This window comes from Wolbachia endosymbiont (group B) of Ischnura elegans (genome assembly GCF_947251585.1).
Lineage (GTDB): Bacteria > Pseudomonadota > Alphaproteobacteria > Rickettsiales > Anaplasmataceae > Wolbachia.
This window is the reverse complement of sequence record NZ_OX366371.1, coordinates 2,015,547-2,073,217: the sequence shown is the minus strand read 5'-3', so window position 1 is coordinate 2,073,217 and position 57,671 is coordinate 2,015,547. Positions and strand designations below refer to the sequence as shown.

The 57,671-nt window shown below is 33.6% G+C and carries 46 protein-coding genes, 2 tRNA genes and 8 pseudogenes (1 of these 56 only partly in view); 21 read left to right on the top strand and 35 right to left on the bottom strand.

Annotated elements, in window-relative coordinates; translation table 11 throughout:
• From OPR58_RS10640 to OPR58_RS10615, 5 genes and pseudogenes are all read right to left on the bottom strand, one after another.
• Positions 1-2,780, bottom strand: the 5' end (the start) of a protein-coding gene (locus tag OPR58_RS10640; RefSeq protein WP_265022660.1) for a DEAD/DEAH box helicase. Its footprint begins 8,875 nt before the window's first position; 2,780 of the gene's 11,655 nt are visible here — the first part of the coding sequence; it begins with the start codon at positions 2,778-2,780; the stop codon falls past the left edge of the window.
• Positions 2,781-2,789: 9 nt separating this feature from the next.
• Positions 2,790-7,298, bottom strand: a complete 4,509-nt coding sequence (locus tag OPR58_RS10635; RefSeq protein WP_265022659.1) for a hypothetical protein — start codon at positions 7,296-7,298, stop codon at positions 2,790-2,792.
• Between the two features lie 842 nt (positions 7,299-8,140).
• Positions 8,141-8,930: pseudogene (locus OPR58_RS11455) on the bottom strand (IS5 family transposase); the annotation flags it as partial.
• A gap of 44 nt (positions 8,931-8,974) precedes the next feature.
• Positions 8,975-9,934, bottom strand: coding sequence for an IS5 family transposase (locus OPR58_RS10620; RefSeq protein WP_265022212.1), 960 nt, complete (start codon positions 9,932-9,934; stop codon positions 8,975-8,977).
• Positions 9,935-10,044: 110 nt separating this feature from the next.
• Positions 10,045-10,197, bottom strand: a pseudogene (locus OPR58_RS10615) (IS5 family transposase); the annotation flags it as partial.
• Positions 10,198-10,397: 200 nt separating this feature from the next.
• Here OPR58_RS10615 and OPR58_RS10610 point away from each other — a divergent pair.
• Positions 10,398-10,544, top strand: coding sequence for a hypothetical protein (locus OPR58_RS10610; protein ID WP_265022657.1), 147 nt, complete (start codon positions 10,398-10,400; stop codon positions 10,542-10,544).
• A 6-nt stretch (positions 10,545-10,550) separates the two neighbouring features.
• On the opposite strand, the gene OPR58_RS10605 is transcribed toward OPR58_RS10610, so the two are convergent.
• A complete protein-coding gene (locus tag OPR58_RS10605) occupies positions 10,551-10,904 on the bottom strand; it encodes a TrbC/VirB2 family protein (protein ID WP_265022656.1) in 354 nt (117 codons plus the stop codon).
• Positions 10,905-11,033: 129 nt separating this feature from the next.
• On the opposite strand from OPR58_RS10605, the gene OPR58_RS10600 reads away from it, so the two are divergent.
• The 4 genes from OPR58_RS10600 (at position 11,034) to OPR58_RS10585 (ending at position 16,936) form a co-directional block, all read left to right on the top strand.
• Positions 11,034-11,849 (top strand): YihY/virulence factor BrkB family protein, encoded by an 816-nt coding sequence (locus OPR58_RS10600; RefSeq protein ID WP_265022655.1) that lies wholly within the window; start codon positions 11,034-11,036, stop codon positions 11,847-11,849.
• A complete protein-coding gene (locus OPR58_RS10595; RefSeq protein WP_265022654.1) occupies positions 11,836-12,600 on the top strand; it encodes an SDR family NAD(P)-dependent oxidoreductase in 765 nt (254 codons plus the stop codon). The genes OPR58_RS10600 and OPR58_RS10595 overlap by 14 nt, the downstream gene beginning before the upstream one ends.
• A gap of 429 nt (positions 12,601-13,029) precedes the next feature.
• A complete protein-coding gene (gene carB, locus OPR58_RS10590) occupies positions 13,030-16,317 on the top strand; it encodes a carbamoyl-phosphate synthase large subunit (RefSeq protein WP_265022653.1) in 3,288 nt (1,095 codons plus the stop codon).
• Between the two features lie 271 nt (positions 16,318-16,588).
• Complete coding sequence (locus OPR58_RS10585) at positions 16,589-16,936, top strand: diacylglycerol kinase (RefSeq protein ID WP_064085518.1); 348 nt, start codon at positions 16,589-16,591, stop codon at positions 16,934-16,936.
• Positions 16,937-16,942: 6 nt separating this feature from the next.
• Here the strand turns inward: OPR58_RS10585 and OPR58_RS10580 are convergent.
• The 5 genes and pseudogenes from OPR58_RS10580 to OPR58_RS10560 all read right to left on the bottom strand — a co-directional run.
• Positions 16,943-17,566, bottom strand: a pseudogene (locus OPR58_RS10580) (RluA family pseudouridine synthase); the annotation flags it as partial.
• A 35-nt stretch (positions 17,567-17,601) separates the two neighbouring features.
• The gene (locus tag OPR58_RS10575) at positions 17,602-18,561 is read right to left on the bottom strand and encodes an IS5 family transposase (protein WP_265022212.1); all 960 of its coding nucleotides are present in this window, start codon (positions 18,559-18,561) and stop codon (positions 17,602-17,604) included.
• Between the two features lie 95 nt (positions 18,562-18,656).
• Positions 18,657-19,016, bottom strand: a pseudogene (locus OPR58_RS10570) (S4 domain-containing protein); the annotation flags it as partial.
• Complete coding sequence (locus tag OPR58_RS10565; protein WP_264682486.1) at positions 19,016-20,824, bottom strand: coiled-coil domain-containing protein; 1,809 nt, start codon at positions 20,822-20,824, stop codon at positions 19,016-19,018. The gene OPR58_RS10565 and the pseudogene OPR58_RS10570, both read right to left, overlap by 1 nt.
• Before the next feature lie 45 nt (positions 20,825-20,869).
• Positions 20,870-22,123 (bottom strand): annotated as a pseudogene (locus OPR58_RS10560) (ComEC/Rec2 family competence protein); the annotation flags it as partial.
• A 103-nt stretch (positions 22,124-22,226) separates the two neighbouring features.
• Here OPR58_RS10560 and OPR58_RS10555 point away from each other — a divergent pair.
• Positions 22,227-23,186 carry an IS5 family transposase gene (locus tag OPR58_RS10555; RefSeq protein ID WP_265022212.1) on the top strand — a complete coding sequence of 320 codons (960 nt, stop codon included), beginning with the start codon at positions 22,227-22,229 and terminating at the stop codon, positions 23,184-23,186.
• Positions 23,187-23,231: 45 nt separating this feature from the next.
• Here OPR58_RS10555 and OPR58_RS10550 read toward each other — a convergent pair.
• A pseudogene (locus OPR58_RS10550) lies at positions 23,232-24,014 on the bottom strand (ComEC/Rec2 family competence protein); the annotation flags it as partial.
• A gap of 96 nt (positions 24,015-24,110) precedes the next feature.
• Here OPR58_RS10550 and OPR58_RS10545 point away from each other — a divergent pair.
• From OPR58_RS10545 to OPR58_RS10535, 3 genes are all read left to right on the top strand, one after another.
• Positions 24,111-24,187 (top strand) — tRNA-Met (locus tag OPR58_RS10545).
• Positions 24,188-24,534: 347 nt separating this feature from the next.
• Positions 24,535-25,494 carry an IS5 family transposase gene (locus OPR58_RS10540; RefSeq protein ID WP_265022212.1) on the top strand — a complete coding sequence of 320 codons (960 nt, stop codon included), beginning with the start codon at positions 24,535-24,537 and terminating at the stop codon, positions 25,492-25,494.
• A 270-nt stretch (positions 25,495-25,764) separates the two neighbouring features.
• Complete coding sequence (locus tag OPR58_RS10535) at positions 25,765-26,034, top strand: hypothetical protein (RefSeq protein WP_265022650.1); 270 nt, start codon at positions 25,765-25,767, stop codon at positions 26,032-26,034.
• A gap of 326 nt (positions 26,035-26,360) precedes the next feature.
• Here the strand turns inward: OPR58_RS10535 and tmk are convergent, their stop codons facing one another.
• Positions 26,361-26,954: a dTMP kinase gene (gene tmk, locus OPR58_RS10530; RefSeq protein WP_010403811.1), complete on the bottom strand. Its 594-nt coding sequence runs from the start codon at positions 26,952-26,954 to the stop codon at positions 26,361-26,363.
• Between the two features lie 102 nt (positions 26,955-27,056).
• Between tmk and OPR58_RS10525 the strand changes: the two genes are divergently transcribed.
• From OPR58_RS10525 to OPR58_RS10515, 3 genes are all read left to right on the top strand, one after another.
• Positions 27,057-27,629: a thioredoxin family protein gene (locus tag OPR58_RS10525; RefSeq protein ID WP_265022649.1), complete on the top strand. Its 573-nt coding sequence runs from the start codon at positions 27,057-27,059 to the stop codon at positions 27,627-27,629.
• Between the two features lie 5 nt (positions 27,630-27,634).
• Complete coding sequence (locus OPR58_RS10520) at positions 27,635-29,353, top strand: monovalent cation:proton antiporter-2 (CPA2) family protein (protein ID WP_265022648.1); 1,719 nt, start codon at positions 27,635-27,637, stop codon at positions 29,351-29,353.
• A 91-nt stretch (positions 29,354-29,444) separates the two neighbouring features.
• Positions 29,445-30,605, top strand: coding sequence for an aspartate kinase (locus OPR58_RS10515; RefSeq protein WP_265022647.1), 1,161 nt, complete (start codon positions 29,445-29,447; stop codon positions 30,603-30,605).
• A gap of 15 nt (positions 30,606-30,620) precedes the next feature.
• Here the strand turns inward: OPR58_RS10515 and recF are convergent, their stop codons facing one another.
• Together recF and bcp are read right to left on the bottom strand one after the other, a co-directional pair.
• Entirely contained in the window at positions 30,621-31,700 is a 1,080-nt protein-coding gene (gene recF / locus OPR58_RS10510; RefSeq protein WP_264336463.1) for a DNA replication/repair protein RecF, read from the bottom strand.
• Positions 31,701-31,708: 8 nt separating this feature from the next.
• The gene (gene bcp, locus OPR58_RS10505; protein ID WP_265023198.1) at positions 31,709-32,176 is read right to left on the bottom strand and encodes a thioredoxin-dependent thiol peroxidase; all 468 of its coding nucleotides are present in this window, start codon (positions 32,174-32,176) and stop codon (positions 31,709-31,711) included.
• A gap of 63 nt (positions 32,177-32,239) precedes the next feature.
• Between bcp and gshB the strand changes: the two genes are divergently transcribed.
• Entirely contained in the window at positions 32,240-33,166 is a 927-nt protein-coding gene (gshB, locus tag OPR58_RS10500) for a glutathione synthase (protein WP_265022646.1), read from the top strand.
• On the opposite strand, the gene OPR58_RS10495 is transcribed toward gshB, so the two are convergent.
• On the bottom strand, positions 33,151-34,173 hold the full coding sequence (locus OPR58_RS10495; protein WP_265022645.1) for a UDP-N-acetylglucosamine--N-acetylmuramyl-(pentapeptide) pyrophosphoryl-undecaprenol N-acetylglucosamine transferase: 1,023 nt from the start codon (positions 34,171-34,173) through the stop codon (positions 33,151-33,153). The genes gshB and OPR58_RS10495 overlap by 16 nt on opposite strands.
• 73 nt (positions 34,174-34,246) lie before the next feature.
• On the opposite strand from OPR58_RS10495, the gene OPR58_RS10490 reads away from it, so the two are divergent.
• Positions 34,247-34,606 carry a hypothetical protein gene (locus OPR58_RS10490; RefSeq protein ID WP_264376009.1) on the top strand — a complete coding sequence of 120 codons (360 nt, stop codon included), beginning with the start codon at positions 34,247-34,249 and terminating at the stop codon, positions 34,604-34,606.
• Position 34,607: 1 nt separating this feature from the next.
• On the opposite strand, the gene lpdA is transcribed toward OPR58_RS10490, so the two are convergent.
• From lpdA to tnpC (OPR58_RS10470), 4 genes are all read right to left on the bottom strand, one after another.
• Complete coding sequence (lpdA, locus tag OPR58_RS10485) at positions 34,608-35,993, bottom strand: dihydrolipoyl dehydrogenase (RefSeq protein ID WP_139686719.1); 1,386 nt, start codon at positions 35,991-35,993, stop codon at positions 34,608-34,610.
• A gap of 677 nt (positions 35,994-36,670) precedes the next feature.
• The gene (locus tag OPR58_RS10480; protein ID WP_265022644.1) at positions 36,671-37,150 is read right to left on the bottom strand and encodes a disulfide bond formation protein B; all 480 of its coding nucleotides are present in this window, start codon (positions 37,148-37,150) and stop codon (positions 36,671-36,673) included.
• A 98-nt stretch (positions 37,151-37,248) separates the two neighbouring features.
• The gene (locus tag OPR58_RS10475; RefSeq protein WP_264336458.1) at positions 37,249-38,277 is read right to left on the bottom strand and encodes a hypothetical protein; all 1,029 of its coding nucleotides are present in this window, start codon (positions 38,275-38,277) and stop codon (positions 37,249-37,251) included.
• A 130-nt stretch (positions 38,278-38,407) separates the two neighbouring features.
• On the bottom strand, positions 38,408-39,751 hold the full coding sequence (gene tnpC / locus OPR58_RS10470) for an IS66 family transposase (RefSeq protein ID WP_265022247.1): 1,344 nt from the start codon (positions 39,749-39,751) through the stop codon (positions 38,408-38,410).
• 171 nt (positions 39,752-39,922) lie between these two features.
• Between tnpC (OPR58_RS10470) and OPR58_RS10465 the strand changes: the two are divergent.
• Positions 39,923-40,489, top strand: a pseudogene (locus OPR58_RS10465) (transposase); the annotation flags it as partial.
• A 70-nt stretch (positions 40,490-40,559) separates the two neighbouring features.
• Here the strand turns inward: OPR58_RS10465 and OPR58_RS10460 are convergent.
• The 13 genes from OPR58_RS10460 to elbB form a co-directional block, all read right to left on the bottom strand.
• Positions 40,560-40,736 (bottom strand): IS66 family transposase zinc-finger binding domain-containing protein, encoded by a 177-nt coding sequence (locus OPR58_RS10460; RefSeq protein ID WP_406846499.1) that lies wholly within the window; start codon positions 40,734-40,736, stop codon positions 40,560-40,562.
• On the bottom strand, positions 40,736-40,984 hold the full coding sequence (locus OPR58_RS10455) for a DUF6444 domain-containing protein (protein ID WP_265022268.1): 249 nt from the start codon (positions 40,982-40,984) through the stop codon (positions 40,736-40,738). The genes OPR58_RS10460 and OPR58_RS10455 overlap by 1 nt, the downstream gene beginning before the upstream one ends.
• A gap of 117 nt (positions 40,985-41,101) precedes the next feature.
• Positions 41,102-42,427 carry a ribosome biogenesis GTPase Der gene (gene der, locus OPR58_RS10450; protein WP_064085773.1) on the bottom strand — a complete coding sequence of 442 codons (1,326 nt, stop codon included), beginning with the start codon at positions 42,425-42,427 and terminating at the stop codon, positions 41,102-41,104.
• A 340-nt stretch (positions 42,428-42,767) separates the two neighbouring features.
• On the bottom strand, positions 42,768-43,727 hold the full coding sequence (locus tag OPR58_RS10445; RefSeq protein WP_265022212.1) for an IS5 family transposase: 960 nt from the start codon (positions 43,725-43,727) through the stop codon (positions 42,768-42,770).
• A gap of 92 nt (positions 43,728-43,819) precedes the next feature.
• On the bottom strand, positions 43,820-44,719 hold the full coding sequence (gene dapA / locus OPR58_RS10440) for a 4-hydroxy-tetrahydrodipicolinate synthase (RefSeq protein WP_265022642.1): 900 nt from the start codon (positions 44,717-44,719) through the stop codon (positions 43,820-43,822).
• Between the two features lie 9 nt (positions 44,720-44,728).
• On the bottom strand, positions 44,729-45,211 hold the full coding sequence (gene ssb, locus OPR58_RS10435; RefSeq protein ID WP_006014313.1) for a single-stranded DNA-binding protein: 483 nt from the start codon (positions 45,209-45,211) through the stop codon (positions 44,729-44,731).
• A 68-nt stretch (positions 45,212-45,279) separates the two neighbouring features.
• Positions 45,280-45,353: transfer RNA gene (locus OPR58_RS10430), tRNA-Arg, on the bottom strand.
• 12 nt (positions 45,354-45,365) lie between these two features.
• Positions 45,366-46,154 (bottom strand): hypothetical protein, encoded by a 789-nt coding sequence (locus OPR58_RS10425; protein WP_265022641.1) that lies wholly within the window; start codon positions 46,152-46,154, stop codon positions 45,366-45,368.
• Positions 46,151-46,759, bottom strand: coding sequence for a hypothetical protein (locus OPR58_RS10420; RefSeq protein ID WP_264376092.1), 609 nt, complete (start codon positions 46,757-46,759; stop codon positions 46,151-46,153). The genes OPR58_RS10425 and OPR58_RS10420 overlap by 4 nt, the downstream gene beginning before the upstream one ends.
• Before the next feature lie 4 nt (positions 46,760-46,763).
• Positions 46,764-48,203: a hypothetical protein gene (locus OPR58_RS10415; protein WP_265022639.1), complete on the bottom strand. Its 1,440-nt coding sequence runs from the start codon at positions 48,201-48,203 to the stop codon at positions 46,764-46,766.
• A 270-nt stretch (positions 48,204-48,473) separates the two neighbouring features.
• Positions 48,474-49,400, bottom strand: a complete 927-nt coding sequence (gene ispH, locus OPR58_RS10410) for a 4-hydroxy-3-methylbut-2-enyl diphosphate reductase (protein ID WP_265022638.1) — start codon at positions 49,398-49,400, stop codon at positions 48,474-48,476.
• Between the two features lie 58 nt (positions 49,401-49,458).
• Entirely contained in the window at positions 49,459-49,767 is a 309-nt protein-coding gene (locus tag OPR58_RS10405; RefSeq protein WP_264730331.1) for a hypothetical protein, read from the bottom strand.
• 137 nt (positions 49,768-49,904) lie between these two features.
• A complete protein-coding gene (elbB, locus tag OPR58_RS10400) occupies positions 49,905-50,603 on the bottom strand; it encodes an isoprenoid biosynthesis glyoxalase ElbB (RefSeq protein ID WP_264730332.1) in 699 nt (232 codons plus the stop codon).
• A 140-nt stretch (positions 50,604-50,743) separates the two neighbouring features.
• On the opposite strand from elbB, the gene OPR58_RS10395 reads away from it, so the two are divergent.
• The 3 genes from OPR58_RS10395 (at position 50,744) to OPR58_RS10385 (ending at position 52,665) form a co-directional block, all read left to right on the top strand.
• Complete coding sequence (locus tag OPR58_RS10395; RefSeq protein WP_265022637.1) at positions 50,744-50,872, top strand: hypothetical protein; 129 nt, start codon at positions 50,744-50,746, stop codon at positions 50,870-50,872.
• Entirely contained in the window at positions 50,869-51,717 is an 849-nt protein-coding gene (locus tag OPR58_RS10390; protein WP_265022636.1) for a hypothetical protein, read from the top strand. Before OPR58_RS10395 ends, OPR58_RS10390 begins: the two co-directional genes overlap by 4 nt.
• Before the next feature lie 525 nt (positions 51,718-52,242).
• Complete coding sequence (locus tag OPR58_RS10385; protein ID WP_265022563.1) at positions 52,243-52,665, top strand: DUF6444 domain-containing protein; 423 nt, start codon at positions 52,243-52,245, stop codon at positions 52,663-52,665.
• Positions 52,666-52,735: 70 nt separating this feature from the next.
• Here the strand turns inward: OPR58_RS10385 and OPR58_RS10380 are convergent, their stop codons facing one another.
• On the bottom strand, positions 52,736-53,701 hold the full coding sequence (locus OPR58_RS10380) for an IS110 family RNA-guided transposase (RefSeq protein WP_265022277.1): 966 nt from the start codon (positions 53,699-53,701) through the stop codon (positions 52,736-52,738).
• Between the two features lie 40 nt (positions 53,702-53,741).
• Positions 53,742-55,085, bottom strand: a complete 1,344-nt coding sequence (gene tnpC / locus OPR58_RS10375) for an IS66 family transposase (protein ID WP_265022247.1) — start codon at positions 55,083-55,085, stop codon at positions 53,742-53,744.
• Between the two features lie 375 nt (positions 55,086-55,460).
• Here tnpC (OPR58_RS10375) and tnpC (OPR58_RS10370) point away from each other — a divergent pair, with 375 nt between their 5' ends.
• The 3 genes and pseudogenes from tnpC (OPR58_RS10370) to OPR58_RS10360 form a co-directional block, all read left to right on the top strand.
• Positions 55,461-56,420, top strand: coding sequence for an IS66 family transposase (gene tnpC / locus OPR58_RS10370; RefSeq protein ID WP_320109902.1), 960 nt, complete (start codon positions 55,461-55,463; stop codon positions 56,418-56,420).
• 56 nt (positions 56,421-56,476) lie between these two features.
• Positions 56,477-56,845 carry a head decoration protein gene (locus OPR58_RS10365; protein ID WP_265022635.1) on the top strand — a complete coding sequence of 123 codons (369 nt, stop codon included), beginning with the start codon at positions 56,477-56,479 and terminating at the stop codon, positions 56,843-56,845.
• Positions 56,846-56,870: 25 nt separating this feature from the next.
• Positions 56,871-57,530, top strand: a pseudogene (locus tag OPR58_RS10360) (major capsid protein); the annotation flags it as partial.
• Between the last annotated feature and the right edge of the window lie 141 nt (positions 57,531-57,671).

Here is a 57,671-nt window from a genome sequence, read left to right as displayed (position 1 = left end):
TGATTTTCAACAATTGCTTGCAAAGCATGTTGTTTAGTACTCTCTAAATCGGATTGTAAATTCTGCAACGTACTTCTTTCTATAGAGCTCAAATGATGAGAATAGTTAGCTAAAATGCTACTTTGTGAAATGTTTTTTTTCCTTACAGCTTGTGCGTGATGTTGTCGGTCATTGTTTTGTCTGGTATTTTTTCTTTCTTCACACCTTTTTTGCTTTTTATTTTCAATACTGGTAGCCTTGATGCCAGCATATTTGTCCTTATATGGACACCATACTCGATCACTTGGATCATTATCTTTATCATAATATTCTAGTGTACATTTACTGTTTTGATCTCCACCACGAAACTTAAATTCTTTCCACGATTGATAGTCCAAGTAACCCATATCCCAACCATTTTTCCCATGGATACCATGTAGACCTCCCTGTCCTTTTTCTCCTTCTTCTACTTGCGTAGCATTTTTTACAATGCCAAATTCCTTGCTGCTATTTTCTAGATTTCTTACTATTATCTCTCCGGCATATCCTCCTTGACCACCTAAACCATATTCTCCACCATGTCCTCCAGGTTGCCCTAATGATCCTTTATAGAGAAGAAAAGCTTGATAGCGCGATGAAAGGATACCATGACAATAAGAAAAAATTACCTCATTTCCTTGATTTTTTGTTACTTCTATAAAAATATTACCTGCTGAACTGTCTTCACTGTTTTTATACAATTCGTTTTTTATCATCAAGGAATTTTTCTTTATGTTCTTAATAGTTTTTGAGACTAATTCCTTTCTAACTCCTGGTGTAGCAGCAAGCTTAACAACTGAAGGAAATTCATTATCAAAGTCTGCTTTTGTAATACCTACTCCATCCTTACCATCTCTTCCATTTCCACCATCTTGTCCTTTACTACCCTTACCACCATTTGAAATAATGGTAAAATTTTCCGGATTTTCTATTTTCTCTACTAGAATCAAGACATTGCCACCACTTTCCCCAGGATAACCATCTGCTCCTTGTTTGCCATGACCATCTTTTCCAGTACCTGCATTATTGGAATAGGTATGATCGTTATCTTTTCCAGATACATCCCAGGTTACTTGATCATAAACCTTTATTGCTTTGGTTAAAATAACTACATTCCTTCCCTGCCAAACTTTACTCTTAAGGTTTGTATCAATATGTATAATACCAGCGCCGACAAAACGTACTTCCTCTATATTTGGATTTTCTAAAAGTGCATTTTCTAATTGCCGTAAAGTTTCACTGACAACAATGTTCTTCCCTTTTACTTCAACAACCAATCGATTATCTATTCTTCTCTTTTGTATTTCTACTGGTTTTATATAAGCACCTATAATTTCCTTAAACTTGTCTATTAAAAAAAGATCTTCTTCCTCCAAGCCCTCTGTTGCTTCTTGCAAAACTGTAAGATTTTCACCATAAGTATCTACTTCAAGCTTCATAATATTATTGATCAATTCATCAAACGATAAATCACCACGACAAAAGTCTCCTAATTCCAGTTCAGCAATAATTGATTGAAGATTTTTAGAGGAACTTAAAAAGTCAACAAAAGTTTCTAGAAAAACTAATTCTTTTTCAGCAGAATCACTATAGGCAACTATTTGTTCCAAGCACTCTTTTTTAAACCGACTTATGAAAATTTTTTCATCCTCTTTCCTAACCAATTCATAGTGCTTCATTAAAAGGATGTAACACTCAAGTTGGTTTAAAGGATTAGGAATCTGGCTTAAATCCTTTATATCATCTAGTGAATTAAAAATTTCTTGAATAACAGCACGGCTTTTACTTTCAGTCAGTTCTTTTAGTAAATTTGTTGTTTCTTGTAGCCAAAGCCTTGCGCAATATTTTATATATTTTCTCTCAATATAAGCATTGTCAATAGTGCTAAGCGACCTATGAAGCCTTTCTTCTATATAATCTTTAACTTGCACTAAATTACTTTTATACTCTTTAACTTCTTTGCTAATAATATCTTTTATCTCCTGTTTCTTATCACTATGTTCCTTCGTTGCATTTACAGTTTTTTTGAGATTGTCACTAGTTCTCTTATATCGTATACTCAGTGCAGGTTGGCCAGCCAATTGATACACTTGACCTAAATAGTCAGACTGCTCTGCAGTAATGAAAGTATTTTTATACTCAGGTACAGTAATTGCATCTTCTAGCATATTAATGACTCTTAACAGCTGAATATTTTGAATCTGCTGTCTATTCTCAGCAGAGCATTGTTGCAAAGGAACCTGATTTATACTACCTAAAACAATACATAATTTTGTGTACTTTTTGAATTTATTAAAAGTGCTATATTTTGTCAGCAGATCTTCTTGCTGCTCATGTATTTTCTTTACTTCTGTCAAAAACTTTTCAGCATCATTCTTTAATTCTTTTGTCCCGTCTGAATAGCCTTCTCCAGAAACTTCAGCAAGCTTCTCTAAACATTTTTCTAGATATTGTTTTACGCTTTCTAAATCAACCTTATGCTTATTAAACAGCTCATCATTATAATAGCACGCAAGGTTAAAATAGTGGTAAGCTAAGCGTTTACAATACTGCGAATAAGACCAAGAATTAGTATTTTCTCTTATGTCCTTCCTTAGCTCTCTATACCGTTTATTTAATTCTTCTGACACGTTTGCTAGCCAAGGCTCATTTCCTACCCAACTCCCCAAAGAATTTAAACATTCAATAGCTTGCTCAATATTCAGTAAAGAGCTTACATTTTTTCCACTGTCACTAATCTGTTGATTTTGAACATTAAACATATATAACTCCTACCTATTTTGTTGTCTACTTACTGCTGGTTCCACAGATGGCTGATCTATATTAGTGCTACATTCTTTTTGAAAAAAAGATTCAAGAAAATCCATCGTTGTCTTATGATTACTTTCTGACTCTCTAATTCTTTTCTCATTTTTTGAGCCTTTTTCTTTTACTTTTTGTTCTCTGGATTTATTCAAGCTTTCATAATTTATAGTAATTTCTTTTTCTTCTTCTTTTAGAAACCCAGCATTTACCAAATGTTCTTTACAGAGTATCAACTCATAACTACCCTTATTATCTTTACGTGCAGTTCTACCCTTAATCTGTGTTTCTTCTTTTATATCAAGTGAAAAGAATGTCTGTATAACATGCACCCCGCCGCTATTTTCTACAGCAACACTAGACTTAAAATCAACACCACGACCCATACCTCTTGTTGCTAGCGTTACTGTTTTTGCAATACCTGCCTCATCGATATACTTTTCTTTGGTATGCTCTTCCGTATTTTCTGTTAATATGTGTAAGCGATCAAATTTACCGAAGAATTTTTCTTTAAACTTTCTTATTTCTACATCTGTATCAAAAAATATTAACACTGATTGTCCTGAACCAACCTTAGAGTTTGCACGATTAAAAATTTTACTGAGCCATTCTTCTTCTGAATTCTGAGATGTAAAATTTTCACTTGAATTAAATTTCAAATGAGAATCACCAAAAAAAGATGGCATGATGGAATTTTCTCTGATGTTATAAGATTTTCTTACCGCTTTTTTTTCATGCTCATCTAGCGTAGTCAAGGTACCACTTACTCCTAAGATAAGAGGATATTCCTTAGGCAATTCTGCATAAGACACTTTGCCACAGTCTATATTCAAATACCCATAATTTTTACAATCAAAGTCTTTTTTCTTTAACCTAAAGTAATTAAATACGTTGTAATAGCTGCAATAAGTCAAAGTGGAATAAAATCCATCGTCTCTTCTATAACTTATGATTCCTTTATCGTTAATTTTATAGTTGTTAATGTACCAGTCTTTATCACTTCCTTTTGTAACACGTATTGCAGCATCAATCATTTCCTCTAGATGTTCTTGATAGAGAGACCGATTAGTATATTCTTTTTTAATAACCACATTATCTTTTTCTTTCAAAAGATAGTATTTTCCAGGTTTAAATAAAAATTTATTAAATTCTTTAAAATCTTGATTTCTTTCTCCTACCTCTTTCAAAATAGTACTTTTTTCATAATTTTTGCTGGCCATTCCCCATATTTTCTCTTGAATACTAGCTAGTCCTGAAATATGTATAGTATTACATGGACCATAAGTATTTCCATAGAATTGATCAGAAAAGAAAACATCTACTTCATCGATTAGTAAAATAGTATTGCTGATATCCTCTTGCTTTATCTGTCCAGATTGCTCCACGCTATGATTTAAAATACGGCCTTTAACTAATTCTCTTAAATCTTGTTTCTTGCCATTTACCTCAGGCTTTATCACTTCATTTGCCATCTTCTCAAATGTACCATAAGTTATCTTGTCACCAATACCAAACTCCTTAAAAAAGCCGTTAAAATCTTGTTGATCTCGAGCTGCTAAGTATTCACTATAACAAACAGTTCTGACCTTATGACCTGTCAATACTAATAGTGAAGAGAGTAAACCTAGTACAAGCGATTTCCCTTGCCCTGTTAAGACTTGCGCAAGATGCTTATCAACACCTTTAGAGTCTTTATCAACACTTAACAATCGCAAAATGCATAATATTTGAATACAATGTGGCTTTAAGCTTTTTCCTGTACTTGCAATATCCTTTGATTCTTGTATAGACCACACAGCAGCTAATCCAGCAAGAAGATCAGGTAAAGTTTCTCTCTTGAATTTTGTGTTCCATTCATCAATTTTAATTTGTTTTGATTGCTCCCGTACCTTTTCAGTAATAAATTTAATTTTATCTTGGTAATTTTTGTCAGAAGTCTCTTGTATATAGGAGTTAAATTCTTTTAAGTATCTGTTATAGCAATCTCTTAGTGTTTCTACTGTGCTATTATTGTTTTCTTTTCTATATAGCTCTAAAGCTTTGTCTATATCAATCTCATCTTGTTTTCTTAAATACCAAAAAGATTCCCCTATGATACCAATTCGTTTTTTAAAATCCTCATAAGATATGCTATTCCCTACTACAGAAATAAACGGCTTTGTACTTTCTTCTTTGAATATATCGAAAGACACGTAGTTAGGTTGCTCCTTTAGATAAAGAAAAGATTTCTTAATTGCTGACAGTAACTCACTTGCTGCACTCAAATTATCGTCATCAGACCATTTTTTTTGCTCAAGTAAATTACTTACACTATTTAATAGATCTTGAGTGATTTCAATTAAGTAGTGATTAGGGATATTATCCTTATATTTTTTGATGAAATTTTCAGGATCTAAAACCTTATATGAATTTTTATCTTTATTGGCTACTTCTACTTCAGTTAAGTCATTATTAGTTCCTTTAATAAACCAACTGAATTCTATACTATTTAAATCCTCTAAAAATTCATTAAACGATCTAAAGTACTTAATGAACCCTTGTGATTTTGCTTTTTTATCAAGTGCAGTACTTGCAATATCAAGTAGTGTGTTACGTATTGCTTCCATGTTTTGCTTGAACTCCCCATAAGGAAACTTATCAGGAATTTTTTCTAAAATAAATTTTCTATTCTTCCAATACTCGTTATATACATCTACCAAGTCTCTAAAATCACTAGATTGTTCATCTAAAAACGCCTTCTTAATAGATTTTATTTGTTTTGTTAAAATATCTCGATCAATTTCTGAAACTTCTTTTGAGAGATAAGGACTTGTTTGTGCTATAAACCTTATAACATTATGTGTTGCTATTCGAAATGACTCATAATGATCACCTTCTGTGTTTTTAATAAAATCCATATAGCCTTGTATGAGAGGTTCAAATAACTTTAATTCTTTTTCGGAAAGCAGATTAGTAATTGCACTGTCAATAATATATATCCATGCTAAGCGCTCTTGAGATGATATGGATGATAACTCATTATTGCCAAAGAAATTGGAAACAGAGTTTTTTATACGTTGCAACCACGTTTCATCACCAGGGTCCTGTAACGATTTAAGTTTGTATTCAAATTCTTTTTTGTCAGAATAATAACCGGGCTCAAAATATTTCATTAGTGTAAAGATAAAGTGATATTGCTGTTCGAGAGAGCGGTTTAGAGAGGAAGTTAATGGCCAATTTATAGTTTGTATTAAGCCCCATTTTCCTTGACCGTCTTTTTTCAGTAGATCATTAACAGAAATATCTGTTTTACTACTAATCTCTAAAATTAGCTCCTGAAAGCTCTTACAAAGATAAAAATACATAGGATGAGTTAAAGGTGTAAAACTTTGTGAAGAAGCAAGTTTCCCTAGTGCTTCTCCCCTCATTTCCTTTATCCTTTTAAATAAAGCATTCCATGAATCACCTACAAGATCCAGGAAAGGTTGCTCACTCATCATATCAACAAGATCTGCAAACAACTCCATATCTTTATTACTGATATAAAATACCGATTTATCATGCAAGTCAGATAAATGATCTACCATAACAGATGGAGCCATTACAGAAATAGACCAAAGATATTTGTCATATAAGATACTTCCGTGATTATTTATTCCATCTTTACAGATTTGTTGTAATCCTGTCAGCAAATCCCTTGTATAAAATTGATCAACTCGAGAAAACTCTTTCTTTCTTATATCCAGAGCTCTTTCTCTATTAAGCAATTGTTGACTACTACTATTTGTCTCGCGTGAAATGTTCTGATTATTAACTACATCATCTAATATCGATATATTACTAGAGAACTTTCTCCAATCTTCTAATCTTTTAGAAAACTGAAAAAGATCCTCTGCATACTCAAGATTATCTGCAGTTTTACCACTTCTATCCTGCAAAAACTGTTTAAATTGTTCATAAGCTTTATCCCTGTTATTTAATAATTCATCTTCTATAATTTTAGTAATTTTAAGCTTTTCAAGAAAATTTCGTTTTATACCTATAGGATGCCCAGCAAAATCTAACTCTTCAATCTTGTTGAAGCTTACTCTTGCAATAAAGTTTTCCTGATCAAAAGTAAATAAATAACCTGGACTTTGCTTCCTAATATAAACTGTTTTATTATTATGTGGATGAGTAAATTGACACGAATCTATTTCTATCAAATGATCGTTCTTCCATTGTCCCTCTATATATCCATTTTCACCAAATGACTTCCTTGTTCCCTTATTTTCATTAAAGCTACTTTGGCCAACTTTTTTAGATTTGCCGTCTTTCCAAGTATGCTGCTTAAAATGTGATACAGTAGGAATAGACTCCAGGTCAGAATCACTTTCACAAGATATAGAAGATCTCTCAACCTTATCACTAGCATCACAGTACTCCTCATCAGAGGAATTAGCTGAAAAAGACAGCAAATTCTGACTTACCTGCTGACTATTAGAATTTCCTACGTGCATAATACCCCCTATAAAGAATTATCAATATTCTTAATTTAAGATGTTTTATTCTTTGAAAAGAGGCAAGAAAAATTTTATATGTCGATAAATAAGGTTCTCAAAACACGGTGTTTTTTTCCAAAATTTGTTGATTGAGTTATGGTGGTTGAAATAGCAAACCAATTAAGTTGCTTCGTCCAGCGCTCTCTTTTAGTTAATTATTGTTTTTTCCTTATAAAAATTTAGCTTACCTTTTACATCTAAATAGCTAACAAAATTCGGCCTTTTATAGATGAGTAACCCTCTAGGAATTATCTTCTTGAATTCTATGATATTATTTTTTGTAACATTGTTATACATATCATGATAATAAGAGTATTTATCCTTATTTTTGACCTGCAGGCTCAATCAAAAAATCAGTAAAAAACTCAAATATTTATTGGCAAATTACATAAAAATTATAGCGGCTTTTTAAATTTTTTCTACATTAAGCCAAATCACGCTTGTTAGCACATTATCAATTTAAATTATTAAAACTCGTTACACGGGGACTTTTTTGCTTTTTTTTTGCTTGGTAAATTTTTTAATATTTGTAGCTAAAGTAATTTTCGAGAGGTGTTATGTAAGTAGCTGACACACAGCTGTACGAGCATTCATTTTTGAAAGTAAATTGCGTAGCAAATGGTGTCATTCAAGTAGCTGACGCTGGGATCCATCTCTTAATACAGCCTCATCAAAAATGTTGTGTTTTAACATAAAATTAACTGCTTCTATGCTCATAAACTTAATATCCAATCAAATTTCCTGGATCCCAGTGGGCTTTGTTGCATCACTCTTCGGATAATAGGTAACGTGGAATAAATTCATGAAGCTATCTCAAATTTAGCCATGCCTATATCAGTAAATTTGTTAAGCAAATAACACTTGAGTAGCAGTTCTCTCTCACGATTAACCTCAGATTTGTTTCTAAAACTAAACCCAAATGTTTGCTTCAGTCGCGAGAAAAAACTTTCTATATAAGATCTCTTCCCATAATTTATCTCTTTTTTCCACCTCTTCATACCATCTTCATCATATGACTTTATGAGCTTGATTGTAGAATTTCTCTCATCCATATAATCCAACTTTGGATGCTCTACTGAATTATTTTGCGGAGGAATCCTTGTCTTTATGTCAAGCTCATCGCACAGTTTGTATAACTTCTTTCGATTATATGCCCTGTCTGCATATAGTGTGCTTATATTATATTTAACATCAATCCTTGCAATAAGATCACATGCTCCATAGTGGTCAGAATAAACTCCGCCACTGTATTTTGCTGCTATAACTTTTTTGCTACCTATCTCTAGCATTACATGCAGTTTTCTTGTTTGCTCATAGCGGCGATACTTTCTATCTGTACCATTTGCCTTGCTATGACCTGGAATATTATTGTAGATCAGTACTATCTATGGCAATCTCAATATCTTCTGTATTATTTTTATCATGTCTTCGATCATTAATTTTGATGTTAAGTTTTTTAAGCCTTCTTGAGGCCTGGGAATAGCTAATAACTTGCAAGTTTTTCCTTACTTGCTCAAGGTACCCTGCTATAAATCCCGCTGTTTGTCTCAGACCTATTCTAAATAAATAAGTTATTATGTGAACCAGAATGGCTTTGTTGCATAGCACTGATAGGCATGTAAATCACAATGAACTTACGCAGCTAATTTAAATTTAGCCATACCAATATCAGTAAATTTGTTCAGTAAGTAGCACTTAATTAACAGCTCTTTTTCACGATTTACCTCTGATTTATTTTTCAAGCCAAACCCAAATATTTGCTTCAACCTATAGAAAAAGACTTCAATATAAGACCGTGCTCCATACTTAACTTTTTTCTTCCATTCATTAATACCATCTTCATAATTCTCATATGACCTAATTCTACTAATATACTTGTTTCTTTCTGATAAGTAGTCAGCTAAACAAATTTTAGTATCCTTCCTAGGGCGAATAATAGGCACAATATTGTATTTTCTGCATTCTTTATACACACTTTTTATATCATAAGCCGCATCTGCTCGAATAGAACAAATGTTATATTTATCACTGACTTCTTCTAACATATCGCAGACCGGCAAATAGTCTACAGCAACACCACTAGTGTAGTTCATGCTTATTGCTTTCTTATCATTTATGTTTAAAATAACATGTAATTTTCTTACTTGACCATAACCACTGTATTTTCTTTTTCGAATATTAAGCTTACTATGCCCACCGTTATTATTGTAGATACTAACTCTAGTGCTATCTACGGCAATTTCAACATTTTCCAGATCATCTTTATTGCTTCTATGGTCATCAATCTTCAAATTAAGCTTTTTAAATCTTCTGGAAGCTTGTGTATAGCTGATAATCTTAAGTTTTTTGCCTATTTGTACCATATAACCTTTTACAAAACCTACAGCTTGTCTCAAGCCAATTCTAAAAAGATGAACTATTATGTGTATTAAAATTACAACTTTATCACTATAAGTGTTATTGCCACCTGCAACTTTTGGACTATTTTCATACCAATTTTCTATGGCTTGATTAACAAAATGAAAAACATTTCCTCTTTTTTTTAGAAACTCATTATATTCTCTTTGGTTACTTACTCTCATTTTTTGTGGCATAAGTTATACTTGTTTGAAAAATGCCTATTTTACAACAAAATGCGTTAGTAACCATAAGCTTTTCTCCTTACAATAACCTCAACCAACACTAGCTATGCAACAAAGCCATCCAGAATCACGACCTTATCGCTATAAATATAGTTGCCACCAGCCATTTTTGGACCTTTTTCGTACCAATTTTCTATGGCATCATTGACGTAATAAAAAATATTTCCCCTCTCTTGGAGAAATTTGTTATATTCATGGCAGTTACTGACTCTCATTTTTTGTGGCATATTTTTCTTTAGTAGGTTAAATGCTTGTCTTATAGTGAATTTTGTCAGTAACTGCCAGTTCTTTTTATTTGACCTATGCAACAAAGCCTACTGGAATCCAGGAATTTTGATTCTAAATTAGGTATTGGTATGGCTAAATTTGAAATCATTACATAAATTTGTCGTAAACCATCACTGCTTAAGGTGCTATGCAACAAAGCCATCCCAGTGTCAAGCACTGGGATGACAGGGGAGGGACTACTCGAATAACACCTTTATGGTGGCTTAAGTCACAAGTTCGTGCAATGATGGTGCTCCTTAAAGAAGCACCATTTGCTAATGTTTTGAAGCTTTAATGCTTATTATGCGCATGTATTTGTTGCTTTATTCCATGTTTTACCATCAGGGCAAGCAGTTGCACCATTTTTACAAATCACACCATCTGGTACTATTCTTGAAACAACTACAGGTGCACCAAAAAACACAGCAGTAAATGCACCAAGTGCAAAAAGCGCTGGCCATGGCATTCTGCCAAATATTGCCAGCAAAGCTGCACCTATTATCACTATTGTAATCATAGGCCCGCCTATACCGTGAGTATAGCCTACTATTTTGCATATTGTATTGGTTGTTGCATCATCAGTAACAGCAGCAGCAAAAGCATTATCAAATGCAAAGGAAAGAATTAAAGCTACAAGTAGAAGAAAGTTTTTCATTATGCCTCCGTATTTAACGCTGGATTATCTATCATTTTGATTAAATTTAAGTAAATGGTGAGGATTTTTTTGCTTAAAGGTATGCTTTATTTCATTTAGAATACTTTTCTTAGTTTATTTATATTACAAGTGCTACAGAAATTTTATAGTATCGTTTATTGCCTTTATCGTGCTTTAATTGACACAATTTATAATGATGGAGTGGAGCACGCAGGGTATCTATCATTTTTAATCCTGTTATCAATATTTCCTTTTCTTATTGTTTTAATAGCCATGGCATCAACGTTCGCAAATTTCTTAGATCAATACAATGTCGGCTGGGCATTTATTATTGATAACATGCCACAGGATATTTTATCATCTTTGATGCCACGTATTAGGGAGATAATATCAGGCCCTCCGCAAAGCTTATTAACCTTGGCAATTGTAGGCGCTGTTTGGACTGCCTCATCGACAATTGAAGGATTTAGAACGATATTGAATAAGGCCTATAAAGTTCCAGTTTCATCGCCTTATATATGGAGAAGGGTGCTCAGTATATTACAATTTTTAGTAATTACGCTTGTTACAACTCTGACTATAGTGTTTTTTACATTAGTGCCAATATTAATTGATTTTTCTTACCAGGGGCTAAGTTATACTAGATATTTACTTATTGAGTTTGTGCTTTTTACTATAGTATCTTGGCTATATTTTACATTGCCAGACATAAAACAAAACTTATCAGACGTATTTCCCGGATCTTGTGTGGCTGTTATTCTTTGGACGATCTCTGCTTCAGTTTTCAAGCAATACTTAAAAACTTCCTTTGACCAACTGAATTTGATATATGGAAGTTTAGGTGGTGTGGTGGTGTCGTTACTATTTTTTTATGTGCTAAGTTTGATTTTTATATATGGAGCAAAATTTAATTTTCAGCTAAAATGTTTCAATGAATCTCGCTAAGGAGAAAGAAATGGGTAAATTAGAAGGTAAAGTAGCTTTAATTACCGGGGCTTCAGGTGGAATAGGCTCTGCTGTTGCAAAAAGATTTGTAAAAGAAGGTGCATGTGTGATTCTGATTTCAAGGTCTATCGATCACCTCAAACCACTATATAATGAAATTGAAGAGCTTAAAGAAGGCTCTGTAAAACTAATTCAGCTTGATCTTTTGGATTTTGAGAGCGTAAAAGTACTGCCAAACATGATAGAAAGCCTGAAATTATCAGAATCTGGAGCACTTGATATATTAGTTGCGTGTACTGGAGTTTTAGGAAAGCTGAACCCCATTCACGACTATGAAGTTGAAGAGCTACAGCACGTAATGAATACAAATTTTACTGCCAGTTGGTACTTACTAAAAAACTTAGATCCAATACTAAAAAAATCTAATGCTGGAAGGGTGATATTCATGACCTCAGAAGTGACACTTTCTCCTTCCTCTTATCCATACTGGATGCCGTATGCTGCAAGTAAAGTTGCACTAGAAATCATGGTGCAGATATATGCATCTGAGACAAAACATACGAGTTTGTGCGTAAATGCTGTGTATTCGGAAGGGCCTATCGATAGTGAAATGTATAAGCAAGCATTTCCGGGAAAAGATATATCTGAATTGGTGCCACCTGATAAACTGACAGACAAATTTGTGGAACTTGCTTCTGAAGATTGTAACATATCAGGACAAATCTTACCACTTAGCAAATCTCCCGAGTAAATTACCATAGTATCTGCAAAGATACCGTTAAGCCCACAACTGTATGAACATTGTGATTTGAGTCCACTAGGAAGGATGTCATCCCAGTGCCTCTATGGTGTCATTCCAGTCTGGAATCTAGTCTTTATTGTGCGGCCACTTATTTAAAGTTAAGTTTTCTGGATCCCAGACTGGGATGACACCTCTGGGCACTTCCGTCATAAAGGAACCAGTGTCAGCTACTTGAATGACATCATTTGCTGTGCAATTTACCTTCAAAAATGAATGTTTGTACAGCTGTGTGTCAAGCACTGGAATCTGCCACGCAAATTGCAATGTTCGTACAGTTATGCGTCAAGCCTAAAAGTAGTTAGCTAATAGGTTTAATAAAAATTCACATATACAGGAAAGATTGGTAACATTACTTGAATAGAGATCGTTATTGTAATTATGCCAAAACGCATAGATATAGAATCCATATTAGTAATAGGAGCAGGCCCAATAGTTATAGGTCAGGCATGCGAGTTTGATTATTCTGGAACGCAAAGCTGTAAAGTATTAAAAAGTGAAGGTTATAAAGTCATTTTGGTTAACTCCAACCCCGCAACTATAATGACAGATCCTGAATTCTCTGATTCAACTTATATTGAGCCGGTACTACCTGAAATCATAGAAAAAATTATAATTAAGGAGAGGCCAGACGCAATATTACCAACAATGGGAGGGCAAACAGCACTTAATTGTGCAATAAAACTTGCAGATGATGGAGTGTTAGACAAATACAACGTAGAATTAATAGGGGTAAATAGAGAAGCAATAAAAAAAGCGGAAGATAGAGAATTATTTCGCCAATCCATGGATAAAATAGGGCTAAAATACCCCAAAAGTATCATTATAAAAAATCAAGAACAAATAAAAAAGGCTTTGGATTACATTGGATTACCAGCAATCATCCGTTCATCATTCACTCTTGGTGGCGCAGGTAGTGGCATAGCATACAATAAAGAGGAGTTTTTCAATATCACAGAAAGTGCTCTAAAAATTTCACCAATAAATGAAGTTCAGATAGATGAATCAATTATCGGCTGGAAGGAATATGAAATGGAAGTTATCCGTGACTACAAGGATAACTGTATAATAGTGTGTTCAATAGAAAATGTTGATCCAATGGGAGTGCACACCGGAGATAGTATCACAGTTGCTCCTGCTTTGACTCTGCGTGATGCTGAATATCAACAAATGAGAAATGCATCTATAGCAGTGCTGAGGGAAATTGATGTTAGTGCCGGTGGTGCAAATGTTCAGTTTGCAGTGAATCCTAAAGAAGATGGAAGCCTCGTTGTAATTGAAATGAATCCAAGGGTTTCTCGCTCTTCTGCACTTGCCTCAAAAGCAACAGGCTATCCTATTGCAAAAGTTGTCACTAAACTTGCTATTGGCTATTCGCTCGATGAAATACGTAACGACTGTGCTCCAATAATACCAGCAGCATTCGAACCAGTGATTGATTATATCGTCACTAAAATTCCTCGATTTGAGTTTGAGAAATTTAAGGGGACAAATTGTGAATTATCAACCTCCATGAAATCAGTGGGAGAAGTGATGTCAATCGGCCGTACTTTTAATGAGTCACTGCAGAAAGCTTTTCGCTCACTTGAAACAGGGCTCATGGGACTTGATGAAGTGTTTTCTGAAGACACAGATATTAAATCTCAGTTAGCAAAATTGCTGCCAAACAGATTACTGATTGCTGCTGAAGCAATGCGCCACGGAATTAGCATAGAAGAAATAAATTCGATTACAGGTTATGATTTATGGTTTTTGCAAAATATACAGCAAATTATATTAGCTGAACAAAAAATCAAGGAAAACGGCCTTCCTGAAACTGCATATGAAATATTAGAGCTGAAAAAAATGGGCTTCTCAGATGCAAGGCTCGCAAAGTTAAGTAATAGACCTACCTCTGTCATCCCAGCTGGGATCCAAGAAAAAAATAGGTGGATTCCAGTGTCACGCACTGGAATGACATCAGAGCAAATTGAAGCAATGAGGAAAAAATTTGGTGTTAATCCAGTTTATAAACGTGTAGATACCTGTGCAGCTGAATTTGAATCGAGCACTGCTTATATGTATGGATGTTATGAGGGAGACATTACAAACAGGACAGAATGCGAAGCGGACATTTCTGACCGAGAAAAGGTTGTCATTTTAGGAAGTGGTCCAAATCGCATTGGTCAAGGTATTGAGTTTGATTATGCATGCGTTCATGCAGTTTCTGCCACCAAAGAAATGGGATACGAAACAATAATGATTAACTGCAATCCCGAAACCGTTTCAACTGATTATGATACCGCTGATCGTTTATATTTTGCACCACTCATTGCAGAGGATGTGCTTGAAATACTAAGTAAAGAGCAAGAAAATGGCACACTAGTTGGTGTAATAGTTCAAATAGGTGGTCAAACGCCTTTAAAATTAGCCAAAGTGCTGAACGAAAGAGGTTTTAATATCTTGGGTACATCTTTTGATTCTATTGACCTTGCAGAAGATCGCATGAGATTTAAAAATCTTGCTTTGCAACTTAATTTAAAACAACCTGAAAATTCTATCTGTCATTCAGTGGAAGAAGCGTTAATCAACGCAGAAAAGGTGGGGTTTCCATTAGTAGTGAGGCCATCCTATGTCCTTGGTGGTCAGTCTATGTCAATTTTGCATGATATTGATAGCTTCAAAGAGTACGTCCTGAATCACACTAAAATCTTTGAGCATGGTTCGCTGCTTCTTGATAAATTTTTAGTCAATGCAGTTGAGGTTGACGTTGATGCTGTATGTGATGGGGAAAGAGTTTTCATTGCAGCGGTTATGGAGCATATTGAAGAAGCTGGTATCCACTCTGGCGATTCAACATGTTCAATACCGACAAATACATTGAGTGACGAAGTAATAAAAGAGATCGAGCTCCAAACTGAGAGAATAGCATTAGCATTAAAAGTGAAAGGTCTGATAAACATTCAGTTTGCTGTTCAAGAGAGTGATGTATACATACTTGAAGTGAATTTAAGGGCTAGCCGTACAGTTCCTTTTATTTCCAAGGTAATCAATATTCCTATTGCAAAGCTTGCCACTCAGGTTATTTTGGGTAAAAAATTGAATCAGGAAAACAAGCCTTTCAATCATTTTGCAGTTAAAGCTGCTGTTTTTCCATTTACGCGTTTTTCGGGAATTGACACTTTACTTGGTCCTGAAATGAAATCAACAGGAGAAGTGATGGGAATTGACTTATCTTTCGGAGCTGCACTTGCAAAAGTGCACATGGCTGCAGGATACAAGTTACCAACAGAAGGAACAGCTCTGGTTTCAGTAAAAGATGATGATAAAGAGTATATATTGCCTGTTGTACGAATGTTGAAAGAACTGAGTTTTGAAATATATGCCACCAAAGGCACAGCTTTGCATCTGAACAATAACGGCATTGCTGCAAAAGCTGTAAATAAAGTGAGAGAAGGCAGACCCCACATAGTTGATATGCTCAAAGATGGAAAAATAAACCTAGTGATCAATACCTCAAAAGGTGTAAAGTCAGTCTCAGATAGCAAAGATATCAGGAGAACTGCTATTTTGCAAAATATAGCTTATAGCACCACAGCTTCTGGGAGTAAAGCGTTAGCGCTTGCAATTCAATATGTAAAGAATAGCAAATTGGAAGTGAAATCATTACAGCAGATACAAAATATTTAAATATCAAGACTATAATAAATTATTACTTATTTCAAAATGAGGATCGTGTAAGCTAAGGAGAGAGAAATTTAATTAAAGGATTTTTGTGTCAGTATCAATATATAACTGCCTTGAGCGTTTGTTGAAAGGCTTTGTACTAATTTTCTTGATTCAAACAATATGCTAGACTTTAACTTAAAAATCTTTGTAAGTGATCACGACTGAAAGGTGTTTTCATGCATTTTTTACCTGAGTGCAATAAGTGTAATTCATTGAGTTTCCAAAATTGATAATGAAGAAAAGCATTACTCGTCTAATAAAAGCAATTCAATACTCCTGTGAAGGAATAAAATCAGCTTTTGTATCAGAAGTTGCGTTCAGACAGGAGTTACTGCTTTTTATAATATGTGTTTCAACTTTGTTTGTTTTAGATGTAAGTAATTTAGAACGTGCAGTAATGGTAAGTAGCCTATTTTTGGTGTTAATTGTAGAAATTATTAACACTGCTTTTGAAACAATAATTGAGCGTATTTCCAGTGAACAACATATACTTTCAAAAAAAGTGAAAGATCTAGGTAGTGCAGCAGTTTTTCTCTCATTAATTAACTTCTTGATAACATGGATGATAATATTGATATGAATGTTGTTAAGATATATTTTCAAATTCACCGATTAAGACTTGCATGTCTTGTGGTAAATCAGAAACAAATTCTATATATTCTTTACTTTTTGGATGATATAAGCCTAGCGTGTGAGCATGTAGTGCCTGTCTATTGAAATTACGGATAAAGTCAGAGTTTTTAGCATGTTTTTCACTTTTACTACTATTTTTTCCGTAAACTTGATCACCAACTACAGAATGTCCTATGTAGCTCATGTGTACTCGAATTTGGTGTGTTCTGCCTGTCTCTAAAGTACATTTAACCAGGCTTGCTTGCCCTATAATTTTCTTCACTGAATAATGAGTGATTGCTAATTTACCTGCTGTTTTTGTGACACACATCATTTCTTTATTACTGCGTTTTGGAGCAATATGGGTTTTTACTGTTCCTTGCAGATTAGGTAATGCTCCCCAAATTACTGCTAAGTATTCCCGTTTTATTTTACGATTTGATAGCAGTTCAGACAAGAAGCTGTGGGATTGTTCATTTTTTGCAATTACCATGAGTCCACTAGTATCTTTATCAAGCCTGTGAACAATTCCTGGTCTTGTATTTATATATGGAATTTTGCCAAGGTGAGCGATCACTGCATTCAGGATGGCTTTGTTGCATAGCACTGATAGGCATGTAAATCACAATGAACTTACGCAGCTAATTTAAATTTAGCCATACCAATATCAGTAAATTTGTTCAGTAAGTAGCACTTAATTAACAGCTCTTTTTCACGATTTACCTCTGATTTATTTTTCAAGCCAAACCCAAATATTTGCTTCAACCTATAGAAAAAGACTTCAATATAAGACCGTGCTCCATACTTAACTTTTTTCTTCCATTCATTAATACCATCTTCATAATTCTCATATGACCTAATTCTACTAATATACTTGTTTCTTTCTGATAAGTAGTCAGCTAAACAAATTTTAGTATCCTTCCTAGGGCGAATAATAGGCACAATATTGTATTTTCTGCATTCTTTATACACACTTTTTATATCATAAGCCGCATCTGCTCGAATAGAACAAATGTTATATTTATCACTGACTTCTTCTAACATATCGCAGACCGGCAAATAGTCTACAGCAACACCACTAGTGTAGTTCATGCTTATTGCTTTCTTATCATTTATGTTTAAAATAACATGTAATTTTCTTACTTGACCATAACCACTGTATTTTCTTTTTCGAATATTAAGCTTACTATGCCCACCGTTATTATTGTAGATACTAACTCTAGTGCTATCTACGGCAATTTCAACATTTTCCAGATCATCTTTATTGCTTCTATGGTCATCAATCTTCAAATTAAGCTTTTTAAATCTTCTGGAAGCTTGTGTATAGCTGATAATCTTAAGTTTTTTGCCTATTTGTACCATATAACCTTTTACAAAACCTACAGCTTGTCTCAAGCCAATTCTAAAAAGATGAACTATTATGTGTATTAAAATTACAACTTTATCACTATAAGTGTTATTGCCACCTGCAACTTTTGGACTATTTTCATACCAATTTTCTATGGCTTGATTAACAAAATGAAAAACATTTCCTCTTTTTTTTAGAAACTCATTATATTCTCTTTGGTTACTTACTCTCATTTTTTGTGGCATAAGTTATACTTGTTTGAAAAATGCCTATTTTACAACAAAATGCGTTAGTAACCATAAGCTTTTCTCCTTACAATAACCTCAACCAACACTAGCTATGCAACAAAGCCATCCAGGATTGTATCATTGTTTGTTCCAGCACCTGGGTGTACTGTTAATCTACTTTGTTTACTCAGAACTATAATGTCCCCATCTTCGTAGATGATATCAAGCTTTATATTATAGTTAGGTTCAATTGATGTGGATATGTCAGGTTGAACGAGATGTACTATATACTCTTCACCTGGTTTTACTATGTGGTCATTATTAATTATCGGCGTGCCAAGTAATGTTACCCGCTCATCTTGTATCAATCTTTGTGCTTTACTGCGTGATATGTTACACTTTTTAGCTATGTAAGTATCTAGCCTTAATTTTTTTTCGTCACTATTAACATTTAAGGTTATATCTATGGTCACTACCCTGCGCAAGCTACTTTGAATGCTGCATGAACATCTGGATTCACAAAATCAACTTTTGTACTAGGTTGAATTTGAAGGCCGTCTTGTTTTTTAATATGGCAAATTGTTTGAGAGCCATCTTTCCAGTAAATTATTATTTTATTATCAAAATCCCGTAGCGTTAACTCCCTCTTTTCTTCTTTTTTATCTTTTTCTTCTAGCTTAATAGACTCTAATAAATAATATAGAAAGTCACTTGCTTTACCGTTAACTTTTTTTCTCCATTCATCCATTTTTTCTTGTTCAGATAATTCTTTTTCCAATTTTGCATTTTCTTGCTCCAGCTCTTTCATCCTTTTTTTTGATTTTAATAATCTATGTTTTTCTATTGCTTTTTTCTCTTCATCTCGCTGTTTTTCAAGAGAAGTAGCAGTAATACTGCCTTCACTGCTATTAGGTTCATTTGATTGAGTCTGTTTATTCTTTAATTCTGCTAGCTCATCTTTTACTTTTTTTAGTTCTTCTTCTAATTCGTTCTTTATCTTTTCCGCTTCTTCTTTTTGTTTTTCCAATGTATCTATGAACTCACGATCATCGCTAATTGTTCTTTCTCCAGATTGAAAAAAGCCAACTAATCTGCTTGGTTCAAATCGCTCAACCTTATCTTCAGCGATTTTAATAGTATTCTCTAAACTAGAAAAAATGCTTTCAATTTTTAGTGAATTTGTTCTTTTTGCCAGCTCTTTAGCTTCGCTTAAAATGACCATCATTTCCTTACGCAACTTATCTAAATCTTTTTTGATGTCTCCTCTAATTCCTTGTAGATGAACAAGTGTTTCTTGAATTTCATCATTTGCAGGTTTTAGAAGTTTGCTATCAAGTAGATCTTTAGCTTCATCTAAGCGCTTATCAAATGAGTCAACAATTTTATCTGTAAAATTAGTCAAGTGCTTATCTAGTAATTTTATTAATCGAGATATTGGATCATTTTCTTCCTCATCTTTTGTCTTTTTTTCCATTACCGATACAAAACCACCTCTTCTGCATGGAAAGAGAATATCTAAATTATTAAATTTTTTAACAATATTATGATTATTGTTTATCTCATTGGTTTTTAGCTTGCTGAATGTTATACATATTCCAACGATAGCAATGATACTAGCCAGTACAACTGGAACCCATTCCAAAGCCTGAATATTGGCAAAGCTCAATCTATTTTGTATTAACGCACCAACTATAATTACAGCACTAATTACATATGGTATGGTAAGAAAAATGGCCTTATTTTTATTCTCTTGTATTTGATTATCTAATATTTTTTTCTGATTTTCAGAAATTGGCAAAACTATTGAAAAGTTTGCTTTTTTGGAATCTATAAGACTTAAATTTGGTTTTATCTCTATTTTCAGAGCATTTTCAGCGATTTCACTCATCTCGTTGTCTTTGCCACCTCTAATTTTATTATTTATTAATTCCTCTATCAACTTTTCTCCTTCTTTTATCTCCTGCTTATGCATATATCTCATAGCAGAAGAGGCTACAAAAGTTGTTAAAAGAATAATAGAAACCAAAGTGTAAATTGGCATGAATGTTGGGTTAAAAATATCTGTAATAAACCTTAGATCATTATGGGTTATTATTATTGCAGCTACATAAGCCAAAGAAAATTGAAGCCAAATATTTACAATCGCTATGGGTAGAGTGTTACTTACAGAATATTTCTTTGTTGCACGCCATAACCTAGGAAAAAAACCAATAGCATCATCTATTTTGGCAAAATTATGATCTACTTTAACATTGAAAGGATTTGTTGTATCTAAAGGCATAAATTTCCTTGCATCCTAATTAAGTAATTATATATAAATGATACTTTAAAAACAAGTTTTTGGCTTATGCCAAGGACGATTAGAACGGACTTTGCTAACCTTTATGCCACTATTTGCTAGCCAAACAGAGTGTGTGCCATATGCCTCTAAGTCAGAGTATTTGATGATTTTAGTATTGCAAGCTGGATAGTTAAACTTGCTTAACTGAATTACTAGATCGACATTGTTACAATTTTCTAAAATATCTTCTCTTTTATGAGCTAGCAACACTGACTTATTATTTCCTTTATTATATGTACAGTCATAATCATTACATTTTAGCCTTTTGTTTGAATTACTGAATTTAGTATGATTCACAATTTGATTCTGCCCGTTTTGCTTTGCCCACGTTTTGACAACAAAATTTCTGTTTTTTCTAGTAAGGGAATATAGTAAATTGTCATCTTCTTTTACAGCAAGATTATCAGCACTGACTAGAATGTCAGGAGTTGTATACATAGCGCTAGAGAAAATACCTAGCACAATAAAGAAAATTCCAAAGAAACGCCAATTCCTTTCCCACAAGCATAACCATAATAGCCCAAGCGTTATTATAATAATTAATGAGGCAGGAAAAGTGCGAATAGGAATAACCAAATACTGAAGACTGGCAATTGCGTTTGTTATATATAAAACGCTGTCAATTGGGCGTTCCATGAGAGGCGTTATAATCCACTGAGTACCTAAAGGAATCAATAAAACATATATTATTCCAAGTGGAATAATAATGAGTGTAACTATTGGTATAGCAATCAAATTTGTGATAATGCCACTGATTGAAAAATAGTTAAAATTGTATATTGTGTACGGAACAGTTGCTAAACTTGCTATTATTGAGCTGATCATTATCGACACAAAATATTTTATTATTTTTATTTTGAATAACTTATTAGCATTGATCTGATAGCTGGCAACTAGTGCCAAAACAGCAGAAAATGACATTTGAAAACCTGGCTTTAAGATTGCTTCTGGCTCCACTATGAGTATCACCGAAGCAGCAAACGCAATTGCTATTAATCCTCGATATTTCCTTTCTATGATTATTGCAACAAGTACCAAGATCACCATGATGTAGGCACGCTGAGCAGAAATTTGCATACCGGTAATCAACAAATAAAAGGTAGTTGGCAAGATAGTAAAGAATGCAGATATTTTTTTAGTGTTATATTTAAGAGTCAAAGTTTCAGATATTGCAAATAAATTACGGAATACTATAAAAAATAGACCAGCAACAAACGATAAATGTAAACCAGATAGGCTTTGTTGCATAGCTAGTGTTGGTTGAGGTTATTGTAAGGAGAAAAGCTTATGGTTACTAACGCATTTTGTTGTAAAATAGGCATTTTTCAAACAAGTATAACTTATGCCACAAAAAATGAGAGTAAGTAACCAAAGAGAATATAATGAGTTTCTAAAAAAAAGAGGAAATGTTTTTCATTTTGTTAATCAAGCCATAGAAAATTGGTATGAAAATAGTCCAAAAGTTGCAGGTGGCAATAACACTTATAGTGATAAAGTTGTAATTTTAATACACATAATAGTTCATCTTTTTAGAATTGGCTTGAGACAAGCTGTAGGTTTTGTAAAAGGTTATATGGTACAAATAGGCAAAAAACTTAAGATTATCAGCTATACACAAGCTTCCAGAAGATTTAAAAAGCTTAATTTGAAGATTGATGACCATAGAAGCAATAAAGATGATCTGGAAAATGTTGAAATTGCCGTAGATAGCACTAGAGTTAGTATCTACAATAATAACGGTGGGCATAGTAAGCTTAATATTCGAAAAAGAAAATACAGTGGTTATGGTCAAGTAAGAAAATTACATGTTATTTTAAACATAAATGATAAGAAAGCAATAAGCATGAACTACACTAGTGGTGTTGCTGTAGACTATTTGCCGGTCTGCGATATGTTAGAAGAAGTCAGTGATAAATATAACATTTGTTCTATTCGAGCAGATGCGGCTTATGATATAAAAAGTGTGTATAAAGAATGCAGAAAATACAATATTGTGCCTATTATTCGCCCTAGGAAGGATACTAAAATTTGTTTAGCTGACTACTTATCAGAAAGAAACAAGTATATTAGTAGAATTAGGTCATATGAGAATTATGAAGATGGTATTAATGAATGGAAGAAAAAAGTTAAGTATGGAGCACGGTCTTATATTGAAGTCTTTTTCTATAGGTTGAAGCAAATATTTGGGTTTGGCTTGAAAAATAAATCAGAGGTAAATCGTGAAAAAGAGCTGTTAATTAAGTGCTACTTACTGAACAAATTTACTGATATTGGTATGGCTAAATTTAAATTAGCTGCGTAAGTTCATTGTGATTTACATGCCTATCAGTGCTATGCAACAAAGCCAACCAGATATAGCGAATAAATGTGCTATACCTGAATCTCGTATCGCATTCATAATTTTTTGATCTATCCCGTCTTTTTTGCCAATTAATAATGCAGAGATTATGTCCGCGTGTGGCTTTTTGGTATTTTGCTGTAGGTTTTCATAGATATATTGACGGAAAGATTCTATATACTCTTGAAATTTTCTTGCTTCAGCCTTTTTGTACAGGACTATTTTGCTTGTTGCAAAGCCTGTTGCACTTATTTTCTGATAATATGCTATTCTTGCAAAATCATATGCATATTCCGAAGGCGCAATTTTTGGAGGAAAGAGTTTTGCTGATAATTTTACTTGATCCCCTATTTTAATGCCTTCTTCCGCTTTGGTTTTAACTGATATTCTGATGTTATCCAGCTTGAACTTCGTGTTTTTTATTTCATAAAGCAAAAATTGTTTATATGAGCCCCTATCGTTAATATCCTTCACTATAGCAACAATATCTTTCACATACCTTTCCTTATCAAGAATGTGAGTATTAACTGAATCTGTTCTGAATTTGCTGGCTGTAAATCCTATGAGCACTGCAATTAAAGAAATGCATAATATTGCGTATTTCCTGTATAATATTGCAATCAGAATTAGTATAGGTGAAAGCAAGAGAAAAATAGATATAGTGAAAGCACAGCTTGGTTCAAAATTTAATGAGAAATAGGTTAAAATTCCTGCACACTGAAAAACAGGGAACCACAATATCAAGTTATATTTTTCATTGCACAGATTGTTATGTATATAATTTACTATCATGTTAAGAAAGGTTAATAGATATATAAATATATGTAATAGTGTGATTTTATTCTTTTATTTATTATTATTACGCATATAATAATAAATAAGCAACGACGCGGGATGGAGCAGCTCGGTAGCTCGTCAGGCTCATAACCTGAAGGTCGTAGGTTCAAATCCTACTCCCGCAACCATCTTTCAATTGTACAAACATCGCGATTTCTCTTATTATAATAGCAATGGTATTTCTGACTCAAAGCTTGTTTTTGACCTGTAGGCTCAATCGCAACATTCAGTAAAAAACTTAAGGTATTTATTGGTGAATTACATTAAATTATAGTGGCTGCATGTCTTTTTTATTTTTTCTACATTTAGCCAAATCACGCTTGTTAGTACATTATCAATTTAAATTATTAAAACTCGCTATTCGGGACGGCTTTGTTGCATAGCTAGTGTTGGTTGAGGTTATTGTAAGGAGAAAAGCTTATGGTTACTAACGCATTTTGTTGTAAAATAGGCATTTTTCAAACAAGTATAACTTATGCCACAAAAAATGAGAGTAAGTAACCAAAGAGAATATAATGAGTTTCTAAAAAAAAGAGGAAATGTTTTTCATTTTGTTAATCAAGCCATAGAAAATTGGTATGAAAATAGTCCAAAAGTTGCAGGTGGCAATAACACTTATAGTGATAAAGTTGTAATTTTAATACACATAATAGTTCATCTTTTTAGAATTGGCTTGAGACAAGCTGTAGGTTTTGTAAAAGGTTATATGGTACAAATAGGCAAAAAACTTAAGATTATCAGCTATACACAAGCTTCCAGAAGATTTAAAAAGCTTAATTTGAAGATTGATGACCATAGAAGCAATAAAGATGATCTGGAAAATGTTGAAATTGCCGTAGATAGCACTAGAGTTAGTATCTACAATAATAACGGTGGGCATAGTAAGCTTAATATTCGAAAAAGAAAATACAGTGGTTATGGTCAAGTAAGAAAATTACATGTTATTTTAAACATAAATGATAAGAAAGCAATAAGCATGAACTACACTAGTGGTGTTGCTGTAGACTATTTGCCGGTCTGCGATATGTTAGAAGAAGTCAGTGATAAATATAACATTTGTTCTATTCGAGCAGATGCGGCTTATGATATAAAAAGTGTGTATAAAGAATGCAGAAAATACAATATTGTGCCTATTATTCGCCCTAGGAAGGATACTAAAATTTGTTTAGCTGACTACTTATCAGAAAGAAACAAGTATATTAGTAGAATTAGGTCATATGAGAATTATGAAGATGGTATTAATGAATGGAAGAAAAAAGTTAAGTATGGAGCACGGTCTTATATTGAAGTCTTTTTCTATAGGTTGAAGCAAATATTTGGGTTTGGCTTGAAAAATAAATCAGAGGTAAATCGTGAAAAAGAGCTGTTAATTAAGTGCTACTTACTGAACAAATTTACTGATATTGGTATGGCTAAATTTAAATTAGCTGCGTAAGTTCATTGTGATTTACATGCCTATCAGTGCTATGCAACAAAGCCATTCGGGACTTCTTTTGCCTTTTTTCTATTTGGTTGGATGATTTTATAAATTAATTAAAATATTCATAATATTGATTTCTTATCACAACAATGCTATTATTAAGCTAATATTACTTTTAGTGAGGTATGAGCAATGGTTGATGTAGCTTTTATTGGCATAAATACAGTTATTGATAACGGATACAGAAGAAAAATAAAACTCGTTATGTCATGATTATTTTTAGCTGTGTCAGCAGCAACTGCCGTCTGGTTTATCTTTCCTGAATCACAAAATCTACTTGCTCCATTCTTGCTTCCAGCTATATTCCTTCTCTTGACTCTGTCTATGGGATATTATACGTTTCTTTTTGGTTGTGAGAAAAAGTCTGTAGAGAAAATGTTCTCGGTATCTGCTGAGTCAGTTAAGAGAGTGAATTGCCAAGACGGAATCGGATTTTTGCTAGCAGAAACAAGAGATATTACAAAAAATAAGTTTTGTAAAGTACTTTTGTTTTGAGGATCGTAGCAAAGCGCACAAACTTGCTTTATATGTAAGAGAAATTGATAGCGTTGCATCCTCGATAAAAGACGAGGATCTGTTAAATCACTTTGATCAATTTTTTACCATAACTGAAGTAAGCAATAAGAATAGTAGAAATGAGCTAATTAATCGCGCAAGAATATATAGAACAATAAGTGAAAAACCTAAAAATGAAATACAAAGTTTTTTAGCTAATCAAAAAGAGAGTCTTTCGTATGAAATAACGTCACCTAAAATTGATAATTTTTTACCACAGGTTAATGCAGTAACTGTTTAGGTTAGCAAAAGTTCAATACGTATAGCTAAGTCTTTGCAATATCAATAATTTCATTGTGTACATGATTATCACTTTTTTTTTCAATTCCAGTAATAACATTACATCTATTAGATTCTTTTATAGCTATTTCTTGAAATCCTTTTCGAATTTTATGATAGAAATCAATGCTCATTTCTTCATACTTATTTTTATCCTTTGCTCTGCTGAGTCCAACTTGAACATCAATATCTAAAATAAATGTGATATCTGGATATTTAATTTCCACTAATTTGTGTAAGTCTCTTATTAGACTCAAGTCAACACCTAGTCCATACCCTTGATACGCAATAGTTGAATCGATAAATCGATCACAAATAACTGTCTTTCCCTCTTTAAGAGCTGGCAATATTAATTTTTTCATATGTTCGTGCCTCATCGAGATAAGCAGCAAGAGTTCAGAAATAGGATCAATATTATCCTTAAGTAGTAATCCTCTTATTTTTTCTGCAAAATCAGTACCACCTGGTTCTCTAGTCAATACGACATTATTTTCACCGTGAATTTGCTTGAAATAATTTGCAAGTAACTCAGACTGTGTTGTTTTACCAGAACCATCTATTCCTTCGAAGGTTATGAACATAAATTTTATAATTACAATGCTAAATGCAAACAGTGTACATAGAAACCATTTGACATTTAAGCAATAAGATCATAAATTATGGTATACAATTCTCTATGAGCTATGGTTACGCTAGACACTCCTAAGATAGATTTAGACTTTACTGCAAAGAATTTCAATCTCCTGGGAGTGGATAACAAATATTATACATTAAGTGACTGCTATGGGGAAAATGGTCTCATTGTAATGTTTATATGCAATCACTGTCCTTACGTTCAATCAATTATTAGCAATCTAGTAAGCGATGTTAATTTGTTGAAAAAAGATTATCAGGTAAACACCGTTGCAATCATGTCAAATGATGTAAATGAGTACCCAGAAGACTCCTTTGAAAACATGATTAATTTTGCCAAGGAAAATAAGTTTACATTTCCATATTTGATTGACAATAACCAAGAAGTAGCTAAAGAGTATGGTGCTGTTTGTACCCCTGATTTTTTTGGTTTTAATTCCAAACTAGCCCTCTGCTATCGCGGGCGTTTTAACAACACAAAAAAAGAGAAAGTTCAAAATTACGAAGTAGGAAGTAGTGATTTATTTCAAGCCATGAAATTTATTGCAGAAACTAGCAATCCTCCAGTTGACCAAAAATCAAGCATTGGTTGTTCAATAAAATGGTCTAATTCTACAGGTTAAATATTATGCACAGCGGCTCTCAGCATTTGTTTGATATTATAATTTTACTCTCTGCTGCTGTGTTTATAGTCATAGCGTTTTGGAAAATGAATATTAGCCCAGTACTTGGTTACTTTGTTGCAGGTGCATTGATTGGTTCTCATGGATTTAATCTGATACATTCAGTTGAAGTAATGGATAACTTTGCAGAGTTTGGCGTAGTTTTCCTATTGTTCATTATAGGTCTTGAATTGACATTTGAACGCCTTATCGCTATGCGTAGGCATGTGTTTGGGTTTGGTTCCCTTCAAGTTATAGTTACCATGATAGCAATATGGTGCATTGCTCTTGCCTTTGGAGTAAATACAAACATGGCAGCAGTTATTGGTGGTGGACTTGCACTATCCTCAACAGCAATAGTGTTGCAGGTTCTGCAAGAAAAGGGTTCTCAAGCAAGCCAAGTTGGTAGATTGTCAATAGCAGTGCTACTAATGCAGGACTTTGCAGTGGTACCTCTAATAGTACTAGTGCCCCTGCTTACTGGCAATTCTGAACACAGCTTAATAAGCTCGTTGGCAGGCTCATTAGTGCAAGCAGCTATTGCATTGGTGTTGATATTTGTAACTGGTAGGTTATTACTGAGGCCATTGTTTTCGGTTATTGCCAAAATGGAGAGTAATGAAATCTTTATATCAACAACACTTCTGATAATATTAGGATCAGCATTTATTACTGAACAATTTCATTTATCAATGGCATTAGGCGCATTTGTTGCTGGGTTACTAGTTGCAGAAACAGAACACAGGAATTCGGTAGAACATGCAGTATTGCCATTTAAAGACTTATTTCTTGGTTTATTCTTTATGACTGTTGGCATGTCTATTGATATTGACCTTTTACTCAATAAGTTACCACTCGTTACTTTATTATCAATTGTCCTTATCGTTTTAAAGACGTCCATTATATATACATTGTGTAGATTTTTTGGATTTAGAAGTGCACCTGCAATACAAGCTGGATTACTGCTTGCACAAGGCGGTGAATTTGCATTTATTTTATTCCGTTTAGCAGATGAATTAGATGTACTATCAAGTGAAATCGCTCAAGTGCTTATGATGGTAACTACAGTAACTATGGCTTTTACTCCTCTTTTATCGGGAATTGGAGAGTGGATAGCAAATTCATTTAGCACTGAAAAAATAATACTAGACGATGAAGCAATCGAAACAGACACACAAGACCTTTATAATCACGTAATAGTTGCTGGGTTTGGTAGAGTGGGATATATGGTAACAAAAATGCTTACTGCAGAGCATTTAAGTTATGTTGTTGTAGATATTCAATCAAAAATAGTAAAAGAAGGAAAAAATGACAGTTTTCCTATATATCTTGGAGATGCTACAAGATATGAAATTTTAAAATCAGTAGGAATAGAAAGAGCTCAAGCTCTTGTGGTTTCGATAAAGAACGAAGTTACTATAAAGAAAATAGTTTCTCTAGTTGCAGCAAATTTTCCGCATGTAAATATTATAATACGTTTGCCAGATTTGAATAATGTGGAGGTTTATAAAGATCTAGGGGCTAGTAAAATTATTCCCGAAACATCTGAAATTGGATTGCAGCTAGGTGGAGCAGCATTAAGTTTAAGTGGAATTAGCGAAAGTGGAGTTACATCTTTAAAAGGTAAATTTAGAAAAGGCAACTACAGTATGTTAAAAGAACTTGGTAATGATAAAGATGAATAGCCCTATATCACTTTAATTAGTGACCAGAAAAACACATTTAATTAAACAACTGTACTCTCTAGAAAGGTGAAAAATTGACCTTATTGTAACTATGAACAAAATAATCATAAAAAAATTTGGTGGGACTTCACTAACTGACTTAAATCGAGTTGCAAACCTGATAAAAAATGATATTGAGAAAGGTTGTAATGTAATCGCTGTTGTATCTGCTGCTTCAGGATTCACTGACCAAATGGTTTTTCAAGCTAGGCAAATTTCAAATTTAAATTGTAGACAAGAGTTATCAGAGTATGATGTTCTCCTTTCAGCAGGAGAACAGATCTCTTGCGCATTATTAGCTATCACTCTTCAATCTATCGGAGTTAATGCTAAATCATGGCTCGCCTGGCAGTTACCAATTGTAACGGATAATTTTTATTCTGAGTCTAAAATAAAAAAGATAAAAATTGACCATGTAAAAAGATCTTTTGCTGAGGGTTATACTGCTGCAATCATTGCTGGTTTTCAGGGTATACACGATGATAGAATCACTACTTTTGGTAGAGGAGGATCTGATATCTCAGCAATTGCCTTTGCTGTAGTCTTTGGTATTAGGACTTGTGAAATTTTTACTGATATTGACGGAATATATACAGCAGACCCAAAAATTGTTCCAAGGGCACGCAAGCTTAAATCTATCTCTTACAATGAAATATTGGAGATGTCGTCATCTGGTGCTAAAATATTGCATAATCGTTCAGTACAACTTGCAATGAAGCATAATATTAAGGTGCAGGTGTTATCCACTTTTGAGGAAGTAGAAGGCACTACAGTACTACACGAAAAAGATGTACTGGAAAGATACTTAATTACTGGAATAACTTATAGCACTCACGAAGCTCTTGTAACTTTTACTAACTTTGCAAATACTCTGGATACTTTAAGAGATATAGCAGGAGCAAACGTTAAAATTGACATGATACATGGGTCAAGCTTTTTGATTTCTAAATTTGATGTTGATTTAATGACAAAGTTATTGAACAAAAATGAAAATTATGTCGTAAACAATAATATAGCTAAAATTTCAATAATTGGTATTGGTGTTATGTCTAACACTGAAGTGATGTACCGCACACTCAAGGTTTTAAGCGAAAAAAAGATAGAAATACTTGCTGTCACAATGTCCGAAATCAAGATCAGTATAGTTGTTCAAAAAAAACACGCTGAGGCTTTAATTAGAGATTTACATACCGAATATGAGCTTGATGTATGACAGCACGCTTGAAATTTATTTACTTGATAATTCAAAAAACTTGAAAGAGCAAAGATAGTTATTGAAATTATCTTGATTTACATCGGTTATCCAAGTTTGACATTGAATGCTTAACACCTCCTCCATTAACACCTTTCTGTAATCTTTATCCAGATGCGACATTATATCGTCAAGCAGAAGAAGAGGTGCTTTATTGTAATGAATACACCTTGCTTTTACACTAGATAAGATGATAGAAAGCAGTAATAGCTTTTGCTCTCCAGTAGAACAAAGATTTATTGGCATGTCCCCTTTTTGGCAAAAAACCCAAAAATTATCATTATGTACAGAAAAGGTTACTCTACCAGTTAATGAGTCTTTTTCTCTGTTTTCCTTTAGACGATTCTGAAAATATTCTGCAGTATCGTCCAAAGTTAGCTGGCTGCTGAATTTCAAACTTGCCTTCGGAAAAAGCTTACAGGAATGGTTATCAATTGTGTCTTGTAATATCTTTAAAACAGATGATCGCATACGTAAAATATCAATTGCATTGGTAGCCATGACGTTTTCAAGACTAGAGAGCCAACTTTCGTCCAAAATATTCTCTCTAAGCAATTTACTTCTCTCATGCTTAGCTTTTCTATATTTCATGTAGCAATAGGTGTAATTTTCTTCAAATAGTGAAACTATACGGTCTAAAAATTTTAACCTGTCACTTGGAGAATTAAGAAGAATATAGTCCATTTGTGGAATTAGCCATATTACATTAGATATTCTATACAAAGATGAGTAGCTTGACTGCGTTTTCCCATCAATTTGTATTAATTTCTTATTAAGATTCTTTCCTATACCAATTGAGTTAAGCTCTGCTCCATTGAAAAAATCATAATACACTACCCAACTTTCATTACTGCGCCTATTTTGCATCTCATTGATTTTTGCTTTTTTCATTCCGTTGCTTTTAGCAAGCAATGAGATTGCTTCAAGTATATTAGTTTTTCCAATACCATTTTTGCCAGTTACTACAACTGGTCTATCATCTAAATCCAGTTCAAAGTTTGAATGACTACGAAAGTTATATAATTTCAGTTTTTTTATATAGCAATGGGTAGTCATTCTTTAATTTATATTCTCCTTACTTCTTCTAGAACCTCATCAACATGTCCACTAACTTTTACGTTTTTCCAGATCTTCACTACTTTACCTTTTTTATCTATTAAAAAAGTAGTGCGCTCTATTCCCATATACTTTTTGCCAAACATGCTTTTTTCTACCCAAACACCATATTTTTCCAACATTTCAGCATTTTCATCAGAAACTAAAGAAAATGGCAAAGAATATTTTGCTTTGAAGTTAGCGTGGCACTTAACGCTATCTTTTGATACACCAATTATCACTGTGTCAAGAGAAGAGAAATTTTCTATTTTGTCTCTAAAGCCTTTTGCCTCCATTGTACAGCTCGGAGTATCGTCTTTAGGATAAAAATAAAGGACTACATTTTTTTTATCAAAAAATTCACTCAGCGATAAAATTTCGCCAGAATCTGTTGGCAAACTAAAATCAGGTGCATTATTTCCTACTGTTAATTCCATACTTTGCTCCATTATTAACACTTTTATGGTACTATAGTATATTGTAATAGGAAGGGAGGATAAATGAAAGTAGCTTTTCAAATGGATGAAAATATAAACTTTGAAACTGATACTACATTTGCATTAATAAAAGAAGCGCAGAGGAGAAAGCACGAAATTTTTGTCTATGTTCCTAATAATCTAGCACTCAAGTTAAATCAGTCAATTGCTCTTGCTCAGAAAGTCAGCGTTGATGATTTTGGTTTTACTTCTAAAGAAGATGTAACTATAGATTTGAATGAAATGGATATCATACTTATCAGGCAGGACCCACCTTTTGATATGCGGTACATTACAACAACCTATATCTTAGAAAAGACTACTGCGTTAGTAATAAATAATCCAACAGAAATAAGAAACTGTCCTGAAAAATTAATTACTTCACTATTTCTAGAGCTAATTCCTCCAACTTTGATCACTGAAAATATATCGATGATTAGAAATTTTTGTCACGACTATCAAGATATCATCTTGAAACCACTATATAGCTATGGAGGAAATGACGTAATAAGAATACAAGACCAAAATAGCATTCAAGTGGTAGTCGATCTCATGATTGCAAAATATGAATGTCCTGTAATTGCACAAGCATTTTGTAAAAAGATAAATACAGATAAAAGAATACTGCTACTGGATGGAAAGCCAATAGGAGTAATGAAGCGAGTTCCAAAGTCTAGCGGAGAAATCAGAACAAATTTGAGACTCGGAGCAAGTTTTGAGCCTGCCCAAATGAATGATAGAGACAACGAAATATGTAATAAAATTGGTCCTGAGCTAAAGAAAAGAGGGCTAATATTTGTTGGTATTGATATTATAGATGACTTCCTGCTCGAAATTAATACTACCTCACCTACGGGAGTAGTTTATATCAATAAGTTGTATAGTAAATCACTAGAAAAAGAACTATGGAATGCATTTGAAGAAAAAGCAATTCGTCAACTAAGTTCTTGAGCTATTGCCTTAATAAATTCAGTAACTCCATTCCTTATTCTTGTTTTCTTAGTATTATTAGCCATATCACGCAATTTTTGACAATTTTGCAATAAATCAACTAGCAACTCTCCTAGATTCTTTTTCGCGTTACTATTTTGCTCAACTATTACAGCTGCTCCCGAATCTTCAATATGTTTTGCATTATAAAATTGATGGTTATCTTTTGAGTGAGGATAAGGAATATATACAGCAGGACGCTCAGCAAGAGTAATCTCTGCTATTGAAGTTGCCCCCGCTCTGCTAATTACCAAATGAGCATTGGCCAGTTTATTTTCCATATCATCGAAAAACTCACTTAACTCACAATCAATTCCTTCACTTTTGTATAGACTCTTGACCTTGTTTATATTTTTCTTTGTACATTGCTGCGTTACTCTAATCCTCTCTTTTACTTCAACAGGTAGATCACAAATTACGCTGCTCACTACATCATCAAAAAAATTTGCACCCTGACTGCCTGCTATTATTAACACGTTTAAAACTGTTTCAGCTCTAGAATAGCCTTGTGCTTCTATATCGACAAAATTTCCTGTAAAAACGCATTTACTACCTTCTGCATACTTAGTCTCTGGAAAGCTAGTTGCAATTAATTTTGCACTCTTGAAAAAGAATCTATTTACCCTCCCTAAAACTGTGTTTTGTTCATGTAAAACTATAGGTATAGAAAGAATCTTTGCTGCAAGAAGAGTTGGAAAAGAAGCGTAGCTACCAAAACCAATGATTAGCTTTGGTTTTAATTTTCTCGTTTGATACAGTGCTAATACACAACTATACATTAACAAAAAGAGAAACTTCAATTTGTTGCCACTTGGCTTGCACAATGGTAAAATATAACTTTCTATATTGATGGTTTTTTGATCATTGAATAATATACAATTGTGCCCTTGTACCTTTAGTGCTTTTGCTAAGGTTATAGCTGGAAAAACATGCCCACCTGTACCGCCTGTTGCTAGAATAATAGTCATCTGTAAGTAGTAATTTGATAATAGATTGTTAATTATTTTTTAATACTTTGCATGTAAAATTTTATCAAGCTTTATGATAGTTGAGTTAAAAATGCCTAAAAATAGTGACAGCAAAAAAGAATCTAACGTAAAAAATAAGCCTCAAGAGCAAAGCAGAAGCGGAGGTTTATTAAAAAACATAATAAAAGCTCTTTTTAACTCAGTTGTTGATCTACCTCAGCAAGAACAACTCAATAAAAATATTGATAGACAACAAGGTTTAGACAGTAAAAGAAAAAGCCCAGAGGATCTTAATCAGGAAAAAAAGCTTGAAGTGAAAGAAGCAGCTGAAGGGTTAAAAGAAAAGTTAGAAAAATCTGATATTGGTAATCAATCTATTAGAATTGAATCGCCTAATCAGGATAATTGTAGCTCTAAAACAATGGATCGTTAGCTTAACTATTTAACGATTCATCATCTGCAGCAAGTACTGATTCGTGTATAATTTCCGAAATAGTTGGATGAGGAAAAATCGTAGATTTTATGTCGCAGTCTGTTCCCTCTAGTTGCTTTGCAAGAGCAAAATTGCTAATTAACTCTGTTACTTCCGCTCCTATCATGTGAGCTCCAAGAAGTTCGCCTGTTTTTTTGTCTATAATTGTTTTCACTAAACCTTCAGTTTCACTTAGTGCAATAGATTTACCATTAAAGTTGGAGTGAAATTTTCCTACTTTTATATCGTATCCACTTTTTATTGCCTGTTCCTCAGTAAGGCCAACGCTTGCTACTTGCGGATGAGAGTAAGTGCAATTTGGTATGCACTCTTTTTTTAACTTATGAGCATTTTTACCGGCAATTTTCTCAACACAGATTACAGCTTCATGACTTGCTTTATGCGCTAAACATGGGGGACCAGCTACATCACCTATTGCATACACACTTGATTCACTTGTTTCATACCACTCATTCGTTTCAATGAAACCAGAAGGACTCAACTTAATTTTTGTATTTTCTAAACCTATATTTTCAGTGTTTGCTTGCACGCCAACTGCAACAATCACCCTATCAAATTCTTTGCTCTCACCACTACTTAGTAACACTTGAGCAAAGTCTTTATTTTTAGTCAAAGCTTTTACGCTACTGTTTGTATATATTTTTATCCTTTGTTTTGTGAATATTTCTTGTGCTAAATTTGAAATATCTTTATCTTCCAGCGGCAAAATAGTGTCTTTTACTTCTATAATTGTTACATCAACTCCCAAAGTACTATAAAAACTTGCAAACTCTATTCCTATCGCACCAGAACCTATGATTAGTAGAGATTTTGGTAACTTCTTTGGAGTCATAGCGTGCTGCGCATTCCATATTAAATCTCCATCTACTTCGATTCCAGGAAGATTTCTTGCCCTTACACCTGTTGCTAAAATGATATGCTTAGAAGAAATTTCCTCCTCCTTCTTATCATTAAGAATTTTTACAACATAGTTACCTGCAAGTTTACCAAAGCCTTGATGAACTTTGATGTTATTTTTTTTCATCAAATACTCAACACCACTTGATAGCTTATCAACAACGTTCCTTGAATATTTCACTATTGATTGTATATCAAAACTTGTATCCTTTACTTTTATGCCAAATTCTTCTGATCTTCTTATTAATCTATAAACTTCAGACGCTCTAAGTAGCGATTTTGTTGGTATACATCCCCAATTTAAGCATATACCACCCAAATTTTCCTCCTTTTCAACAATTGCAGTTTTAAGTCCAAGCTGCGCCGCTCTAATTGCTGCTATATAACCACCAGGACCGCTACCTATAACTGTAATATCATACTCATTCATCAGTTTTCTTCGTATGCAAAAGACTATATATAACAGATAGAACCCGTATGATCAATGCTCAGGTGCATAGAAGCGGCTTGACAAACCTTCCCACTTTTCTTCTTATATCAATAAGAGTATTTATCCTTATTTTTAATCTCCGCGGGTTTAACAACAAAACTCAGATATTTATTGGCAGATTACATAAAAATTATAGCGGCTGCATGTTTTTTAAATTTTTTCTACTTCAGCCAAAACACGCTTGTTAGCACATTATCAATTTACATTATTAAAACTCGCTATATAGGGATTCTTTTGCCTTTTTTTACTTAGTAAATTTATTAATATTTATAGCTAAAGCTTCAGGCCAGCACTTGATGCTGAAATCTTTACTACAAATAAGCATATTGAGCACAAAATTATGCTAAAATACAACGTTTTTGGTGAGACTATGGACAAACTGAATCCCAGTATCTGGGCACTGGGATGACAAGAAATAGGCTGCTTTCATAACAATGAAAGGTTATTTGGATGATAGCTGCACTTCCAGTTTCAGCTACTCGGATGACAAGAAAGAGGGCACTGGCATGCTGAACCATAATGTTCGTACAGCTGTGCAAGAATCAGTGGGTGTGACTTGCCAAATTTTTAAATTACGGACAGCACCAAGTAACGCACAAGTACAGCGTCTATACCAGTTACTGTTGTACCTTATTTCTTTCTCCATAATACATTTTACCTGATAAGAATAGAGCTACTATAAGATAAATAAGATTCCATGTTGCTAACGAAACACCAAAAATATAATGAGGTCTGTCACAAGACGGAGAGTAGTTAGGGTTTAATAGATTATTTCTTAGCTCTTCTATGCTAACGTTACCACTTGCTTGCTCTGTACAGCCTAAAACATCATGAAATAAGTGGAGTTCAAAACCTACATGATAAAAAGATATTATTGCACCAATGAGATAGCTGCAAAACATCGCATAGATTAGGATTTTGTTGTCTTTGAACATGTACGCAACTGCAAGTAGCCCTGTAACATAGTAAACTACTCGCTCGTATATGCATAACTTGCATGGTAGCATATTGAAGAAATACTCTAGCACATATGCAAAAATCAGAGCAGCGGCACTTGACAGCAAAAAGATTGTAGAACTGTTATTTATATCTGACATAATTAACGAATTACCACAACAACCGAAAAAGTCAACTTTTGTTTAATAATGTTCTATATAATTATAAAGCGACACATATCACTCTATAACTTTTTTATCTAGCCTCTATGCATGTATTCACAGCTAGATACTGATTTAGTTTGCATACTAGTTACAACCCTAGTATCACTATCTATTCTTGCAATCTCTTCTTTAGTATACAATTCATCCTTGTTTTTCGTCCAGCTATTGTCATATTGAATATCAACTTCTCCTCCATTGGTTTTAAACCCAAATGTTTCTTTTATAAGCAATCTTTTCTCTTCTTGTAATCTATTAAGATGTTCGCTAAGACTTGTATAATCAGAAGTAGGAAGAACCTCATTAATAGGACTGTTATATACAATATTTTCCATTAGTGTATAAATGTGATGCGGTGATGATCGGAGAGTAGGATAATACTTTTGAAATCTATGCTTTATCTCATTATAAAATTCCGTAACCTTTACTTTACCAGCATCACTTACAGCAACTATAGCATTCTCAATATTTGTTATACCGTCATAGTCGTGACCTGTCTTGTCATTTTCAGCAACCAAAAAGCCCTGGCTAGCCTGAATCTCACCAAGTTTTTTGTCTTCCTTAGGTAAAATATCAAAATCAAAATAGATCATAGGAGATTTCAATACCAACAACATAAATATACGCATACTGTCTATCTCAACACCAAAAGATAATCTTTTACTTTCTGGAATAGAGTATAGATCTTTGAAATATTGAGATACAGTGTATAAAGGACATTTAGATAGTTCTGTTTTCTTATCTGTTTGTAAGTGAAAGCTAAATTCATACTCTCCTAAATCCAGCTCATTAAAGTCTATAAGCTCTATGTTTTTGTTTGGGTTAAACTCTCTGTTTGATATTTTATTCTCCAACTCTTTACGTTGCGTAGGAGTAAAACCAGATCCATTTATTACTAACTTCACTACACGCGTATCTTCTCTTTTTGCCCATTCGCTCAATCTCTCCAAATATTTTTCTGGGATCGGATATCCATATCGCCTTGGAAGCCACTGAAATACTAAAGGTGTATCAACCGTGAAAGTATGTGGAGATCCAGGCCTTAAATCTTGTCCTTTATAATTCATAGCAAAAGCACTAAATAAGTTAATATTTTACTATATAATATTAACTTATCAACTACTTATTTAAGTAATATTGTTTATTTGTTAATAATATTAATAAGATAAAAAGTAACCGTTCACGGAATATTCCCAATTAGGCAGGAATAGCGACTAAATTCTGTAGTTTCTGGACAGGATTCTGATCATTCAAACGTGCAGTCAAAAATATCGAAAGCATTCTTTCAATGAACTTTTCTCCACGTTCTGACCAAGTGAAAAAACTATTTTTACGATAAATGACGTACCGTCTAGCCTGACGTTCTGCAAGGTTATTGGTTGTCTCGATCAGATCAGGATTGCGCACGAATCTCCACATCATATCTTCAGAACGTAGTATATTGGCAGCCATTCTCGAGGCCTGAGTTCCTTTTGCAACCCTTGTTATCTCTCGCAAAAAATGTTTCACCCTTTTTCGAATCTTCCTCATTAACCGGAAAAATCTTAAATTGTCTATCAGGTTTTGTTTACGTGCTCTATCTACCACAAATACCCTGTTGCTCAGCGATTTTAATGCTGCGCCAATTCTGCTCACTTCAACATTTTTACTGTAAAAAAACCTTTCAAAGTCCCTTGCTAAATGGGCCCAGCATATCTGTCTGTTTTCACGATTAAAGTAATTATACGCAGCATACCTATCGCTTATAACTATTCCATCATACTCTGGCAATAGCCCTTTTAATATCTTCTTTCCGCGAGATCCAACTAACTTCATAAGTGTTGCTGTTTTATTCGTTACTACCCAACTCCAACCTTTCTTTCCCTGGTTCCTATGGCTTGTTTCATCTATATGTAAATACTTGCTTTTCCGTAGCTCTTCTCTTATTTTTTCGTATTCAGATATACATTTTTCTGATACTCTACCCTCGGTCTTTGATACCAAACCTAGGCTTATATTCAGATTAAATATGCTGCTCAAAATTTGCTGTACTTCCCTTTTTGAATTGATAAAAAATCCACTAAAACTGCTAATTACTGCTTTTGCATTAGCTCCTAAAAGATCCCTTGTCACACCTTCAGGCAGACTAGCTGAGATCCTTTTCTTACACGCCTTACAGTAGCCTTTTTGTAGCCTATATTCAGTCACTATCGGTTTAATTTTTGGCAATTCAACCTTTTGATGCACAGTTTCTTCTTCTAAAATAACTTGGCTTCCACACATGCAAATTGTATCAATTGAACATTTTACCACCTCATCTGCTACCATCAATTCCCGCTTGTGCGCTTCATGTCCTGGCTGCCCGCCTGGTTTTTTATCGCTCTTCTTTTTTGTCTTTTTGCGATATACATCTTGCGATGGTGGCAGCGATGAATTTTTTGAATTTAAACCCAGCTTATCCTCTAGCTCAATTATTTTTGTCCTTAACTTATCATTCTCTGCTTTCAGAGTACCAACTTCTGACTCCAATACCACAATCTTTTCTTGTAGCACCTCTATCATCAACCCCTCATCTATCTAGTTTATTGTTTTTTATACTAATTATGCAATTTTTGTAAACTACTTTCTTATACCGTGAATGGACAAAGTTGATAAGCCTAAACGCCATCATGTCTTTAGGAGAGTCTGCTAATGAAGGCTCTTAAGTTGACGCCATTGCGTGAACGGTTACGGAATCAACTAGTAGAAATAGCAAAAATACAAAAAACCCAAGCTCATCAAGTAACCGATTTATCTATAATCAAACAAATGGAAGAGCTACTTGCAGTTTTACAAAATCAAATTCAAGTCTTAGAAGATGAGGTAATGGAATTAGTCGATAAAAATCAAGAGCTTAAAAAAAAGTACATGTCAATAACTAGTATACCTGGTGTAGGTGCAATAACAGCTATTACTTTTATTTGTTATCTACCCGAGCTTGGAACTCTCCAACATAAAGAAATATCCAGCCTTTCCGGAGTTGCACCTTTTAATCGAGATAGTGGTTTTAGTAAGGGAAAAAGGTGTATTCAGGGTGGTAGATCACAAATTAGAAAGGTTTTACATATGTGCATTCTTAGTGCGCAAAGGTACAATTCTTATATAAAAATCTTCTTTGATAGGCTATACAATCAATATAAAAAACCATATAAAGTTACCTCTACTGCTGCAATGAGAAAATTACTTATCCTTGCTAACTCTTTAGTAAGAGACGGTAGACTGTTTACTGAGGAGTATAGCCCTAAAACTGCTTCTATATAGCAATAGCATAGCTGTGAATAAGTACGCCCACACAAATTTTAAGTACTTATTCACAGCTACATCAATTTTTCTATTGACTTTTAACACAACTGCTACAATGTCCTCTTTGCAACCTGTACTCAGTTACAATTGGCTTAATTTCTGGCAACTCTGCCTTCTGATGAATAATTTCATCTTCTAAAGTAATCTTACCTCCACACATACAAATTGTATCAATTGTGCATCTCACTACCTCGTCTGCAGCCATTAATTCACGCTTATGCACCTTATGTCCTGGCTGACCTCCTGGTTTTTTATCACTTTTCTTTTTTGCTTTCTTACGATATATATCTCGTGATGGTGGCAGCGATGAGAATTTTGCGAATTTAAGCCCAATTTGTCTTCTAATTCAACTATTTTTGCTTTCAAGCTATCATTTTCTCTGATCAGTGCTTTTATTTCTTCCTTGAGATTAGCGTTTTCTGCTACAACCTTTTCTTGCAGCACTGTTGTCATTTACCCATTCCATATTTAGCTTCCTATCTCTTTACACTTTTATACTTACTTTGTAAACCACCTTATCTCCGTGAACGGTTACGATAAAAAACTATATTATTAATAAAACAAGATTACCTACTTTACATAGGGATTCTTATTCTTTTTCAAAAGCAATCTGACTGGTACGCCTTCAACAAAGAAGTTTTTTCTAAGACCATTAGTCAAATAACGTTTATAACTCTCATCAACACTTTCCGGGACGTTGCATACCAAAGAAAAAGCTGGAGGTTTGGTGCCAATTTGAGCAATATACTTCATTTTAATTGCTCTACCTTTTATAAGTGGGTGAGAATGTTTTTCCACAGCATCTATTAGCCAATTATTCAGTTTTGCAGTGCTGATCTTCTTGTTTAAGGATTCACTCACTTCAAGACACTTATCTATCACATCACCACAGCGCATACCTTTCAATGCAGAAATTGTTACAGTTGGCACTTCCAAAAATAACCGAGTCACTTCCTGTTGTTTGACAAATTTTATTAACTTACTTCTGTCATCCTTACCTATTAAATCCCACTTATTTAAAACAATGATAATTCCCTTCCCCCCTTTAATTGCAGCTTCAGCAATTGATAAATCCTGCTGCTCAACGCCAAGCAAGGAATCTAGCATTAAAATCACTACATGAGAGCGCTTTATTGACTCTATACTTTTTTCAACAAATCTTGATTCTAAGTTATCAACAACATTTGCCTTTCTGCGGATTCCCGCAGTATCGATGAGAGTGATTAATTTCCCATTATGGTCGTATGAAATATCCACAGAGTCACGCGTGGTACCAGGTTTTGAGCTTACTATTAGTCTATTTTCTGCAAGTAAACTGTTTAAAAAAGTTGATTTTCCAACGTTTGGGCGACCGATGATTGCAATCCTCAGTCTAATGGACTCACTTTCAGGCAGCTCAGTTTTTTTGTTGAAATCTTCAATAACACCAGCTAATACATCATAAAGATCAATCATACCAAGATTATGTTCGGCTGAGATATACACCGGACCTATGAAGTTGAAGAACTGCAAATAATCAACATTTTCCGATTTATGACTTTCGCATTTGTTTGCTATTAGTATTACAGGTTTGTTCGTTTTTCTCTTCAGCCACTTTGCAAACTCTTTGTTCTGCTCGTTTTGCACTTTTGCATCAACAAGAAAAAAAATTACATCTGCGCTTAATAAAGAAAACTCTATTTGTTCAATAACTTGTAGTGAAAAACTGGTTTGGTCATTCCATCCTCCTGTATCTATAACTTTAAACTCTAAATCACTAATTCTTCCAATTCCTTCACGCCTATCTCTCGTTACTCCTGGAATGTCACTAACTACCGCTGCTTTTCTTCTTACTAGCCTATTAAATAGAGTTGACTTGCCTGCATTTGGAAGGCCTATTATGACTATTTTCAGCATAGTTTAAGAGCGTATTTTATACATAGTAAATTATAATCAAAATTTTTTAGTTTAACTATTGACTTGATAGATTATATACCTATCCTAAAATTAGGATATTTTATCTTAAGTTTATTATGTAAAATTGGAGGCGCTATGCATAATGCAAATGAAACTTTAATAATGAATTTCGATCAAGTTTCTCAATTAACTCCTAAAATTTATAAATTAGGGACACCTTATAACAACAGGACAAGTATATATAACTATATAACTTTAGCTAAAGCATTGGAGAATCTCAATGATCCATCCCGGTCGGCTTTGTTGCATAGCACTGATAGGCATGTAAATCACAATGAACTTACGCAGCTAATTTAAATTTAGCCATACCAATATCAGTAAATTTGTTCAGTAAGTAGCACTTAATTAACAGCTCTTTTTCACGATTTACCTCTGATTTATTTTTCAAGCCAAACCCAAATATTTGCTTCAACCTATAGAAAAAGACTTCAATATAAGACCGTGCTCCATACTTAACTTTTTTCTTCCATTCATTAATACCATCTTCATAATTCTCATATGACCTAATTCTACTAATATACTTGTTTCTTTCTGATAAGTAGTCAGCTAAACAAATTTTAGTATCCTTCCTAGGGCGAATAATAGGCACAATATTGTATTTTCTGCATTCTTTATACACACTTTTTATATCATAAGCCGCATCTGCTCGAATAGAACAAATGTTATATTTATCACTGACTTCTTCTAACATATCGCAGACCGGCAAATAGTCTACAGCAACACCACTAGTGTAGTTCATGCTTATTGCTTTCTTATCATTTATGTTTAAAATAACATGTAATTTTCTTACTTGACCATAACCACTGTATTTTCTTTTTCGAATATTAAGCTTACTATGCCCACCGTTATTATTGTAGATACTAACTCTAGTGCTATCTACGGCAATTTCAACATTTTCCAGATCATCTTTATTGCTTCTATGGTCATCAATCTTCAAATTAAGCTTTTTAAATCTTCTGGAAGCTTGTGTATAGCTGATAATCTTAAGTTTTTTGCCTATTTGTACCATATAACCTTTTACAAAACCTACAGCTTGTCTCAAGCCAATTCTAAAAAGATGAACTATTATGTGTATTAAAATTACAACTTTATCACTATAAGTGTTATTGCCACCTGCAACTTTTGGACTATTTTCATACCAATTTTCTATGGCTTGATTAACAAAATGAAAAACATTTCCTCTTTTTTTTAGAAACTCATTATATTCTCTTTGGTTACTTACTCTCATTTTTTGTGGCATAAGTTATACTTGTTTGAAAAATGCCTATTTTACAACAAAATGCGTTAGTAACCATAAGCTTTTCTCCTTACAATAACCTCAACCAACACTAGCTATGCAACAAAGCCATCCTGCATAGCTAGTTGATTTTCCCATCCAAGAATCATTTTATTAGCTTGCCTCAATGTTTCAATAGAAGGCAAGTCTTCTGTGCTTAGTGGTAGACGAACAGTTTTGTGTTCTATAAGCCCAATGTCATGCAAGAGTGCTTTAGTAGGTATTGGATTGCTGGCAGTAAATAGAGTTTTGCAAGCTTGTTGCCAACTGTCTGCCTGAGGGTTCTCGCCACTCATGCATTGCTTAACATATTCATGTACTACACGTGGCCAAACATTGGCAGCAACAGAAACCAGACCAGCCGCACCCTTAGCAGCCATATCGGGTATCATATTATCATCTCCGCAAAAGACCTCAATATTTGGTGCAACTTTCTTATACTGAGTTAAAGTATCAACGGTGCCACTTGAATCTTTGATAGCCCAAAATTTTTCGTGGCTGGATAAGTTGCGTACAGTTTCAGCGTGAAGACTCACTCCTGCTCTTGATGGAATATTGTAAAGCATGGCTGGCACATGTGCTTTTTCAAGCAGCTTTTCAAACCATAAAGTTTGCCCCATGATTCCAGGCTTTGCATAAATGGGAGTTGTCATTAGATAGCCATGAATAGGCATACCCTTGCAAAAATCAAGCCATTCAAGAGTCTGATATAGATTCACTCCTGGTACACCAATTATAATTTTTGTATTTAATTTTAGCTCACATACAAATTCAACTAATGTGCGCTTTTCAGAATCAGTAAGTGATAAGCTTTCACCTGTGCTACCTAGCAACACTACACCATTTTCAGCTTCAGCTTGCATTGTTAGTAAACGCTGCAAGCTTTGGTAATCTATACTATCTCCACTGCAATTAAAAGGAGTAACACAAGCAGTCCATAAAAATGTAGATTTCAATTGAAGTTATTAAAATGGTATTTCATCATCGATTAGTTCGTCTTTTATATCGTTGTCAAAACTTCCGTGTTTATCTTTTTGTTCTGTTTCATTTTGTTTGTATTCACTTGGCTTGTAATCAGAGTTTGACATACTGTTTCGTGAATCTAAAAGGGTAAGGGCACTATTAAAGTTATATAGCACCACCTCTGTCGTATACCTTTCGCTACCATTTTGGTCAGTCCATTTTCTAGTTCTCAGAGAACCTTCAACGTAAACTTTACTACCTTTGCGCGCAAAATCCTTAACAATTTTTACTAATCCTTCACTAAAAATTACAATATTATGCCATTCTGTCTTTTCAGAGCGCGTACCAGAAAATTTGTCAGTCCAACTTTCAGATGTGGCTATCGAAAAACTTGCCATCTCTTTTCCATTTTGTGTAGTCCTAATTTCAGGATCTTTTCCTAGATTACCAACTAATATGACTTTATTTATAGTACCACTAGACATAATTATGCTTTAAAATAAATCTCTTTATTATCTTATGTGAGAGTATTATTGTCAAATTTAATTAAAAACGCGCTTGGAGGGATTCGAACCCACGACCTTTGCCTCCGGAGGGCAACGCTCTATCCAACTGAGCTACAAGCGCAGATGTATTAGATTATTTAATAGATAAACTATCTAAATCAAATTTTTGTTCTGGATAAAGCGTAAACATAATACCTCCATGTCCAAAATGTACATTTTTAGAATTGCTTATCCGTTCTTTTGTTATCTTTTGGTTTACAGCCCATGAAAAAGTTACATAATTTTCAGTTACTGAGTGCACTTTTAAATCCTTAGTATTTATAAACAACTTTCCATTTACCCATATTTTCCATGTATCGGGGGAAAAGTATAAAATTGAATCTAAACTGACTACTTTACAATTGAAATTTTCTTCCTCTGTAACTCCTGAAGACTGTAAGTTAAACTTTTCCATCTCACTAACTATTCTATTAACCTGCTCTTCATCAAAAAAAATGCTTTTTATGCTACCATATTGCGATAAAGTACTCTCTGCTGCCTCTTTTATTATATCGTCTCGATCTATATAATAATTGTTGATAAAAAAACACTCCTTCGCACGCAAATTTGCTATATCAATGAAGTCATTTATTTCTTGATTTCCAAGTTTTAAAATACTTTTTAAGTACTTCTTTTCTATAATCATTCCATCATTAGAATGATGACAGACCATTTCATCATTGCCTTGTCTTTCTATATATACACATAAATTTTCACTATTTAACCCTAATATTTTATGCTCAATAAAATCTTCATTACTAATATGCTGTTGGCAAGAATATTTTTTACAAATCCCTATATTTTCTACAAGATCTTCGCAATTGCAATATGCACTAACATTAAAAAATAGCAGCGTAAAAATAAAAAACAACTTTATATTCATCTACTTAATATGGTATACCAATCAAAAACTATATTAGCTCTCACTATCTCTATCATATTACCACTTAAAATCTGGTTTATAACTTTAGCATCTATATTTCTCTGCTTATTCAAGGTAAGAGATCTGATCATAACATAACCAGGAAGATTTGGAATAGACTGTAGAAATAAAAAAATATGCTTATCGCTAATTGAGCTTAAACTTAGAACCACTTCACTTCTTATTACTTTTGTATGTTCACTTTTATTGTGGAGTTCAGCTTCTTCAGGTATAGAAATTGATATTTCAGGTTCTAACATGTAGTGTTTTTTATATAGCTTGTTAAGCTCAAAATTTAAATTTGTAATGTATCTGCTACTATGTAAGTTTGAAGAAGAAATTCTTTTCCATAAATCTAGGTTTTTATTTAGAACGACTTCTTTCTTTTGAATTTCAATGATCTGTAAATTAATAGAGCGTATTTCCTCAGCTGCAGTTTGATTTTTATTATAAACCTTTTTGTTATAGATAATAAAACACGTTGATAACCCTATTAATACAATAGATAACAATAAGTAATATATGCACTGAATTGTAGCTTTTCTTTTTAGTTGAGAGATAGTCATCAATCTACATTGCCTCTCCTATTTCAACATCAATAGATAGATTTTTCTCTTTAGTAGTAGGTAAGCTAGAAATACTAATATCATGAGTACGGAAATTATCGTTTAAATTTTTCTGTAGTTTCTCGTATTGATAAGAAATGTCTTTACCAGATTGAAAATTAAACCTTAAAGTTGTGGTAATATAACTTTTTGCCTCATTATAATTCCACTCAAATAATTGAAGCTCTACATCTGGTACTTTTAGCTTTTCTACATACTTAACTTGTGTGAGAGGAGAGTACTCTATTTTTGATAAAATATTATTGATATTAATAAAATCGTAAACTTCATCTATCTTTTTTACATTATAGCTTTGGCTAAGTTTTATTAGTTTGTTATTTAAAGCACTCCGCTTTGCAGATAAATTATCAGCAACATTAAAATTTGAATACAAATTTCGCAAACAAAAGGCGTTAATTACAACTAAAACCAAGAGTAGGTATAGAAAAATTTGAGGAGAATTTAAATAAAGATAATTAAATAGATAAAATTCTTTAGTTTCTTTTGTGTTAAAAATATTTATTGGCTTATTCTTAAAGCTATGGAACAAAATTGTAGTATCACAAAAGCTATCTTTTTCGCATATAGCTAATTCTGCTCCCAATAGTTTACCTAGCTCATATGGAGTCAATATGTTCACACTATTCTCTGAAAAATTTATAACTGATAAACTAGATTTAATAGCTTCTGATACTATGATGCAAAGGTCGATAGGGTCATTTTTTTCAAATCCAAACTTAGTTAAAGATTGAATTGTATTTTTCACTTCCTGATATATTTCACCAGCAATGATTCCTGGTAAATTATCATTAGTAAATGGTATTAAACGTGTAAATATCATTTTGTTCTCTTTAAGAACCACTTGTCTATAGCCACCTGTTTTAGTTGCAGCAACTATAATTTTCCAGTTACTAGGATCTTTGTGTAGAATCTTTTTTGCTATACTGACTAGTTCTATAGGAAACATTAATATTCCTTTAAAGTTAGAGCCTATTTCAACAAACACGTCCAACCAATATTCTATTAAATGATTTGCTTTTGATGAAACAAATAGATACCACCAGTTTTGATTAAATTTATTCGGCTTTTCGACCAAGAGAATAGAATTTATATCGTTATTATGAGCAAAATGCTCTACTTTTGTTTTTGCTGATAGATAAGCACTAATCCTATTTACTCTTGGGATAGACTGTAGCAAATAGTTCTGATCAGTGTGATTGAGAACCAGATATAAGGGTGCTTTTTTATCTGATGAGAGACATGAAATTAAGTCAGAAACAACTTTATTATTTTTGTCCTTAGCAAAATATCTTTTATTTAAAGTATCATTTTTAAAATATAGTAACATTGTGCCTTCTTTTCCTATAGAAAGCATAAACTTACTTTTGGGTTTTGACCCAAACATATTAACAAAGTGTATACTCATCTAGAATTAAAAAGGTAATTTATTGAAATTCATTAAACATTAGATGACAATATTACTTATATTATAAGTTTTTGATAAAATTAGTAGTAATATTAACCCTTTTGTATGATGAAGGTTTTTTATATTTGTGCTAGACACAACTTAACCTGACAAACGAGGATTAATTATATCTCAGCTTGATATTTTATTCTCCAACAGACTGAAAATTGAATTGAGCTAAAGACTTGATTTGACGCAAGTTGTTGCACATTACCATTTAGTATACTTGAACTGAACATTTTCAGTGAATCCATCTGGCATGACTGAAACTTTTGTATTCATATTTATTTTTAAGTAATTTACTAGCTCATCAACTAATATATCAGGAGCAGAAGCACCTGCAGTAATTCCTATTTTTTCTGCGCCCTGCAACCAATTTTTGTTCATACATTTATAATTATCAATCAAATAGGCTCTTTTTCCTGTGGAAATGCACAGGTCTAATAAACGGTTTGAATTTGAACTGTTTTCGCTTCCTACAATTAACACTACGTCTGTAATTTTAGCCAATTTTTTAACAGCGTTCTGCCTATTTTGTGTTGCATAGCATATATCTTTTAAGTCGGGGCCTGTAATGCTTGGAAATCTGAGCTTCAGTGTAGCAATAATTTCTTTGGTATCGTCAATACTTAACGTGGTTTGTGTTACATAAGATAAATTATCTGGATCTTTGATTTGTAAATTGTATACGTCTTGCATAGTTTGCACTAGAGATATAGGATTACTTACTCTTCCTATAATTCCTTTAACTTCTGGATGATTTTCATGTCCAATTAGAATTAATTCTTTACCACTATCCTCATACCTTTTTGCCTCTTTATGTACTTTGCTAACTAATGGACATGTTGCATCAATCACTTGAACACCCTTTCTTTTTGCCTCATCCTCTATACTTTTCGACACTCCATGTGCGCTAAAGATCAATATTCCTCTATTGTCTTTAATGTCTTCTATGCTGCTTACAAAAACCACTCCTTGTTTCTTGAAGTCCTCTACTATATACTTATTATGAACGATTTCGTGTAGTACATAAACTTGGCGTTCATTTTTGTATTTCTCTAAAGTGATTGCTAATATGTCTACAGCTCTTTTAACCCCTGCACAGAAACCGCGTGGTTCAGCTAAGATAATCTCCATTTTTTAAGTAAGTATGTAAACATTGCTAAAAAGTAAGCTCCGCTCACTATGTTTCATATCATGACTGCTTTACTATAATTTCAAATTTATCATTACCAAGATTCTTATTAATATACCAGGAACCGTCATCTTTAATTACAAATTCAGGACCCTTGAGGTCTCTTGTTATTGTCCTTCCATCTTGGTCATCCATGGCAATATGGATATCGAATGTAACGATGTCTAGATTTATTATAGCTTTTTTCCCACTGTATGAATTTAGGCTAAACTTGCCCAACATGACATCATTAATACTCACTTCTCCTGCATAAGTATCACACTGACCATCTACACAACACTCACTTTTAATATAAAAAAGATCTAACATATTTAAATCTATAAAAAAAAGAACTAAATTTATATACTAAATACAATTCATCATTAATAAGCAACTATAGATTACTTTGGCTACAGCAATAATGCAACTGGAAGTATAACATAATTAATTGTATAAGAAACTACACTTTAGAGAAATGGTTGTTTGGTTTTTTTATTAATTTTTTTCACCATACTGTCAATCATGTGTTTTATTCCTTGATATACAGAGTGTGTACTTTCATCACTACGCATATAAGCAGAGCAGGAAAATATATTATGCTTTTCGTCTTCTATTGATAGCTTTGTATCGCATGTTATATGTTCGCCGCCGAGCTTCTCTATCAACTGGTCTTTGTCGTTTCCTATAGTTACCTTAATCTTACTTTCTTCTTTACCTATCTTGCTACTTAAAATTAAAACAATAATGGCTGGAGATATACATATAGTTCCTATTGGCTTTTTTGCAACAAAGAACTCTGAGACTAATCTTTCAAACTCAGGCATTACTGTTTTATTTTCAGCTAAGTCAGATAAATTTTTCGCAACTCCATATCCACCAGGTACGACTAGCATGTCAAAATTTTCAGCTTTAGCTTCTCTTAAATCATTTATCTCACCTCTTGCAATTCTTGCTGATTCTACAAGTACATTCCTTTTTTCTTTTACTGCTTCTTTTGTTTTGTGATTCATAACTTGTGTGATATCAACATCAGGAGCAAAGCACGTGACTTCAACTTCCTGCTGATCAAACACAAGCAGAGTTAAGACTGCTTCTCTCACCTCTGTGCCGTCGAGGTGGCCGCATCCTGATAAAACCACAGCGGCTCTTAATTTTTTCTCACCCATAAAATACCTTGATTTCATATAATCTAGGTATTGTAATACAAATTCCATATTTGGAAAGGAGTAATTATTTTATGTCAATTATAACATAATTAATAATTAGTATATATAATTAGGTATATTTGTAGTTAATGGAGTTTGATATGGCCCTTGAAGAAGATGATGATGAATTTTTTGACGCTCAAATTGACCATCAGGAACTAAGAAAAGCTATTTCAAATATAATAGGAGGCATTGTAAAATCTTCATCAGAGGAAAAAAAGCGTTATTGAGTAAGATAAGTGACACAGTTGATAAGATAGATATATATGAGCTTAAGTTAGTAATTAATAGCCAGGGTCTAGAAAAAGCCATAAATAAAGAATTATTTACAAAATTCATTGAAGAAGCGCTTGAGAATTTAATGCCAGAAGATGTCGTGCCAAAGATAATAGAAAAGGCGCTACAATCTGTTGAGCGTGAAGCAATAAGTAATATTATAAATAATAATAAAGGTCCGCTGGACAATCTAGTCAATTATTTTAAATCAGCATCTGCAAATGAAAAAATTGGAATGGCTTCTGCTGTAATGGTATTAGGAGCAGCATTTTCTCCGCTTATTGTGCTTGCCACATTAATAGCGCTTGTGGCTATTGGAGCACGTTATGTAGGAATAGGTATAGGAAAGGCAGGGGAAAAAATAAAAGAAGGTGCGATTGATGCAGGAAAAGCAGTGAAAAGTTCATATAAGGATTTAATAGATAAATTACCTATAATTCAAGCAAGAGAGAATAATTTTGATAAGTTCAAAAATGACTTGTCTGGGCGTATTATAGAAATTGATACGGCACAAAAGCGAGAAGGAATTGGAGAAGATGAAACTAAAAACAATCTTTCTAATAATCTAAAAATGGTAAAAATGCTTCAAAACAAAGAGCAATTAATGGCCATAAAGGAATTAATAAAAGATGGAACCATTAAAAAATTTTCAGAAGATGATATGAGCAAACTTCTGGAAAAGGGCATCAGTACTCATCTAGATGATCAAAAACCATTTGATGATCTTATAGATAAACTTCAATCTGCAATTATGGCAATTGGTAATAATAAAATAGAGGAGGTGGAAAAAAAAGGTTAATGAGAAAGTTCAGAAAATAGAACCAAGCCCTAAATTAGATAGTTCAAGTGCTGAACGAGTTAGTGAAGAAGGGAAAGGAATGGATTGATACATTTGAAGAGCGTTTTGATGCAAAAATGTATCTGTCTATCTTATTTTGCCACCCTGCTAAGCGGACACAAAAAATTACTTCCGCGTATTTTGAATCCAATTATAATTACAATTATAGATATTTTTAGAGCTCAAAAATCTATCTTTGTCTGCAGACCTTTTTTATTAAACTCATAAAAAAATGTAGCGTATCCTCTTCAGTGTATACTTAATTTCTGTCATATGTGCGCTGCATTTTTTTCTAATCTTTTTTACAGGGGGATTTTATGTCCAGAATTCCAGATATTTGACCTTTACTTTAGCTAATAAAAAACAACTGGTACCTGCGGTTTTTATAGCTACGTTTCTCAAACGTAACCGTTCACGGAGATAAGGTGGTTTACAAAGTAAGTATAAAAGTGTAAAGAGATAGGAAGCTAAATATGGAATGGGTAAATGACAACAGTGCTGCAAGAAAAGGTTGTAGCAGAAAACGCTAATCTCAAGGAAGAAATAAAAGCACTGATCAGAGAAAATGATAGCTTGAAAGCAAAAATAGTTGAATTAGAAGACAAATTGGGCTTAAATTCGCAAAATTCATCGCTGCCACCATCACGAGATATATATCGTAAGAAAGCAAAAAAGAAAAGTGATAAAAAACCAGGAGGTCAGCCAGGACATAAGGTGCATAAGCGTGAATTAATGGCTGCAGACGAGGTAGTGAGATGCACAATTGATACAATTTGTATGTGTGGAGGTAAGATTACTTTAGAAGATGAAATTATTCATCAGAAGGCAGAGTTGCCAGAAATTAAGCCAATTGTAACTGAGTACAGGTTGCAAAGAGGACATTGTAGCAGTTGTGTTAAAAGTCAATAGAAAAATTGATGTAGCTGTGAATAAGTACTTAAAATTTGTGTGGGCGTACTTATTCACAGCTATGCTATTGCTATATAGAAGCAGTTTTAGGGCTATACTCCTCAGTAAACAGTCTACCGTCTCTTACTAAAGAGTTAGCAAGGATAAGTAATTTTCTCATTGCAGCAGTAGAGGTAACTTTATATGGTTTTTTATATTGATTGTATAGCCTATCAAAGAAGATTTTTATATAAGAATTGTACCTTTGCGCACTAAGAATGCACATATGTAAAACCTTTCTAATTTGTGATCTACCACCCTGAATACACCTTTTTCCCTTACTAAAACCACTATCTCGATTAAAAGGTGCAACTCCGGAAAGGCTGGATATTTCTTTATGTTGGAGAGTTCCAAGCTCGGGTAGATAACAAATAAAAGTAATAGCTGTTATTGCACCTACACCAGGTATACTAGTTATTGACATGTACTTTTTTTTAAGCTCTTGATTTTTATCGACTAATTCCATTACCTCATCTTCTAAGACTTGAATTTGATTTTGTAAAACTGCAAGTAGCTCTTCCATTTGTTTGATTATAGATAAATCGGTTACTTGATGAGCTTGGGTTTTTTGTATTTTTGCTATTTCTACTAGTTGATTCCTGCGAGATAATTTTTGCTTCAAACAGTCAATACTACTAACTTTTAAAGGAGTGACACGCATGTCTGTATTACTAACATAACGTGAGATGATGCTACAGTCTATTTTATCAGTTTTAGTAGCAATACCAAGGCTTTTTGCATAATCTCTCACCCATCTTGGTTGAATGACATATACTTCAAAACCATGGCTTAATAAAGTATAAGCACATAATTTTTCGTACCCACCAGTTGCTTCAAGTCGAACTTTGGTTACGTTATGTAAACGCAAAAAGTCGATTATTTGATCAATAGCTTGAACGTTATTTTCAAATACTTTATGATGTCCAAGTGGATGAATATGGATATCTAGTTTATTTTTGCTAATATCAATGCCAGTAATAATATTTGATAAATTCATAATCCCTCCATAAATGTAACCGTTCACGGAATATTCCCAATTAGGCAGGAATAGCGACTAAATTCTGTAGTTTCTGGACAGGATTCTGATCATTCAAACGTGCAGTCAAAAATATCGAAAGCATTCTTTCAATGAACTTTTCTCCACGTTCTGACCAAGTGAAAAAACTATTTTTACGATAAATGACGTACCGTCTAGCCTGACGTTCTGCAAGGTTATTGGTTGTCTCGATCAGATCAGGATTGCGCACGAATCTCCACATCATATCTTCAGAACGTAGTATATTGGCAGCCATTCTCGAGGCCTGAGTTCCTTTTGCAACCCTTGTTATCTCTCGCAAAAAATGTTTCACCCTTTTTCGAATCTTCCTCATTAACCGGAAAAATCTTAAATTGTCTATCAGGTTTTGTTTACGTGCTCTATCTACCACAAATACCCTGTTGCTCAGCGATTTTAATGCTGCGCCAATTCTGCTCACTTCAACATTTTTACTGTAAAAAAACCTTTCAAAGTCCCTTGCTAAATGGGCCCAGCATATCTGTCTGTTTTCACGATTAAAGTAATTATACGCAGCATACCTATCGCTTATAACTATTCCATCATACTCTGGCAATAGCCCTTTTAATATCTTCTTTCCGCGAGATCCAACTAACTTCATAAGTGTTGCTGTTTTATTCGTTACTACCCAACTCCAACCTTTCTTTCCCTGGTTCCTATGGCTTGTTTCATCTATATGTAAATACTTGCTTTTCCGTAGCTCTTCTCTTATTTTTTCGTATTCAGATATACATTTTTCTGATACTCTACCCTCGGTCTTTGATACCAAACCTAGGCTTATATTCAGATTAAATATGCTGCTCAAAATTTGCTGTACTTCCCTTTTTGAATTGATAAAAAATCCACTAAAACTGCTAATTACTGCTTTTGCATTAGCTCCTAAAAGATCCCTTGTCACACCTTCAGGCAGACTAGCTGAGATCCTTTTCTTACACGCCTTACAGTAGCCTTTTTGTAGCCTATATTCAGTCACTATCGGTTTAATTTTTGGCAATTCAACCTTTTGATGCACAGTTTCTTCTTCTAAAATAACTTGGCTTCCACACATGCAAATTGTATCAATTGAACATTTTACCACCTCATCTGCTACCATCAATTCCCGCTTGTGCGCTTCATGTCCTGGCTGCCCGCCTGGTTTTTTATCGCTCTTCTTTTTTGTCTTTTTGCGATATACATCTTGCGATGGTGGCAGCGATGAATTTTTTGAATTTAAACCCAGCTTATCCTCTAGCTCAATTATTTTTGTCCTTAACTTATCATTCTCTGCTTTCAGAGTACCAACTTCTGACTCCAATACCACAATCTTTTCTTGTAGCACCTCTATCATCAACCCCTCATCTATCTAGTTTATTGTTTTTTATACTAATTATGCAATTTTTGTAAACTACTTTCTTATACCGTGAATGGACAAAGTTGATAAGCCTAAACGCCATCATGTCTTTAGGAGAGTCTGCTAATGAAGGCTCTTAAGTTGACGCCATTGCGTGAACGGTTACCCATAAATAATGTGTATACTGCATTTTCCACCCTTATATACGAGCCTAAAAGCTCAACCAGTTGTTCGGAACTTTCAGTATAATAAACCAGAGAGGAGAACCTTGCTGCAAAACGGTCCTTATGACCAAGAGTATGTACGGTTCCTCCTCTCTGCGTGTCTTTATACCGCCATTTCGTGACATTTATAAAGACTTGTTTTTAACATATAAGAGTATGTAATAAAAGAATTACAGCAAATTTACCCGAAGGTGTTGCAAGAGATTTTCTAGGACCCAATGCTAAAACAGTTATAAGCAGCCTTAGCGGCTTTTTTATTAACTCAAAAAGAGAGGTACAGCAAATTTTGGGCAGTATTTTTAATCTAAATATAAGCCTTGGTTTAGTCTCAAATACTGAACGCAGGGTATCGAAGAAGTGTGCATCTGAATATGAGAAAATGAAGGAAGAGTTGCAAGGAAGCGAGTATTTGCATATAGACGAAACAGGGCACAGAAATCAAGGAAAGAGAGGCTGGAGTTGGGTAATAACAAACAAAGCGTTGACACTTCTGAAGGTAAGCGAGTCTCGTGGTAAGAAGGTGTTGAAGAGTTTACTGCCAGAATATGATGGTATAGTTGTGAGCGATAGATACGCTGTATACAATTACTTCAATCGTGAAAATAGACAGATATGTTGGGCACATCTGGCAAGAGATTTTGAGAGATTTGCCCATAGTAAAAATGTTGAAGTGAGCAAAATTGGCCAAGCACTAAAATCGCTCAGCAATAAGGTGTTTGTAGTAGATAAGGCAAAAAAACAAAATTTGATAGATAATTTGAGATTTTATCGACTGGTGCGAAAAATTCGGAAAAGGGTAAAACATTTTTTACGTAAAATGACGAGGGTTGCAAATAGCACTCAAGCTTCAAGAATGGCCGCTAAGATGTTACGATCTGAGGATATGATGTGGAAGTTTTTAAGAAAACCTGAAGTGATAGAAACAACTAATAACCTTGCAGAACGGCAAATTAGACGGTACGTAATTTATCGTAAAAACAGCTTTTTCACCTGGTCAGAACGTGGAGAAAGATTCGTGGAAAGAATGTTGTCGATATTTTTGACATCACGTCTAAATGGCCAGAACCCCTTTCAAAAGCTACAGAATCTAGTAGCTGTCACTGCTTAGTTCTTTAATTCATTCTCACAATCCGTGAACGGTTACAAAATAAATGAGGAAATTTTATGAGTTGTATAATCGAACAAAATAATCTAGGTGACTTATTAAAGTATGAGGCATCAAGTCTATATTCAAGAGACCAAATAACGGTAGCCAAGGGACAAAATCTTAAACTTGGTACAGTTGTTGGTAGTGATAAGGATAACATGATTAAGATAATAAATCCAACTGCCACAGATGGTACACAAACAGCAATAGGTGCAATAGTAAGTGATGTAAATGCGACAGAAAATGCCAAAGCAGTAATTATTGCTCGTGGTGCAATGCTAGCAGATCATGCAATTGTGTGGCCAACAAGTATCACTGAAGAGCAAAAAGCTGCAGCAATAAAGCAACTTGAAGGACGAGGGATCATTGTCCGCAAGGGAGTGTAACTTAAATTAATAAGGGGGAAAAAGAATGCAAAATCCATTTACGAATACAGCATTTAGCATGACGGCACTAACAAATGCGATGAATATATTGCCGATAAATTATGGACGTGTTGAAAATTTAAATTTGTTTCCAAGTAGATCAGTAAGATTTAGACATATTACCATAGAAGAACACAACGGAGTGTTAAGTTTACTACCAACGCAAGTACCCGGAGCACCAGCAACAGTAGGAAAAAGAGGAAAAAGAAAGGTAAGAACATTTACGATTCCGCACATTCCGCATGATGATGTAGTGCTGCCAGAAGAAGTACAAGGAATAAGGGCATTTGGATCAGAGAGTGAACTTAAAGCGCTGGCAGATGTAATAACTGATCATTTGCAGCTAATGAGAAACAAACATGCAATAACATTAGAGCATTTGCGAATGGGAGCGCTCAAAGGAATAATTTTAGATGCTGATGGGTCAGAATTATTAAATCTGTACAACGAATTTGAAATAACACCAAAAGTAGTAAATTTTGCCCTTGGAACAGCAACAACTGACGTAAAACGTAAGTGTCTGGAAGTACTCCGGCACATAGAAGATAATCTAAGTGGTGAATATATGACTGGAATTCATGCCTTGGTAAGCCCTGAGTTTTTTGATGCATTAACTTCTCATGCTAAAGTAAAAGAAGCAAATGAAAGTTGTAAGTTAAAAATGTGATATAAAAGAGATAAGAGGGAAAGATAACCCTACTCACTATAGGAATAGGGCTATCACGGGCGTGTGCGACCGAATGAAAGTTGGTATTACAACCGTAGCCATCAAGGTAAACTAGCCCCA

Bases quoted from the DNA above. Each gene is read 5' to 3' on its own strand.
- OPR58_RS10635 (WP_265022659.1), bottom strand. From the start codon at position 7,298: ATGCACGTAGGAAATTCTAATAGTCAGCAGGTAAGTCAGAATTTGCTG.
- OPR58_RS10620 (WP_265022212.1), bottom strand. From the start codon at position 9,934: ATGCCACAAAAAATGAGAGTAAGTAACCAAAGAGAATATAATGAGTTT.
- OPR58_RS10610 (WP_265022657.1), top strand. From the start codon at position 10,398: ATGCAACAAAGCCATCCCAGTGTCAAGCACTGGGATGACAGGGGAGGG.
- OPR58_RS10605 (WP_265022656.1), bottom strand. From the start codon at position 10,904: ATGAAAAACTTTCTTCTACTTGTAGCTTTAATTCTTTCCTTTGCATTT.
- OPR58_RS10595 (WP_265022654.1), top strand. From the start codon at position 11,836: ATGAATCTCGCTAAGGAGAAAGAAATGGGTAAATTAGAAGGTAAAGTA.
- carB (WP_265022653.1), top strand. From the start codon at position 13,030: ATGCCAAAACGCATAGATATAGAATCCATATTAGTAATAGGAGCAGGC.
- OPR58_RS10585 (WP_064085518.1), top strand. From the start codon at position 16,589: ATGAAGAAAAGCATTACTCGTCTAATAAAAGCAATTCAATACTCCTGT.
- OPR58_RS10575 (WP_265022212.1), bottom strand. From the start codon at position 18,561: ATGCCACAAAAAATGAGAGTAAGTAACCAAAGAGAATATAATGAGTTT.
- OPR58_RS10565 (WP_264682486.1), bottom strand. From the start codon at position 20,824: ATGCCTTTAGATACAACAAATCCTTTCAATGTTAAAGTAGATCATAAT.
- OPR58_RS10555 (WP_265022212.1), top strand. From the start codon at position 22,227: ATGCCACAAAAAATGAGAGTAAGTAACCAAAGAGAATATAATGAGTTT.
- OPR58_RS10540 (WP_265022212.1), top strand. From the start codon at position 24,535: ATGCCACAAAAAATGAGAGTAAGTAACCAAAGAGAATATAATGAGTTT.
- tmk (WP_010403811.1), bottom strand. From the start codon at position 26,954: ATGTTCATAACCTTCGAAGGAATAGATGGTTCTGGTAAAACAACACAG.
- OPR58_RS10525 (WP_265022649.1), top strand. From the start codon at position 27,057: ATGGTTACGCTAGACACTCCTAAGATAGATTTAGACTTTACTGCAAAG.
- OPR58_RS10520 (WP_265022648.1), top strand. From the start codon at position 27,635: ATGCACAGCGGCTCTCAGCATTTGTTTGATATTATAATTTTACTCTCT.
- OPR58_RS10515 (WP_265022647.1), top strand. From the start codon at position 29,445: ATGAACAAAATAATCATAAAAAAATTTGGTGGGACTTCACTAACTGAC.
- recF (WP_264336463.1), bottom strand. From the start codon at position 31,700: ATGACTACCCATTGCTATATAAAAAAACTGAAATTATATAACTTTCGT.
- bcp (WP_265023198.1), bottom strand. From the start codon at position 32,176: ATGGAATTAACAGTAGGAAATAATGCACCTGATTTTAGTTTGCCAACA.
- gshB (WP_265022646.1), top strand. From the start codon at position 32,240: ATGAAAGTAGCTTTTCAAATGGATGAAAATATAAACTTTGAAACTGAT.
- OPR58_RS10495 (WP_265022645.1), bottom strand. From the start codon at position 34,173: ATGACTATTATTCTAGCAACAGGCGGTACAGGTGGGCATGTTTTTCCA.
- OPR58_RS10490 (WP_264376009.1), top strand. From the start codon at position 34,247: ATGATAGTTGAGTTAAAAATGCCTAAAAATAGTGACAGCAAAAAAGAA.
- lpdA (WP_139686719.1), bottom strand. From the start codon at position 35,993: ATGAATGAGTATGATATTACAGTTATAGGTAGCGGTCCTGGTGGTTAT.
- OPR58_RS10480 (WP_265022644.1), bottom strand. From the start codon at position 37,150: ATGTCAGATATAAATAACAGTTCTACAATCTTTTTGCTGTCAAGTGCC.
- OPR58_RS10475 (WP_264336458.1), bottom strand. From the start codon at position 38,277: ATGAATTATAAAGGACAAGATTTAAGGCCTGGATCTCCACATACTTTC.
- tnpC (WP_265022247.1), bottom strand. From the start codon at position 39,751: ATGATAGAGGTGCTACAAGAAAAGATTGTGGTATTGGAGTCAGAAGTT.
- OPR58_RS10460 (WP_406846499.1), bottom strand. From the start codon at position 40,736: ATGGCTGCAGACGAGGTAGTGAGATGCACAATTGATACAATTTGTATG.
- OPR58_RS10455 (WP_265022268.1), bottom strand. From the start codon at position 40,984: ATGACAACAGTGCTGCAAGAAAAGGTTGTAGCAGAAAACGCTAATCTC.
- der (WP_064085773.1), bottom strand. From the start codon at position 42,427: ATGCTGAAAATAGTCATAATAGGCCTTCCAAATGCAGGCAAGTCAACT.
- OPR58_RS10445 (WP_265022212.1), bottom strand. From the start codon at position 43,727: ATGCCACAAAAAATGAGAGTAAGTAACCAAAGAGAATATAATGAGTTT.
- ssb (WP_006014313.1), bottom strand. From the start codon at position 45,211: ATGTCTAGTGGTACTATAAATAAAGTCATATTAGTTGGTAATCTAGGA.
- OPR58_RS10425 (WP_265022641.1), bottom strand. From the start codon at position 46,154: ATGAATATAAAGTTGTTTTTTATTTTTACGCTGCTATTTTTTAATGTT.
- OPR58_RS10420 (WP_264376092.1), bottom strand. From the start codon at position 46,759: ATGACTATCTCTCAACTAAAAAGAAAAGCTACAATTCAGTGCATATAT.
- OPR58_RS10415 (WP_265022639.1), bottom strand. From the start codon at position 48,203: ATGTTTGGGTCAAAACCCAAAAGTAAGTTTATGCTTTCTATAGGAAAA.
- ispH (WP_265022638.1), bottom strand. From the start codon at position 49,400: ATGGAGATTATCTTAGCTGAACCACGCGGTTTCTGTGCAGGGGTTAAA.
- OPR58_RS10405 (WP_264730331.1), bottom strand. From the start codon at position 49,767: ATGTTAGATCTTTTTTATATTAAAAGTGAGTGTTGTGTAGATGGTCAG.
- elbB (WP_264730332.1), bottom strand. From the start codon at position 50,603: ATGGGTGAGAAAAAATTAAGAGCCGCTGTGGTTTTATCAGGATGCGGC.
- OPR58_RS10395 (WP_265022637.1), top strand. From the start codon at position 50,744: ATGGCCCTTGAAGAAGATGATGATGAATTTTTTGACGCTCAAATTGAC.
- OPR58_RS10385 (WP_265022563.1), top strand. From the start codon at position 52,243: ATGACAACAGTGCTGCAAGAAAAGGTTGTAGCAGAAAACGCTAATCTC.
- OPR58_RS10380 (WP_265022277.1), bottom strand. From the start codon at position 53,701: ATGAATTTATCAAATATTATTACTGGCATTGATATTAGCAAAAATAAA.
- tnpC (WP_265022247.1), bottom strand. From the start codon at position 55,085: ATGATAGAGGTGCTACAAGAAAAGATTGTGGTATTGGAGTCAGAAGTT.
- OPR58_RS10365 (WP_265022635.1), top strand. From the start codon at position 56,477: ATGAGTTGTATAATCGAACAAAATAATCTAGGTGACTTATTAAAGTAT.